We start from the raw sequence: 55,604 nt of genomic DNA, 5'->3' as shown, positions 1-55,604 counted from the left end.
GAGAGCGCCACGAGGGAGAGCAGCATGCCCCACAGCGGGGTCGTCGCGTTGCAGATCCCCGCGAGCGTCGACGGGATGGTCAGCTCGGCGTACGCGAAGAGGGAGAAGGGCAGCGCGTTGAGGAGGAAGGCCGCGACCGTCAGACGGCCCCAGACGCGGGCGCCGCGCGGCAGCCGGTCGCGCTTCACGACCAGGGCGACGGCGAGCACCGCCGTACCGAAGAGGAGCCGCCCGAAGGTCACCTGGAAGGGCGCGAAGCCCTCCGTGCCGACCTTGATGAAGACGAAGCTGAAACCCCAGATCAGGGCCAGTACGCCGAAGCGGACGCGCCAGTCGAGCAGGCGGGAGGAGGAAGGTGGGGCTGTGGGGCTCATGCACTCAGGGTGACCGCGCCGACTTCTTAGGACAAGCGAGAATTCCTCGACCCCTTCCCTTAGTATCGCTTACATGTTGAATCTGGAGCGCCTGCGCACCCTCGACGCCGTCGCCCGCCACGGTTCGGTCAGCGGCGCGGCCGACGGACTCCACGTCACCACCTCCGCCGTCTCCCAGCAGCTGTCCAAGCTGGAGCGCGAGGTGGGGCAGCAGCTGCTCGCCAAGAACGGCCGGGGGGTCCGGCTCACCGACGCCGGGCTGCTGCTCGCCGAGCACGCCGCCCGGATCCTCTCCCAGGTCCAGATGGCCCAGGCCGACATCGAGGCCCAGCGCGGCCAGGTCGTGGGCCAGGTGCGGGTCGCCGGCTTCCCGACGGCCGCCCGGGGCCTCTTCCCGGCCGCGCTCGCCGCCCTGCGCGAGGGGCACCCCGACCTCCGGGTCCGTACGACGGAACTGGAGCCGGAGAACGGCGTGCGCGCGGTGCTGCGCGGCGACGCGGACCTCGCGCTCGTCCTGGACTGGAGCAACAAGCGGGCGCCCGTGCCCGGCGGCCTGGAGCGCGCCCATCTGCTCGACGACTCCGCCGACGTGGCCCTGCCCGCCGGTCACCCGCTGGCCGGGCGGGAGGCGGTGGACCTGGTGGACTTCGCCGACGAGGAGTGGGTCTCCTGGCCCGAGGGTGAGTTCTGCCACGACTGGCTGATGTTCACGCTGCGCTCGCAGGGCATCGAGCCCCGGATCGGTCACCTGGCGGGGGAGCACCACACGCAGCTGGCGCTCGTCGCGGCGGGACTCGGCGTGTGCGTCACGCCCAGGCTCGGCCGGCCCGTGCCGGAAGGGGTCGTCTTCGTGCCCGTACGCCAGCAGGTGCGGCGCCACATCTACGCGACCTGGCGCGCCGACGCGGGCCGCCGGCCCTCCGTGCGGGCGGTCGTCGGCGCGCTGCGGGCGGCGGCCGAGCCGTTGGGGAGCTGACCCGGGTTCAGAGGCCGGCGAGCTTGCGGAAGTCCCAGGACGCGATCGCGTCCGGTGTCAGTCGCATCCAGGCGTGCCTGCCGTCGTGCGGCATCGCGTCCAGGCCGAAGTTCTTGGCGGCGAAGAGCTGCTCGGGCACGTCGAGTTCGGGGCACGGCTCGCCCGTACGGGGGGCCTCGCCGACGAAGGTGACGGTGCCCGAGAGCTCCACGCCGCGCAGTTCGCCGTAGTCCTCGCCGTCGTCCACCACGACGGCGATCCTCGGGTCGGCGCGCAGCTCCGCCCAGCGGCGGCTGCGGGTCAGCGAGTACAGCCAGAGCGAGGAGCCGTCCCAGGCGAACCAGAGCGCGCTCACGTGCGGGCGGCCGTCGGCGGAGACGGTCGCGACCCGGCAGGTGCGCTGTTCGGCGAGGAAGGAGTCGAGCTCCGCCGGGGTCATCATGATCCGGCGTCCACGGCGCTGTGCGACGGTCATCGTCCGCACCCTTCTGGATTTCTGATGAGACGTCAGAAAGCATGGGGGGTCATTCGCGCGCGTGCAAGGGGAGAGACCATGGACCAGAGGGCGAGAGAACGGCTCGGGGAGCGGATCCGGCCGGACGGCGGGGTCGTGCTGCTCACCGTCGAGTGCCAGCAGGGGGTCGTCGGGCCGGACAGCGCACTGCCCGAACTGGCCGCCGTCGCCCGCGCGTCGGGGGCCTTGCGGAACGTCGCCCGGCTGGTGGCCGCCGCGCACCAGGCGGACGTCCAGGTCATCCACGCCGTCGCCGAACGGCGCCCCGACGGGCGGGGCGCCAACAGCAACGCCCGGCTCTTCCGGGCCGCCGCCCGCCTTCCCGTACAGCAGCACAGCGGGAGCACCGCGGTACGGATCGCCGAACCGATCGAGGTCGCCGAGGAGGACCTCGTCGTACGGCGGCTGCACGGGCTCTCGCCGCTCGCGGGGACCGATGTCGACCCGCTGCTCCGCAACCTCGGCTGTCGGACCCTGATCGTCACCGGCGTCTCCGCCAACGTGGCCGTGCCCAACGCCGTCTTCGACGCCGTCAACCTCGGCTACACCGTGGTCGTGCCCGGGGACGCCATCGCGGGGGTGCCGGCCGACTACACCCCCGCGATGATCCGTCACACCCTCGCGCTCGTCGCCACGATCACCACGACCGACGAGATACTCGCCTCCTGGAAGTTCCCCCGGCGGTCCGGGAGCGCGGCCAGCGCGTCGGGCGGAGGGACCACCGGCAGCGCCGGAGGCGACGGGAACTCCGGGGGTGTCGTCAGCCGAGGCTGATCGCGTCGCCGACCACCTGGATCGGTGTCGGAGGCAGGGGGGAGCCGGCCGGGCCGGACTTCACGCTGCCGTCCGACACGTCGAAGTGGCTCTGGTGGCACGGGCAGACGATGACGCCTTCCTTGACGCTGCTCACGGCGCAGCCGGCGTGGGTGCACTTCGAGGAGAAGGCCTTGAACTCGCCGGCCTTCGGCTGGGTGATGACCACGCCCTTGTCGGCGAGGACCTTCCCGCCGCCCACCGGGATGTCCGCGGTCCGCGCGAGCGTCTCGCCCTCCGCCGCCGCGCCCTTGTCGTCCGTGCCACCGCCCCCGCAAGCGGCGAGTACCGCTACGAGCCCCGTGCCGCCCGCCGCCGCGACGACCGTCCGGCGTGCCACTCCGCTCATGTGCTGTCCCTCTTCCCTCATGCGTTCGGTGCACTTGTGCTCCTGCCCGAAGGTACGGCTGTGAGCTGTGTCCCGTTCACAGGATCGAGCGTTCGCCTCCTTACAGTTCTGGCTAGAGTGTCTGATCCTGGACATCTTGTGATCGAACTGTCCATCGGAGGGGAGGCGACGGGCATGCTGACGCGGTCGGTGAGTGCCCATCACGTACGAGCCGTGCTGCTGGCCGCCGAGCGGCGGGGGGTCGCCGCCGGGCCGCTGCTCGCCCGGGCCGGACTGTCCTCGGCGCTCGTCGAGGAGCCCCGAACCCCGGAGCGGGCCTCGGTCCGGGTTCCGGCGGAGCAGTTCGGACAGCTCGTCAGAATGCTCTGGGCCGCCCTCGACGACGAACTCATCGGCTTCGGCGGCGCGCCCAGCAAGGTCGGGACCTTCGCGATGATGGCCCATGTCGTGGTCCACGGCAGCCGTGACCTGCGCGAGGCGCTCCGGCGGGCCGGCACCTTCTACTCCCTCTTCCCGGGCGGCCCGCGCTTCCGCCTCGTGGAACCGGCGGCGGACGTCACCTGGACCGACGACGCCGACGAGGCCCTGATGGAGTTCGACGTCTCCGGGTACGACGACCCCCTCCACTTCGGCGCCGAGTCCACCGTCCTCGTCGCACACCGCTTCGCGGGCTGGCTGGTCCGGCGCCGGATCGGCCTGCGCCGCGTCGAGTTCGTCCACCCCGAGCCCCGGCACGCGCGCGAATACGCCCTCCTGTTCGGGGCGCCCTGCGTCTTCGGCGCCGCGCGGACGGCCGCCGTCTTCGACCGGGCGGACCTCGACGAACCGGTCCTGCGGGACGCCGCCGAGCTCAGGGTCTTCCTCCGTCGCGCCCCCTTCGACGTGCTCGTCCGCGCCGACTACGGCAGTACCGCGACCGGCCGCGTACGGCACCTGATCGGGAGGTCCCTGCCCGCCGGACCGGTGCCGACGCCCGAGGAACTCGCCGACCGGCTGTCCGTCAGCCCGCAGACCCTGCGCCGTCAACTGGCCGCCGAGGGAACCACGTACCAGCGGCTCCGCGACCAGGTCCGGCGCGACCACGCCCTCGCCGAGCTGACCGGCGGCCGGATCTCGATCGAAGGGCTCTCGCGCCGGCTCGGCTTCTCCGAACCCAGCGCGTTCCACCGGGCGTTCCGGCGCTGGACCGGTGAGACGCCCCGGGCCTACCAGGCCAGGGCACGCGCGCGCGACCACCGGGGCGCACCGTCTCCGACGCCGGGCGCTCCCGGTCAACAACCCTGAGCGGTACGGTCACAGCCGCCGTCCGCCGCCCGGCCTACCGTCCCGCCATGACCGAAATCGACCGGTCCGGCGCCCTACGGCCCCCGGACCCCCGCAGCGCTCGTCCCCGTACCCGGACCGGGTCCCGATGACCGTGCGCCGGGTGGCCGGTGCCGTCCTCGGGGCCGGGACGGTGCTCTGTCTCGTCGCCGCGGTGGCCGTGACGGCCCTCGGCGTACGGGTCGACGGCACGAGCATGGCGCCGACCCTTCACGAGGGGGACCGGATCCTCGCGGCGCCGGGCTCCGAGGGGGAGGCGCGCCGGTTCGACGTGGTGCTGCTCCGTGCCACCGGGAAGGACGCCCTCCTGGTCAAGCGGGTGATCGGCCTGCCCGGCGACCGGGTCGGCATCGTCTCCACGCCCGAGGAGCCCTTCCAGGTGCTGCTGCAGGAAGGAGGAGCGGGCCCGGTGCGGCGGGTGGTGGCACCCCAATGGGCGGAGCAGGCCCACCGTACGGGCGCGTGCTGCGGTCCGGACGGGACCCGGTCGGCGCGGTCCGAGCTGCGGACCGTACCCGAGGGGTCGTTCTTCTATCTGGGCGACAACCCCGACCTGTCCGACGACTCGCGGGCGTACGGCTGGGGCGAGATCGCGCGGATCGAGGGCCGGGTCGGCGCGCGGGCCTTCCCGGTCTCGACGTCCCCGGACATCGGCAACCGGCCGGTTCTGGAGGAGTACCGGGGGCCGGGTCCCTAGGGGGGCGTCTTGCCGGTCAGGGTCGACAGCCCCTGGCGGTGTCCTGCCGGTCGGACCGGGTGCTCGCGGGCGGTACCTTCTCGTCGCCCGTGCTCAGGGCGACCCGGACCACGGTGTCCGCGACGCGCCGGGCGGACTCCTCGGGCGAGGAACCGGCCTGGACGATGTGGCTCGCCGTGAGCCGGACCGCCGCGTCCACGGCGAGTTCGCGCGCGACCGGGTCGATCGTCGGCCAGGCCTCCGCGACATACGCGTCGGCCATCGCCGTCGCCGTGTCGAAGGCCGCTGCCGAACGGGTCGTCAGATAGGAGAGGAGGCCGTCCTCGCCGGTGCTCGTCAGCATGGCCTTGATCAGCGGGTTCCGGCCGGCCAGCGTGAGCGTGAAGCCGACGGCGGTCTCGACCGCCGCGCGCAGGTCGTCCCGGTGGGCGTCCAGGCCCTCCTGGATGCCGACGAGGCAGCGCTCCAGCTCGCGCTGGAAGAGGGCCTCGCCGACCGCCTCCTTGGAGGGGAACTCCGAGTACAGCGTCTGGCGGCTGACCCCGACCGCGCCGGCCAGGTGTGCCATCCGCAGCTTGTCGAAGCCGCGGTCCGCGACCGCCTCGTACGCGGCGTCCAGCAGGCGCTCGCGCAGCAGTGTCCGGACCGTTTCCCTGAACCGTGGCATCGGCCAAGCCTAGTCCAGCGGGAATTCTCTCCAGGAGTGTCCGAAGTATTGACACTTCACGAGAGAGTGTCCAATTCTCGAACATGCAGCCGTAAAGTGTCATACGTCTCCGACCCAGCCACATCCGGCCGAGGGACGCACGGCTGCGTTCACATCCCCACCCGCGCGGCTGGTGCGGGACGACGGTTGGAGATCACATGCAGCACGAGACCAGAGGCGTCACCCGCTGGCGCAGATCCGCGTTCCTCGCCGTGCCCGCCACGGCGGCCGTCGCCGCCATGGCCACGGCCATGGTGCAGGGCGCGCTCGCCGCGAACCTCTCGCTGACCAGCGTCCCCTTCACCCTCAGCTCGAAGACGGTGGCGGCGCCGCAGGGCATCGGCGCGGTCATGCACACCATCGACGCCGGCGGGGCCAAGGGAGCCGCCGAGGTCGGCATCGCCAAGGCCGGCCTCGACGGCATCTGCGTGCACGCCGTCCAGTCCGTCAACCTCCCGGTGATCGGCAGCCTCGGCACCTGGTCGCTCAACATCTCGTCGCCGGCGGCGGCCACCCCGCTCACCAGCGACCAGCTCGTCGCAGGCGGCGGACTCCAGGCCAACAAGCTGGTCCTGGACGCCCAGTCGCTCAAGGCCGCCACGGCCACCCTCAACGCGAGCGACGCCACGCCGAACGTCATCGGCGCCGCCGCCGACGGCGCCGGGATCAAGGGCACGGGCATCACCGACGGCACCCCGGGCCAGTTCGGCCTCGATGCCACCGGTGGCCGTACCGACATCAAGAACCTCAACGCCGACGCCAACGGCGCCACGATCTCGGGCGCGATCACCCTGCCGGACCTCGCCATCGGCATCGCCCACGGCGACAAGGGCTGCTGAGCCGGCCGGACCCGCACCGTACGGCCCCTCACCGCCGTACGGCCCGTCACCACCGGCCGGACCCGCACCCTTCGGCCGCGACCGCCGGCCGGGGTCCGTACTCCTCTTGGGCCACGGACCCCGGCCCCCACCCGCCCACGACCCTCACCTGCGAGGCCCTCATGACCATCGATCCACCGCCCGAGCCGACGCCCGGTCCCGAGGAGCTCGCCCCGGCGCCCTCCGCGGACCCGGTCGCGCGGACCCGCGGGGCCCGCGCGGCCTTCCGGCGCTGGCGTCGTACCCGGCCGTTCTGGGCGACGGTCTGGACCGCGCTCGGCGGATTCGTCATCTTCTTCCTGCCGATGGCACCGCTCGGGAAGATCCTCCAGGTCGGCGTCGGAGGGATCGCGGGCATGGCGGGCGGCGTCGTCCTCATGGCGATGGCCCTGCTCATGCTGCTGCTGCCCGGCCAGCGGCACACCGCCGGCGTCATCGCGGTGATCGCGGGGGTCGCCTCGTTCCCCCTGTCGAACCTCGGCGGACTCTTCGTCGGCATGGTCCTGTCCGTCCTCGGCGGGTCCATGGCCTTCGCCTGGCTCCCCGAGAAGCCCGCCAAGCGGAAGGGCGGTCTCTTCCGCCGGACGCGGCCGGCCGGCGTATCCGTGGGGAGCGGATCCGTATGACGCAGAACCCGTTCAGCACCCGCCGCGTCGGCCCGGCCCTCGCTCGGATGCGTACCACCGGAACCCGTGCCGCCGCCGACTGGAACGCCCGGATGCTCGCCGAGGCGGCCGACGGCACCCGGCGCGGCACCCGCTGGGGGCGCGGCGCGCTCGCCCTCGTCCCCTCCGCCCTCGCCGTCGGCGCCCTCGGCGCCGCGCTCGCGCAGGGCGCGCTCGCCGCCAACTTCAGTGTCGCGGGGCAGCCGTTCACCCTGACGTCCAACGGCGTCGAGGGCAGTGGTTTCGGCGCCATCGTCAACACCCCGGCCGTCGGGCGCCCCGACGGCAGCACCACCACCAACACCGCGATGGCGCGCGTCGGTTTCGCGAGCGCCGGGCTCGCCGGGCTCTGCGGGATCGTCCACCAGTCCATCGCGGGAGTCCCGTACTCGCTGCTCCTGACAGGTGGCCAGAAGGTCACGGCCACCCCGCCGACCGCCTTCACCACCGACATCGACGCCTCGAACCTCTACATCCAGGCGACCGAGCTCCAGGCCTACGGACCGACCACCCTCCAGAACGCGGTGCTCGGCCAGTCCGCCGACCAGGTCACCGTCGCCGGCAAGCCGCTCACGGGCGCCCTGCCGGGCGGATTCGGGCTGGGCTCGGCGGGTGGCGAGGGCGGCAGCTCCATCAAGCTGCACGGACTCAACGCGACCGCGTACGACGCCGAGATGGCGGGTGCGCTCGTGCTGCCCGACCTGAGGATCAGGGTCGTCGCGGGAACGGCGACCACATGCTGAGCCGGCCGGCGCACGCGTACGCGTGGTTCCGGGCCTTCCGCCGTACGCGGCCGTTCTGGGGCGGGGTGTGGCTGGTCGCCGGGGGCTGGACGGTCCTCAAGTTCTCCCTCAGCTCCCTGCAGCTGATCGTCAGCACGGGCTTCGGCGCGGTGGCCGGCTACCTCGTCGGCGGCGGGATGATCCTGTGCGGCCTCATCCCGCTGGCACTGCCCGGCCAGCGCTACACCTTCGGACTCATCGGCGCGGTCCTCGCGGTCGTCTCGCTCGTCGTCTCCAACCTCGGCGGCTTCCTGCTCGGCATGGCCCTCGGCGTCCTCGGCGGTTCCATGATGGTGGGCTGGGGCGCCAAACGGCCCCGCCGCCGGGCGGCGGTGGAGGTGGAGGGGTGAGGGGCCGCGCGGTGCCGTCGGCCGGGGCGCGGCGCAAGGCGGCTGCGGTCACGGCCGTGCTGCGCAAGGCCGTCGCTGGCACCTCCGTGCGGCGCGAGGCCGTCGCCGTGAGCGCGGTGCGGCGCAAGGCCGTCGCCGTGACCGCCGCCCTCGTCCTCGCCGTCGTCACCGCCCTCTGGTCCGGGCAGCCGAGCCGCGCCGCCGGAACGGCGGCCGCCGTCGAGCCGATGGGCGTGCCCTTCCTGCCCTCCCCGGACCCGCTCCACGTCACCATCGCCAGCATGGTCGCCGTATCCATGACCGTAGAGAAGAACGTCACCATCCGGCTCTCCGACGGCACGACGCGCGTCACCAACCAGTACACCTTCACCAAGCTCAAGATCCGCTCGCACATGAACGTGACGCAGCGGGCGGCGGGTCACACCGTCACCATCGACGTCCCCGGCGAGGGCTCCCTCGGCGGCTACGACAGCGCGGGCAAGCCCGAGACGACCACGATGTGGGGCAGCATCTCCAGCGTCTGCGTCCGCGTCCTCGTCAAGATCTGCGGCGTGCAGGGACTCCTCGACTTCTTCGGCTCGCTCATCCCGCTCACCGCGGGGGCCGAGGACTTCGTGGGGGACGTCTACGCGATCCGTACGGTCGACGACCACGCGGCTCTCGATTCCACCGACAACCCCGTCCACCTTCCCGGAACCATCACGGTGACCATGCCATGAGCCCCGAACCCGACGTGAGCCCCGAGCCAGACACGGGCCCCGAGCACCGCCCCGAGCACCATGAGAGCCCTGTGAGCCGCGGCCCGGAAGGGCGTACGCACTGGCGGCGGTCCCTCGCCGTCGCCGTGCCCGCGCTCCTGGCGGCCGGCGGCCTCGGCTCCGCCATGGCGAGCGGCGCGCTCGCCGTCGGCCTGCAGATCCAGGACCGGCCCGTGGACTTCACGACCAGCAGTCTGTACGGCACGCAGTACGGCGCCGCAGTCGTCGACCAGACCGTCGTACGGCCCGACGGCTCGACCGGATCCGTACGGGTCCTCCGCATGGGGTTCGCGGACGGGATGCTCAACGGCCTCTGCCTGAGCAGGCCGCAGCAGATCGCGGGAGCCCCGTACACGTTGCTCCTCACCCTCGGCGACGACAACCCCGGCTCCTGGGAGATCAGGACGAAGAACACCGTCCTCGACCTGCGGAACGCCACAGGGGTCCTCGACATGGACGGCATCGTCGACCTCAACACCGACGGCGCCGACGTGAAGACCGTCAAGGACGCGAGCGGGGCGTACGTCGTGAACCCGCTGAACAGCCCGCGGCACCGCTTCGGCATCCAGGCGCGGTACGCCAAGTTCGACCGGATCGTCGGCACCGCCCAGGACTTCCAGATCCCGGGCCTCCTCACCACACCGAAGCTCAAGCTCTCCGTACGACCGGGCACCGTCGCCTGCCCCGCCCCGGCGGCGCCCACCGGGACACCGGGCACCCCGTGATACCCGGGCCGCCTCCCCGTCCGTCGGGGTTCCGTATCTGACGGGCCGTGCGACCTGGCAGACTGCGGGCCTCACGGTCGTCTCCCCCTTGTCGTGAGCGGACCGCTCCACCGGGGAAGCGGCAAGCGACTCCTGGAGGCCCACCATGGCGCAGCAGCCCGGACAGCCGGCGGTCCGCACGAGCGGACGGCCCCGCCGGCCACCGCACCGGCCCGGGAGCGGGGCGAGCGCCCGATGACGCTGTGCCCCACCCGGCGCGCCGATCCCGGCGCGTTCGTCGTCCGGAGCGCGCCCGCCGTGCCGACCGCGGCCGTGCTGCTGCTCCACGGGGGCCGCGCCGACGGCCCCGAGCCGCCGCCCGCCCTCAACCTGCCCGCGCTGCGCATGCGGCCCTTCGCCGCCGCGGTGAGCCGGGCCGTCCGGGGCCGGGACGTGCTGATCGCCGAGGTGCGCTACCGCCACCGGGGCTGGAACGGGGAGAGCGCCGACGCCGCAAGGGACGCCGAGAGCGCGCTCGTACGCCTCCGGGAACAGGCCGGGCCCGTCCCCGTCGTGCTCGTCGGCCACTCGATGGGCGGCCGAGCGGCACTCGCCGCCGGGGGAGACCCCGCCGTCCGAGGTGTCGTCGCCCTGGCGCCCTGGTGCCCCACCGACGAGCCCGTCGACCACCTGGGCGGTCGGCGCCTCTACCTGCTCCATGACGAGAGCGACCGCGTCACCTCGGCCCGCGCGTCCTGGGACTTCGTCCGCCGGGCCCGCGCCGCGGGCGCGGACGCGGCGGGCATCCCGATGCCGACGGGCGGCCACGCGATGCTGCGCGGCGCCCATCTGTGGCACCGGCGGGCGGCCGAACTCACGGCGGCGCTGTTGTCGCACGGGTGAGGGGCGCGAGCGGCGCGACCGGGTGCGGGTGGGGGCGACGGTGCGGACGTGGGCGATGGTGCGGGTGCGGCGGTGAGCCGGAAACCTGGATCCGGGGCTTGAAGCTGCCGCAACGGAAGCTCCTACCGTTCTGAGCAGGGCCGGAGCGACCGGCCCGGTGACGCACTCGTGAGGGGAGGCGGCAATGGCCTGGCCCACCGCGGAGGTCGCCCGGATGTCGGGCGTGACGGCCCGGACCCTGCGGCACTACGACGAGATCGGACTGCTGCCGCCGCCGTGGACCGGCACCAACGGCCACCGTTACTACGAGGAGGCCCAGCTGCTGCGACTGCAGCAGATCCTCGTGCTGCGGGCGCTGGGTCTCGGACTGCCCGAGATCGGCGAGGTCCTGGCCGAGCAGGTCGACGAGGTGGAGGCCCTGCGGGACCACCACCGTCGCCTGCTCGCCGAGCGCGACCGGCTCGGTGCCCTGGCCGCCACCGTCTCCCGCACGATCGTCGAACTGGAGCAGTCCAGGAAGGACGGCAGACCCATGAGCGGAATCAACCGGCCGGAGAACCTCTTCGAGGGCGTGCGACCCTCCCAGTACGGGGACAACCTGCGGGAGTTCCCCGAGCTCGCCGACGCGGTCGCGCGCCACGGCTCGACGCTGAGCGACGACCGGATCGAGGCGGGGCACCGCGAGCGCACGGCCCAGATGATCCGCCTCGCGGAGCTGATGGTCGCAGGAACGCCTGTGCACGCCGAGGCGGTCCTGGCCGAGATCGAGGCCCAGTACGAGGGTCTGACCGAGCTCCGCGCGGTGTCCGCCGAGGAGTTCCGCGCGATCGGGCGCTCCTGCGTGACGAACGAGCAGTGGCGCACGGCGTACGAGGCGATCGCACCGGGCCTGGCCGTGTACCAGCGGGATGCGATCGAGGCCTACGCCACGAGCCGGCTGGACCCCTAGGGCGTGATCAGGCCCGCGCACGCCGCCCGCGTCGCCGCGTGAACCGCGCGGGCCAGGCGGGCGCCCCACAGGGAGCGTGGGCCGGCGAAGGGCTCGGCTTGGGTGCCGGTGCCGGTGCCGGTGCCGGTGCTGGGGACGGTGTCGGTGTCGGGGCGGGGGCCGGTGCCGGGGCGGGTGACGCTGCCGGGGCCGGGGCCGGGGCTCGGGCTGGGCCTGGGGCCGGTGGGGATCGGGGCCGCCACGCAGACCGCGTCCGTCGGTGTGCCCGAGGCGTTCGCGCCGAGTTCCACCAGGGCCTGCACCTTCGCCTCGGTGGCGGTCGCCACCGCGTTCACGAGGGCCGCGTCCGTGAGGGGGACCGGCAGCGACACGATGATGTTGATCGTGCCGGGGCGAGGGATCGTGACGCCGCCGACGCCCGGTGCCGCCGCCCAGCCCCGTACGCCTATCCCCGCGGTGACCACCGCCCGCACCCCGCCGTCCTCCGCATGACACCGGTCCGCGACCGAGGCGGCCGTCATCAGACCCACGCCCGCTCCGGTGAGCCCCGCCCCGGCGGCCAGGTCGCGGAGGTGGGCGACGGCATCGAGCCGGTCGTAGCCGGGCGGTACCTGGGCGTTGATCACCCACTCCCGCTCGCCGATGCCGCCGCCGAGCACCGCGCTCGACACCATGCGGACGCCCGGCCCCGGCGCCCACACGAGGAGGGGCCAGTCTCGGCCCTGTTCCGTGTGGGTGAGCAGAGCCGCGTCGGCGAGAGACGTGCTGGTCAGGAGGGTTCGCGTAGGCACCCCCGCACCCTAGGGGGTGCCTTGTAGATCAGGCGAGGCCGTCCCAGCCCCAGCGCGGTGTGGGGCCGGGTGCGCCGAGGTCCGTGCCGGGCGCGGAGGCCGAGACGTCCTTGGCGATGCGGGTGCCCCAGTCGAAGTACTCCACCACCCGGCGGCGCAGCAGGGCGTCGTCCGGCAGCTCCTTCTCCACGGCCGCCGTCATCAACTCCATCCAGCGCAGCCGCTGTTCCTCCGTGATGCCGAGCCCGAGATGGGCGCGGAGCAGGGCCTGGTGCCCGCCGAGCTCCGCCGTGAACTCGGCGGGGCCCGAGAACACCTCCGCCAGCCACACGGCGACGTGCTCCACATGGGCGGCGGTGAAGTCGGCGAAGACGGGGGCGAGGAGGGGGTCGGCCAGGACCCCCTCGTAGAACGTCTCGGAGAGCCGGCGCAGCGCGTCGGCGCCGCCCACGGCCTCGTACAGGGTGTTCGTGTGCTCGGCGGTCATGGAGGGCCTCCGGATCCGGGGTGTGTCCCCCCAGCTTTCACACAACACCACCCGGATCCAAGGATGTTCGCTATCGGCGGGGCGCCTCGGGTGCGCGGTGTCCCAGGGCTCCGGCGGCCGGCGGCGACGCGGCTGCCTCAGCTCCACGGAGATCGCCGCCCGCATCGGCTCGCGGGCGTGGTCCAGGGTCGGCGCGCCGCTCGGCCGGCGCGTGCTGAGTCCCTCCGTGAGGGCGGTCATGCGCTGCGCGGACGCCGTGGGCGTCGGCGCGGGAACGGCCGGGCAGGCCTCGGCCGGCAGCGCCGCGGCGTCGCGACGCAGCGCCGGAGCAGGCCCGCGGAGACCCTGACGGGAGATCATGTCGGCGCCCCTTCCTCGCCGGAGGGGTGCGTGTCCGCCCGGCCGCTCCCGGTGTAAATTGGCGAGATCGCCGCGGCCTGAACGCAAAAAGGCCGAACCTTTGATTGCTTGGTTCAGCCCTGGGATAACCTGGGAAAATGCTAACAGAGGTCACTGCAACCCGCTATGTCACGCCCTTGCGTGAGGGTGGCTCGCTCCCCGGGATCGTCGAGGCCGACGACCTCGGCACCTACGTCATGAAGTTCACCGGCGCCGGCCAGGGGCGCAAGACCCTGGTCGCCGAGGTGATCTGCGGGCAGCTCGCCCGCCGGCTCGGTCTGCGGGTGCCCGAGCTCGTCACCATCCAGCTCGACCCCGTCATCGGACTCTCCGAGCCCGACCAGGAGGTGCAGGAGCTGCTGAAGGCGAGCGGCGGGCTCAACCTGGGCATGGACTACCTCCCCGGCTCGCTGGGCTTCGACCCGCTGGCGTACGAGGTGGACCCCGTCGAGGCCGGCAAGGTCGTCTGGTTCGACGCGGTGATCAACAACGTCGACCGGTCCTGGCGGAACCCGAACATGCTCGTCTGGCACGGCGACCTGTGGCTCATCGACCACGGCGCCACCATGATCTGGCACCACAACTGGCCCGGCGCCCAGGCGTCCGCCGCCAAGCCGTACGACGCCTCCGACCATGTGCTCGCCCGCTACGCGCCCGACATCGCCGCCGCGGCCGCCGGACTGGCCCCGCTCGTCACCCGTGAGCTGCTCGACGAGGTCGCCGCCGACGTGCCCGACGAGTGGCTCGTCGACGAGCCCGGCTTCGACAGCACGGACGAGGTCCGCGCCGCCTACGTCGCGGCGCTGCTGCCGCGCGCCGCCACCATCCACGAGCGGATCACGCTCGGCCCGCGGACCGAGAGCCGCCCGCAGCAGCCGCCCGGCTGGCTCGCCGAGCGCCTCGCGCCCCGGACGCACTCCACCGAGAAGGACAGCACCCCATGACCGACCGTGATGTCTTCGAGTACGCGCTGCTGCGTGTGGTCCCGCGGGTCGAGCGCGGGGAGTGCTTCAACGCGGGCGTGGTCGTCTACTGCCGCGCCCGTTCCTACGTGGCCGCCCGTACGCACCTGGACGAGGCGAAGCTGTCGGTGCTCGACCCGGCGGCCGACGTGACCGGGGTTCGGGCCGCCCTGCGCGCGGTCGAGGGGGTCTGCCTGGGGGGTGACGCCGCCGGCCAGGCCGCGGGCGACGACGCCGGACGGCGCTTCCGCTGGTTGATCGCGCCGCGCTCCACGGTCGTCCAGCCGGGGCCGGTCCACACCGGCCTCACCGCCGACCCGGAGGCCGAGGTGGAGCGGCTGCTCGACCTCCTCGTGCGCTGACCGCCCCCGCTCTGCGACGGGGAGTGACCGGGTGCACCCGGTGGGCCGTTGACACCGGGTGCCAGGGCTTCTAGCGTCTCGTTCTGCGGACGATACTAAGCGGTCGCTCATGTGCGGGACGCAGGAGCGGGTGACCGGTTCGACCGCGACCAGGGACGATCCAAGGGCGAGGAGAACCAAGCATGTCCACCACCGAGCAGCGCGTAGCCGTCGTCACGGGTGCCGCACGGGGTATCGGAGCCGCCACGGCGCTCCGCCTCGCGGCCGAGGGCCGCGCCGTCGCCGTACTCGACCTCGACGAGGCGGCCTGCAAGGACACCGTCGAGAAGATCACCGCCGCGGGCGGCACCGCCCTCGCGGTCGGCTGCGACGTCTCCGACAGCGCCCAGGTGGAGGCCGCCGTCGCGCGCGTCGCCGCCGAGCTCGGCGCGCCGACCATCCTCGTCAACAACGCGGGCGTGCTCCGCGACAACCTGCTCTTCAAGATGTCGGAGTCCGACTGGGACCTCGTCATGAACGTGCACCTCAAGGGCGCCTTCCTGATGGCGAAGGCCTGCCAGAAGCACATGGTGGACGCGGGCTTCGGCCGGATCGTCTCGCTCTCCTCCTCCTCGGCCCTGGGCAACCGCGGCCAGGCCAACTACTCGGCCGTGAAGGCCGGTCTGCAGGGCCTCACCAAGACCCTGGCCAAGGAGCTCGGCAAGTTCGGCATCACCGCCAACGCCGTCGCCCCGGGCTTCATCGTCACCGAGATGACCGCGCAGACCGCCGAGCGCGTCGGCATGGGCTTCGAGGACTTCCAGGCCGCCGCCGCGTCCATGATCCCGGTGCAGCGGGTCGGCCGCCCCGAGGACGTCGCCAACGCGATCGCGTTCTTCACCGGCGACGACGCCGGCTTCGTCTCCGGCCAGGTCATGTACGTGGCCGGCGGCCCGCTCAACTGACGACCGGCATCGAGAGGAGCACGGCAGACATGACCGCACAGGCACGGCCGGAACCGTCCGGCAAGGTCGCTCTCGTCACCGGCGCCAGCCGGGGCATCGGCTACGGCATCGCCGAGGCGCTCGTCGCCCGCGGCGACCGGGTCGTCATCACCGGACGCGGCGAGGAGGCCCTCAAGGAGGCCGTGGAGCGCCTCGGTGCCGACCGGGCGATCGGCGTCCCCGGCAAGGCCCACGACGAGGCGCACCAGGCCGCCGCCGTGGAGGCGGCGATGGACGGCTTCGGCCGGGTGGACTTCCTGATCAACAACGCCGGTACGAACCCGGTCTTCGGTCCCATCGCCGACCTGGACCTCGGGGTGGCCCGCAAGGTCTTCGAGACCAACGTGGTCTCCGCGCTCGGCTTCGCCCAGCGGACCTGGCACGCCTGGCAGAAGGAGCACGGCGGGGCGATCGTGAACATCGCCTCGGTCGCCGGCGTCTCCGCCTCGCCCTTCATCGGCGCGTACGGAATCAGCAAGGCCGCGATGATCAATCTGACCATTCAGCTGGCCCATGAATTCGCCCCGCTCGTGCGGGTCAACGCGATTGCCCCGGCGGTCGTGAAGACGAAATTCGCGCAGGCGCTGTACGAGGGCCGGGAGGCGGAGGCCGCCGCCGCCTACCCGCTCGGCCGGCTCGGGGAGCCCGAGGACATCGGTGGCGCGGCCGCCTTCCTCACCTCGTCCCAGTCGGAGTGGATCACCGGACAGACCCTCGTGGTCGACGGCGGGATTTTCCTGAACGCCGGAGTCGGGTGACCGATAATCGGACACTTTCCGGATTTCGTGTCCGGATTGACCCCGGTTATACGTCGAATGCCTTAAGTGCCCCGTCAGGCTCGAACATTGACCTGACGGGGTGCTGCGGTATCGTCGGCCGACCCGTGGCTGAACGAGGAGCGTGCACGTGTTCAACCGGACCAGTCTGCAGGCCGCTGCAGCCCTTGTGTCCATATCCCTGGTAACCGGATGCAGTGTCTTCTCTGACAGTGATTCGGCCGGGGATCAGAGAATCGTCGTCGGTACGACGAGCTCTCCCACCACGCTTGACCCGGCTGCCGCCTGGGACAATTCCTGGGAGCTCTTCCGGAATGTCTTCCAGACCCTGGTGAGTTTCCCGACGGGCAGCACGACCCCGGATTCCGACGCCGCGGAGTGCAAGTTCTCGGACACGTCCAGCCGGGTCTTCGAGTGCAAGCTCCTGGAGGGCCTCACGTTCTCCAACGGGCACAAGCTGGACGCCAAGGCCGTGCAGTACTCGATCGAGCGCATCCGCACGATCAACCACAAGGGCGGCCCGAACGGCATGCTCGGCTCGCTCGACAAGATCGAGACCGTCGGCGACCGGACCGTCGTCTTCCGGCTCAACAGGTCGGACGCCACCTTCCCGATGGTCCTCGCCACACCGGCGATGTCCCTCGTGGACCCGGCCGAGTACCCGGCCGACCGGCTCCGCGCGGACGGCAAGCTCACCGGCTCCGGCCCGTACGTCCTCGACTCGTACACCGAGCGCGAGTCGGCGGAGCTGACCAAGAACCCCACCTACAAGGGCTTCGCCGACCGTAAGAACGGCGGCGTGACCATCCGGTACTTCGACGAGTCCGAGGCGATGGTCGCCGCGCTCAAGAAGAAGGAGATCGACGCCACCTACCGCGGCCTCACCGCCGAGGAGGTCGTCGAGCTCCAGGACGACAAGCCGGAGAACCAGGGCCTGCAGATCGTCGAGTCGACCGGCGCCGACATCCGCTACCTGGTCTTCAACACCCAGGACCCCACGATCGCCAAGCCCGCGGTCCGCAAGGCCATCGCCCAGGTCGTCGACCGCGACGAACTGGTCAGCAAGGTCTACCAGGGCACCGCCGAGCCCCTGTACTCCATGGTGCCCAAGGGAATCGCCGCCCACACCACCAAGTTCTTCGACCGCTTCGGCGACCCGGACGCCAAGAAGGCCAAGAAGATCCTCCGCGAGGCCGGCATCACCGAGCCCGTCGAGCTGAAGTTCTGGTACACGACGGACCGCTACGGCTCCTCGACGGCCGCCGAGTTCAAGGAGCTCAAGCGCCAGCTGGAGGAGACCGGCCTCTTCAAGGTCGCCATCGAGGGCAAGCCCTGGAAGGACTTCCAAGCGGGCTACCAGAAGGGCGAGTACCCGGTCTTCGGCCGCGGCTGGTTCCCCGACTTCCCGGACCCGGACAACTTCGTGGCGCCGTTCGTCGGCAAGGAGAACGTCCTCGGTACGCCGTACGTGAGCCCCAGGATCACCGGCGAACTGCTCCCGAAGTCCCGCCGCGAGAGCGACCGCGGGACCGTCACGGACGAGTTCGTGGAGGCCCAGGAGATCATGGTCCAGGACGTCCGGCTGCTGCCCCTGTGGCAGGGCAAGCTGTACATCGCGGCCCGTGACGACATCGGCGGCGGCGAGGGCGCGCTCGACCCGCAGACCGTCATGCAGCTCTGGGAGCTGAGCCGCCGGGCCAGCTGGTAGGACCCGGCCGGCGAGGAGCGGAGAGCCTGTGGGGGCCACTGTCAGTGGCCCCCGGTAGGTTCGTGGACGGAGTAAAGGAACGTCCACCGGAGGTTGTTGACCGTGACCGACACCAGCATGCTGCCCGAGTCCTGGCGGGGAGTCCTCGGCGAGGAGCTGCAGAAGCCGTACTTCGCGCAGCTCACCGAGTTCGTCGAGGAGGAGCGCGCCAAGGGACCGGTCTTCCCGCCGAAGGACGAGGTGTTCGCCGCCCTCGACGCCACCCCGTACGACAAGGTGAAGGTCCTGATCCTCGGCCAGGACCCCTATCACGGCGAGGGGCAGGGGCACGGCCTCTGCTTCTCGGTCCGGCCCGGGGTGAAGACCCCGCCCTCCCTGCGGAACATCTACAAGGAGATGCAGGCCGAGCTCGGCCACCCCGTCCCGGACAACGGCTATCTGATGCCGTGGGCCCAGCAGGGCGTCCTCCTGCTCAACGCCGTGCTGACCGTCCGCTCCGGCGAGGCGAACTCGCACAAGGGCAAGGGCTGGGAGAAGTTCACCGACGCGGTGATCACCGCCGTCGCCTCGCGCCCCGACCCCGCCGTCTTCGTCCTCTGGGGCAACTACGCCCAGAAGAAGCTGCCCCTCATCGACGAGGAGCGGCACGTGGTGGTCAAGGGCGCCCACCCCTCGCCGCTCTCGGCGAAGAAGTTCTTCGGATCGAAGCCCTTCACCCAGATCGACGCGGCCGTCGCGGCCCAGGGACACGAGCCGATCGACTGGCGCATCCCTGACCTCGGCTGAGCCTCGGCCCGATCCGGCCCCGGTGCGGCTAGCGTCGGCTCTCCCAGTGGGTGAGCGGGTGGAGGTCGCGGTGACCGAGCAGCAGCAGGTGTCGGACGACGGGGTCATGACCAGGATCGGGCAGGCGATGATGCTGCTCCACGGCGGCGACCGCGAGGAGGCTCGGAACCGCTTCGGGCTGCTCTGGCAGCAGATCGGCCCGGACGGGGACCCCCTGCACCGGTGCACCCTCGCGCACTACATGGCGGACGCCCAGGACGACCCCGACACCGAGCTGGCCTGGGACCTGCGGGCCCTGAGCGCGGCGGAGGGGCTCGCGGGAGAGCGGCTCGCCGAGCACGGCTCCGCGGTAGCCCTCCGGGCGCTGTACCCCTCGCTCCACCTCAACCTGGCCGCCGACTACGTCAAGCTCCAGCGTCCCGACGCCGCGCGGGTCCATCTGGACCGGGCCCGCGCCGCCTCGGACCACCTCGACGACGACGGCTACGGGAACGGCGTACGGGCCGCCATCGAGCGCCTGGAGCTGCGGCTCCGGGGAGTGTGAGGGCCGAGGGGCCTGCACAGGCCACTCGCCCGGGAGCCTCAGTGGCCGTACGTGCCGTGGCAGATGCGTGACGGGTCGCTGTCGGGCGCCCAGCCGCTGTAGCGCTCGCCCAGGTCGCAGACGTCCGCCCGGGAGACCGGTGCGTTCCTCGGCAGCCCGGCCGGTTCCGCCGGCGGTTCGGGCAGCGGCGGCCGGGTCTCCGGGCGCGGACGCTCACGCTGCCGCGGTACGGACTCGGGGCGCGGCGCCTCCGGGCGGGGCGGAGCCGCTTCCCGCAGGCGCGGCCCGGGCGAGGGCGTGGCGCGGGGCGCGGCGGACGGCGGGGGACCGGGGAGCGCCGCTTCGAGGGCTTCCAGGGCCGGTCCCTCGACGATCTGCGGGGCCACGTCCTGGCCGGGGCGTACGGTCTCCGCGACGGGCGCGTGGACGGGCGCCGGCGGCGGGGTGTCCACCGAGACGCAGCCCGCGAGGGCGGCCACGGCAGCCCCGACCAGGATCTTCGCTGTTGTTCGGGTTCCATGCACCCGCGCAACTCTGCTGGCCAGACGGTGATCTTCGCGCCCCTACCGGAGCGGAATGCCCCGCACGGGTGAGCGGCGCGGGACCGGCCTTGACCCCGTCGGCGCGCGGGCGGGAATGCGATCCCGGTCGCGCGGTGGCACGCCACGGGATCACGTGGTCAGGGGGACGGATCCCGGTCGGTCCGCGGCGCGTGGACGCTCAGTCGCCGGTCGCGCCGTCGATCCGCTCCCGGACGAGGTCCGCGTGGCCGTTGTGCCGGGCGTACTCCTCGATCATGTGCAGATAGATCCAGCGCAGGTTGAACTGCCTCCCGCTGTGGTGCTCGCCCTCGCCCAGGTCGTCGAGACCGCGCGTGGCGGCCACGGTGCGGGCGTGGGCGATCGCCGCCTGCCAGGTCGCGTGGGCCTCCTCGTAGGTGTCCTCGTCGGTGAGGTGGAAGTCCCGGTCGCGGTCCTCCTCGGTCGAGTAGATCCAGCCGGCCTTCTCGCCCGCCAGGACATTGCGGAACCAACCGTTCTCGACCTCCGCCATGTGGCGGACGAGGCCGAGCAGACTGAGCTCCGACGGCGGGGCGGACAGGGTGCGCAGCTGGGTCTCGTCGAGCCCCTCGCACTTCCTCGCGAGGGTCGCGCGATGGAAGTCGAGCCACTGCTCCAGCGCCTCGCGCTCGCCCGAGGTGGTGGACGGGTCGACACGGGGGACGGTTTCGGTGCGTTCGGAGGTCATGCGCGGCATCGTCCCCCACGATCACCGGCCGCGCCACTGCTTTCCCCGCGCCCCGGGCCGGTGCCGCCGCCGAGCATGCCGCGCAGCAACTCGTCGAAGCCGGTGCGCAGTTCCGCGCGGCTCGGCACCGCCGCGTGGAAGGAGCCGGCGGCGCAGGAGAACATCAGCCCCTCGCACCAGGCGATGAGGGAGAGCGCGTGACGCTCGGGCTCGGACGAGCCGGCCGCCGCGGTCATCGCCACCAGGGGGCCGTGGAAGACGGAACCGGCGGCGTCGAAGAAGGCGCGGAGCTCGGGGCGGCGGGTCGCCTCCAGGGCCAGCTCGTAGCGGGAGACGAGCAGGGCGCGGTGGTCGGTGAGATAGCGGTGCAGGGCGAGGGAGAGCGCGTCCACGAGGGTGTCGGTGCCGATGGGCGCCCCCACCGGGGCTCCGTACGGCGCCCCGTCCCGCGCCCCTTCCGTTTCCCCGGGTCCGGCGGCGCCCGGCAGCTCGTCCGGGGTCAGGACCTGGGACTCCAGCTGTACCTGACGTCGTACGGCCGTCTCCAGGAGCGCCTGGCGGGTGCGGGCGTGGTTCGACGTCGACCCCTGCGGCAGCCCCGCCCGCTCGTCCACCGCCCGATGGGTCAGCCCCCGCATGCCGCGCTCGACGAGGAGGTCGAGTGCGGCGTCGCCGATCCGGTCCGCACGGGAGGCGGGGGAGGCGGATGTGCCGGAAGAGTCGGGAGTGCTCGAAGCCCCGGAAGAGCCAGGGGAGCCGGCAGGGCCGGGGGAGGCAGCGGAGGGCGTCGCTGAGGTCATGAGGACAACCTACAACCGGCGCTTCCCGCATCACTACATCTGTAGTACGGTCATGTCACCGGACGTACTACAGATGTAGTTCCCTGATCCGAGGAGCAGCCGTGGAACAGCACCATGCAGTGGTCGTCGGAGCCGGCATCGGCGGACTCACCGCCGCCGTCGCCCTCCACCGCGGCGGTTGGCGGGTCACGGTCCTGGAGCGCGCCGCCGACCTCGCCCCCGTCGGCGCCGGCATCGGACTGGCCCCCAACGCCCAGCGCGCCCTGGACGTCATCGGCCTCGGCGACCGCGTCCGCGCCCTCGCCGCCTGGCAGGGCGACGGAGGCATGCGCGCCCCCGACGGCCGCTGGCTCGCCCGTACGAACGCAAAGGACGCCGCCGAGCGCTTCGGAGGGCCGCTCGTCCTCCTCCACCGGGCCACCCTCGTCGACATCCTCACCTCGGCCCTCCCCGACGGGGCCGTCCGCACCGGAGCCGCCGCCACGCTCGTCGACCCCGGCGACGACCACCGCCCCGCCCGCCTCGCCACCCCCGGCGGCGAGATCGAGGCCGCGCTCGTCGTCGCCGCCGACGGCATCCGCTCCGCGACGCGCCACGCCCTGTTCCCCGGGCACCCCGGCCCGCGGTACGCCGGCTGCACCACCTGGCGGGTCGTCGTCCCGGCCCCCGAGCGGCCGTTCGCCCCGCACGAGACCTGGGGCGCCGGACGCCTGTGGGGGACGCAGCCCCTCAAGGACGGCAGGGTCTACGCGTACGCGATGGCGGCCGCCCCCGCCGGCGGCCGGGCGCCCGACGACGAGAAGGCCGAACTCCTGCGCCTGTTCGGCGACTGGCACCACCCCGTCCCCGAGATCCTCGCCGCCGCGGACCCGGCGCAGGTCCTCCGCCACGACGTCCACCACCTGCCCGACCCGCTGCCGGCCTTCCACCGGGGGCGGGTCGCGCTCCTCGGCGACGCCGCGCACGCGATGATGCCGAGCCTCGGCCAGGGCGGGAACCAGGCGATCGAGGACGCCGTCGTCCTCGCCCACCACGTCGGCCCCGCCGCCGGAACCCACCACACCGCCCCCGCGCCCGACTTCGTCCCGACCCGCGCCCTCGCCGCGTACACCGCCGACCGCCTTCCCCGTACCACCGCCATCGTCCGCAAGGCCGCCCGCACCGGAGCGGTCACCCTGCTCGCGGCCCGCCCCGCCGTCGCGCTGCGCGCCACGCTCGTCAGCGCGGTCTCCCGGTTCGGCCCGGGCCTCGTCCTGCGCGGTTTCGACGGCATCGCCGACTGGCGGCCGCCGGTGGCCCCGCCCCGGTCCGCGTAAGCTGACCAGCGCGAACGGCCCACCCGCACAGGGCCTGTGGACACGACGAAGGAGAACCCGTGAAGGTTGGCTGCATCGGACTCGGCGACATCGCGCAGAAGGCCTACCTTCCGGTCCTCGCCACCCTCCCCGGGGTCGAACTCCACCTCCAGACCCGCACCCGCGCGACGCTCGACCGGGTCGCCGACACCCTCCACCTGCCCGCCGCGCAGCGCCACGGCGACCTCGACTCGCTGCTCGCCGCCGGACTCGACGCGGCCTTCGTCCACGCGCCGACCGCCGCCCACGCCGAGATCGCCGGCCGACTCCTGGACGCGGGCGTCCCCACGTACGTCGACAAGCCCCTCGCCTACGAGTACGCCGAGTCCGAGCGGATCGTGGAGCTGGCCGAGAAGCGCTCGGTCGGCCTCGCCGTCGGCTTCAACCGGCGCCTCGCCCCCTCGTACGCCCAGTGCGCCGAGCACCCGCGCGAGCTGATCCTCCTGCAGAAGAACCGCGTGGGCCTGCCCGAGGACCCCCGTACCCTCGTGCTCGACGACTTCATCCACGTCGTCGACACCCTGCGGTTCCTCCTCCCCGGCGAGATCGAGCACGTCGACGTGCGCGCCCGGATCCGAGAGGGGCTCATGCACCACGTCGTGCTCCAGCTCTCCGGCGACGGGTTCACCGCCATCGGCATGATGAACCGGATGAACGGCTCCACCGAGGAGATCCTCGAGGTCTCCGGGCAGGACACCAAGCGCCAGGTCGTCAATCTCTCCGACGTCGTCGACCACAAGGGCCAGCCGACCCTGCGGCGGCGCGGCGACTGGGTGCCGGTGCCCCGCCAGCGCGGTATCGAGCAGGCCGTACTGGCCTTCCTCGACGCCGTACGCGACGGGCGGGTGCTCAGTGCCCGGGACGCCCTGCGGACCCACGAGCTGTGCGAGCGCGTCGTGCGCGAGGCGCTGATCCAGGCCTCCTGAACGCGCCCGCGCCCTCGGCGGCACACACCGCGCCCACCACGGCGAGCGCCCCGTACAAGGGCCAGTCGCCCCAGCGGACGTAGCCCGTCGTCGAGTCCGAGAGCGGCAGCTCGCGGACGGCGACGGCGCTCGCGTCCGTGCCGAGCACGGGTCCGATCCTGCGCCCGTCGGGGCCGTACGCCGCGCTGACCCCGGTCAGCGTCGCGTGCGCGACGGGCCGGCCGGTCTCCGCGGCCCGCAGTGCCGCCAGGGACGCGTGCTGGGCGGGCGCCCAGCTCTCCTGGAAGGTGCTGGTCGACGACTGGACGACGAGGAGCCCGGCCCCGTCGCGCACGAGGTTCCGGCTCATGTCGGGGAAGGCGGACTCGAAGCAGATGAGCGGGCCGATCAGCGGTTCCCGAGCGCTGCCGCCGATGACGTCCCCGCTGCCCTCGCGCGTACCGTCCCCGCCGCCGTCGCCCGTGGCCGGCAGCCTCATCACGACCGGTGCGGTGCCCCGCCGGCGGTCCTCGTCGGCGGCCTTGCCGAACGACGTCACCCAGCCCAGGACCCCGCGCGCGGGGATGTACTCGCCGAACGGCACGAGCCGCATCTTGTCGTAGCGCTGACCCGTGAGCCCCGCCGGACCGACCAGGACGGCACTCTTGAAGATGCCCGGGCGGTCGGCCCGCCGCGCGTCCACATTGACCAGGAGCGGCGCGTCGACCTCCCGTGAGAGGGCGGTGAGCCGGGCGGCGATGTCGGGCCGGCCGGCCGGATCGGCGCCGACGCCGCTCTCGCCCCAGACCACCAGATCGAGACGCTGCCCGGCGAGCGAGCGGGTCAGCTCCTCGGCACGGTCGAACCGCCGCTCCGCGCCGTCCGCCCCGTCGAACACCCCCGGCTGTACGAGGGCCACCCGCACCGTCCCGCTCACGCGCGGCGCCCCCACCCCCCAGGCGGCCGTTCCGGCCACCAGCGCGCAGCCCGCGAGCCCCGCGACCCCGACGGTGCGCAGCCCCGGCGCGGCCACGAGCAGGGCCACGGCCGTGTTCACCGCCACCACGAGCGCCGTCACCAGCCACACCCCGCCGACCGAGGCGAGCCGCAGCGCGGCAGGCACCTGCCACTGGCTCGCCCCGAGCAGCCCCCAGGGACCTCCAAGACCCTCCCAGGAGCGCACCAGCTCGATCAGCAGCCAGCCGGAGGGCAGCGCGACCAGGGCGGTGGCGGCCCGCAGCGCCGACGGCGCGCCACCGATCAGGGACCGCACGAGCCAGGCCCACGGCAGCCACAGCAGGCCGAGCAGCGCGGAGAGCGGCAGCAGGAAGACGTGCAGGCTGGGCAGCAGCCAGTGATGGACGGCGAACACGAAGCCGATCCCGCCCAGCCAGCCGTCCAGGGCGGCCCGGCCGGCGCCCGGAGCCGTACGGATCAGGAGAAGCCAGGGGACGAGCGCCAGGTACGCCCACCACCAGAGCCCGGGGGCGGGGAAGGCGAGCGCGGGCAGCGCGCCGCAGCCGACGGCGAGCAGGGAGCGGGCGAAACCGCGCCGACGGGACCGGCCGTCTCGGTCGTGGCCCGGGGCGTGCTGCGGGGCGGGGTCCTGCTCCCGCTCCGGCTCCGGGGCGGGGTCCCGACCCGGCTCCCGCTCCCGGTCTCGTCGTCGTACGAACGGATTTCGCATGGCATGCCTCCGCCCTTGCCTTCAGTGTCGGGCGTGACCGGGTCCGGCGCGGCTCGGGCGGTCCGCCGTGGTGACCGGGGCGTGAGGATCCCAGGGGAGCGGCGGCAGCGGGAGCCGGTGGTGGCGGTCAGCCGTGCCTGCGCCACCGTTCGTCGACGACGACCGACGTCAGCCGCCAGCCGTCGGCGGTCCGCACCGCTCCGAACGCGTAGCGGCCCCCGCAGACGAAGTCCTCGCCGGAGGTGAAGCGCATCGGATTGACGTAGTCGGCGCGGATCTCCGCCGTGTCCCCGATCTCCGGGTACCCGGCCGGGCCGCGGAAGTCGACGCGGCGGTTCACGATGAGGTGCTGCCGTACGGGAAAGAGCGTCAACGTCTCGGCGAGCCAGTCGGCCACCTCGGTCGCCGGGCCCTCGACGCCGCCCGAGCCCCGGTAGTCGGCCCTGCCGTCCGGGGAGAACAGCGCCCGGTAGGCGGTCCAGTCGGCGTCGTCCACGGCCGCCGCGTACCCGGTGATCAGGTCGTCGACGGCGAGTCGGTCCATCACGGTCGCGAGGTCCACGCGCTGCGTCATCGGATCAGTCTCGGGCAGGCCGGTACAGGGGCCAAGGGGCGTGCGCGGGGGAGTTCCCGGACGCGGTCATACTGGCCGGATGCGCGTGAACATCGATCCCGAACTGAGCGACCGCACCTCCTTCTACCGGCTGCTCACCGCCACCGTCGTGCCGCGGCCGATCGCCTGGGTCTCCACGTCCTCGGCGGACGGGACGGACAACCTGGCCCCGCACTCCTTCTTCACCATCGCCTCGGTCACGCCGCCGGTCGTGCAGTTCACCTCGGTGGGGCGCAAGGACTCGCTGCGCAATGTGGAGGAGACGGGGGAGTTCGTCGTCAACCTCGCCCCCGAGGGGCTCTTCGAGCAGATCAACGCGACGGCGACGGACTTTCCGCGCGGGGTCAGCGAGTTCGACGCCTGCGGCGTCGAGCGCGAACCGAGCCTCCGCGTGAAGCCGCCGCGGGTGGCGGCGTCGCCGGTGGCGCTGGAGTGCGAGCTGCACAGCACGCTGCGGATCGGCGACTCGACGGTCGTCTTCGGCCGGGTGGTCCACGCGGCGATCGACGAGTCGGTCCTCCTCGACGGCCACCCCGAAATGGCCCTGATGCGCCCGCTGACCAGGCTCGGCAAGAACGAGTGGGGCACCCTGGGCGGCATCAGGGAGATCGCCCGCGTGCCTTACCAGGACTGACCGGAAATGCCGGGCCCTGAGAGCAGGGCCCGGCATTCGGTACGGCGGCGTCGCCGGAGGGGGACGGCTTCGTCGGGCCGCCCGGGAGGTCTGACCGGGAAGCCGCGGACTGACTGATGCCCACCAGAGCCGCTACACGCCGATCGCCGGCCGCGTCGAGCGCGCGACGGGGGTCGCGGACGGCCCCGGGAACGTGACCTCGCGTGGCCGGCCGGGACCTTCGCGGTCCCGCCGGTCGTGATCGTCGGCGTCCAGGGGGCGAGCGCGTTCCGGTCTCACGCCAGCACGGCCAACTCCGCGGCCTCGACGACCGTCAACGCCTTCGTGTCGGCCGGGTTCACGCTCATCGGCATCGGCGTCCGGCCGCCGGGGCACCGTCCACGTCCACGCGTCAGCCCCGTAGCGGGGCAGGCGCACACCTAGACTCGATACGCCGCGCCCCGTTGTCACCGTGGACGGTTACGGGTCCGCAGCGGCGCCCTACACGGTCAGCGCCGACCCGGTACCCACCGCGCTCCAGGCCGGGGACACGACCACCGTGGACAGCGCGTCGTCACCTCGGACGTCATCCTCGACCCGGCCCCGCCCGGCGGGGAACGAACCTGCTGGAGTCGTCCTGACGGCCTGTACGTCTAGTGCGCGGGCGTGAGGAGCTGCTTGCAGGTTGCCCCGTGGCGACAGAACGGGTGTCTCTGTCGCCACGGGGCCCTGTGCCTGTATGGCTACCGCGGTGCTGCCGGGGCGTGTGTGTTCGCCCGGCCGCTGGGGTGGGTGTTACGCGGGGCTGTACCTCTCGATCATGCGGACGGCGCCGAAGGTCCAGTTGCCCGCGGGGGTTTCCCAGCCGCCGACGTGGGAGTTCAGGGTGCCGTCCGTCTTGGCGGTCCAGGTCAGGGTTCTGACGCGACCATCCGCGTAGCCGTACATGCCGCCGATGTCGTCGCGGCCGTCACCGTTGAAGTCGCCGGTGACGATCTTGAGGCTGTCGCGCCAGAAGTTGCCGGCCGGGATGGTCCAGACCTCCTTGCGGCCGCCGAACGCGCCGCCGATGCCGCTCGGCGTGAAGCTGATCATGGCGTCGTGGCCGTCTCCGTAGTCGTACCACGTGACGATGTCGTCGCGGCCGTCGCCGTTGAAGTCGCCCGAGTGCAGCGAGGTGGCTTCGAAGCTGCCCCAGTCGGTGCTGGTCCAGCCGGCGAGCGGTTCGTTGAAGGCGCCGGTGGGCTTGGCGGTGAAGGTGAACAGGGTGGTGTCACCGTTGTCGTAGCCGTAGAAGACGCCGATGTCGTCGCGCCCGTCGGCGTTGTAGTCGCCGCTGGTGAACTTCATGTTCGGCACGTACCAGCCGTCGGCCCGGTAGAAGGAGGAGAAGGGGTAGTTGAAGCCTCCCCTCACGTCGGCGGTGAAGGTGAACAGCTTGTCGCTGCCGTCTCCGTAGGCGTACCAGGTGGCGATGTCGTCGCGGCCGTCGCCGTTGAAGTCACCGGACTGGACGTGGATGGCGTCGAAGTTCCAGTGTCCCGCGGGGACCTGCCAGGAGACGAACGGGGCGTTGAAGTTGCCGTCGCCCTTGCCGAGCCACGTGCGCAGGTTCATGTGGCCGTCTTCGTAGCCGTAGAACGCCGCGATGTCACCCACGCCGTCGCCGTTGAAGTCACCGGTGGTGTGCTTCATGTTCTCGGCCCAGTAGTTGCCGGCCGCGGCCGACCAGGCGTGCTGGGGGGCCTTGAAGGTGCCGTCCGCGTTGGTGGTGAAGGCGTGGATCTCGTCGTGGCCGTCGCCGTAGTCGTACCAGTCCGCCATGTCGCTGCGGCCGTCACGGTTGTAGTCGTGCCGTACCGCGGTGCCGCTGGACCAGAGCGACTGCGTCTTGTCGTTGTAGACGGTGAGGTCCCCGGAATCCCGGAGCATGGTGAAGCCCTCGCCGGCGTTGGCGGCTCCGGTGGTCCACAGACGCTTGTTGTCGGCGTTGTAGACGGAGAGGTTGCCGTTGTCCTCGACTCGGGCGACGGCGCCGGCGGTGCCACCGGTGCTGGACCATACCTTCTTTCCGGCCCTGGTGGTGATGAACAGGTTGCCGTCCGTGCCCAGGGTGAGCGTGCTCGACTGGGAGGTGACGGAGCTGCCGGGGTTGATGATGGTGCCGGGCACGAGGCGGACGCCGCCGGTGACGCCGTCGATGGTGAACGGGACGTCGAACCCGGTGAGGCTCGTGGGTGATCCCTTGCCGCGCCAGCCGATCATGGTGTTGTCGGCCCTGCGGGCCCACAGGTCGGTGATCTTGTCCCCGTCCATGACACCGTCGCCGGTGCCGTCGCCGTCGAGGTCGCCGGACGTGCCGATCTGCGGGTACAGGGACTTCTTGAGACCGCTGCCGATCTTGACCCGGTCGTTGCCCCAGGTGGCAAAGTTGATCTTGTTGGCGGCGGGGTCCTTGGCGCCGTGCGAACGGAAGAGATCGCCGGTCGCGTCGTCCCGGAGGAGGAGGTCGGGCAGCTTGTCCCCGTTGATGTCCCCGGCGGAGACGACGGTGTACTTGCTCCAGTCCATGCCGATGTCGCCGACGGGGACGGGGAGCCCGCGCGGAGCGCTCAGGATGTCGGTGCTGCGGGCGCCGCGGTAGAAGTACAGGGCGCTGCCCTGCTTGACGAGGACGTCGGGCGCGCCGTCGTCGTCGAAGCTGCCTCCGACGATCTGGTCGGCGTCGAACCAGTGGTTGTTGGATTCCCGGGAGACCCGCAGGGTGTGCGGTCCTTCCTGGGTGTCGACGAGTCCGGAACCGTAGTTCCTGTAGACCTGGAGCTGCTTGCGGTTGTTGTCGTTGGGGTTGGGCACGAGGGCGAGGAGGTCGTTGTATCCGTCCTGCTGCCAGTCGCCGACGGCCGAGACCTGCTGGCCAGGGAAGACCGCGTCGCCCGAGGTCGCGTTCACGGCCGAGAACTCTCGGTTGCCGTTGCCGGTGTAGGCGATGAGCGTGCCGCTGCTGTCCGGGCTCCAGATGTCCTTGAACCGGTCGCCGTTGAGGTCGTTGGCCTCATCGCGGGCCAGTTCACGGTTGGCGTAGTACAGGTAGGTCCCTGTGTCGGAGCGGTTGCCCGCCGCGTCCATGCCGTAGGCGTAAATCAGGCGCGGACCCGCCGCGGGGATCGTCACCTCGCCCGTGAAGATCCCGTTGGCCGGCGTGGCCGTACGGACGTCAGGATGGGTGTCGGTCCACCAGAAGATCTTCGTGACGCCGTCCGCAGGCGCCGGCTTGAAGGTGAAGACGGCCTTCTTGCGGGCGAGTCCCGTGGAGTCCGGCCAACCGTCGGTGCCGGGCGGGTAGACGGGCTTCCCGTTGACGAGCGGGGAGATGATCTCCGGCGGGGACTTCGGCCGCTGGCGGTCCAGCTTGAAGGCGCACGGGGCGTTCTTCCAGCCGGAAGAGGCGTTGTCGGAGTCGGTGGTCCTCACGCGCCACGTGTAGCTGACGCCGGAGCCTCCGGGCGTCATGGACACTGGGACGGCGAGGGTGGCGACGCGGCCGTTGAGGGCGGGGACGGTCTTCGTGAACACGCGGGTGCTGGTGCCGCTCTTGTTCTCGTAGAGCTCGAACTCGGCGGTGAGGTTGCCGCGGTCCTCGTCCGTGATCGTGGCGTACAGGCTGACGGTCACGTTGCCGAGGTTTCCGCCGCTCGCGCACGGAGTGACAGGGCTGGTGCCGAGCTTGCTCGGGAGGTCCGGGGCGGTGTTGTACTTCGTCTCCAGGACGACGGTCTTCGGGTCGAACTTCTTCCAGCCGAAGGTGTCGTCCTCATCCGCGTACAGACCGAAGGTCACGTCGTCGGCGCCCGCGGCGGCCTTGCTCCTGACCCAGTTGGTCGCGTCGAACTCGAGGTTGCCGGCGGGGCACGCCGAGGAGGAGCCGTCCGGGGGCACCCAGCCCTTGGCGTCGTTGACCGTGTCGAGGGGCGAGCTCGTCAGCTTGCCCGGCTGGTTGCCCCAATTGGTCTTGGAGTTGATCTCGCCGGTCGGGTAGAGGTACAGCGCCCGTGCCTGGCAGGACCAGGACCAGGTGTTCTTCACCCGGAAGGTCGCCGACTTCACCTGGGTCTTCTTCAGGTGGGAGATGTCCAGCTGGAAGAAGGAGCGGGAGATGCGGTCGGAGCCGCCGGTCTGTGCCTCGTAGCCCACCCGGACGGGGTCCTTGGCGTTCCAGTACGAGTTCTTCGGCCAGGCCTTGTAGACGCGGGTCCAGTTCCACTTCTGGCGGTCGCCGTAGCCCCAGCTGGGGTCGATGTAGACCGGGTAGGTGGTCTCGGCGCCGGTCAGCAGGTCCTGGTCCGGGGTGATGGTGAGCGTGTCCGACGTCAGCTCGGTGGGCATGACCGCGTCCTGCGCGCCCAGACCCGGGTCGAAGGTGTCCTCGCCCTCGGCTGCCGGGGTGGTCCCGCCGGCGTCGGCGGTCAGGGCCATCGCGCGGCGCAGCGTGGTCGCCGCGGCCGGCTGGCTCGCCGTCGTGGTGGAGTCCCACATCATCGGTGCGGAGCTGGAGAAGACGATCTGACCGGCCGGGTCCAGGGCCGTCAGGCTAGCGGTCTCGGCGTCCTTCGCGACCGTCAGACCGTCGGTGTCGATCCCGAACTGCAGTTGGGCGAGCCGGGGGTTCTGCGCGGCCTCCGGGGTCTTGACGACGAAGACCTGGGAGAAGCCCTCGACCTCTGCCTTCAGTTGGAGGTCGACGCCGGGCAGCACCTCGGCGTACGTGGCGACGTTGCCGTCGAGTGTCGGTGTCGGCAGCGCGGTCGGCCAGGTCAGCGACAGGCTGCGGCCGTCCTTGGAGCCCTGGAGCAGTGGTGTGGTGCCGCCGCCGGAGAACTTCACGGCGATGTTGGTGGCCTTGGTGACCACGGAGCCGTCAGCAGCGAACATCAGGTTCGGGTCGGCCGCGACCCATCCGCCGTCCCGCCACAGCCAGACGGGCGTTCCGTGCTCGGTGACCTGGAACCCGCCGTCGGGCTGAGCCCAGGTCTCGGAGCTCTCCGTTCGTCGGGAGAGGACCTCCTGAGGCTGGCCCGTCGCGGCGGCCTGCTGGAGGGCGTAGTCCTCCTCGCTCAGGGAGCCGTTGGCCACCGGATCGTCCGACGCGACAGACGTGGCGACGGAAGGCGCCCCGGTGGGCGTGACGCTCGCTGCGGGGGCGACCGCGAGCACGGAGGTCAGCATGGCTCCGGCCAGCGCCCCAGGTATCAGGCGGGCCCCCCTGGACCGCCCGAGAATCGATCTATTTGTCGTGGACACGTCTAGAATTCCTCCCCAAAAAAGTGTCCGAATTTCCAAGGCGCCGACGTCTGAAAAGTACCGTAGCGGCCTCGAATTGAGTTGACTCTACAGCCTTGACCGGACCCTCCTCGGCGTAATTTATGCCGTAAATTCGGGCAACCTGTCAACCTTCGGCCTGGTTGGGGTATCTCTGGTCAACCGCTCCTGACCTGGGACTCTGTGGGGCAGCTGTGTGGCAATGACCCTAAAGGCAGCCTCTCCCGGCAGATCCATTCAGTAGGCACCCACTTCAGTGATCCGTGCTGCCCGTGTCAGATGCAGCTGTTAAAGTTCGGCGTTTTTATTTGTTTTCGAGGGGTGGGAGTAAGTGAGTAATTTCCGTACGCGAGGGTGGGCCGTGGCATTGTCCGCGGTGATGGCGGTAGGACTGCTCCCCGCCACTTCCGTCGCGCTCACAGAACATGACCCAGGGATCAGCGCGTCGCTGCCCGGCCTCAAGCAGCCGAAGCCTGTCCCCGTGGAGCCGCTGCGCGCGGGGGGAACGAAGCGCCCGGACATCAGTGCCGTCAAGGCGCCCGTCCGCGCGTCCTGGCCCGCGCCCGGTGCGCAGACGGTCAGCGTCTCGGCGCCGACGCCGCTGAGCCGTGCCACCGGCGTGGCGCGTGAACTGCCGGTCTCGGTGACCGCCGTCACCGACACGGCGAAGGCGACGGCGAACGGCGCACGCGGGGCCGCGAGGACGCCCGCGCTGATTCGGGCGAGGGTCTCCGTCGAGTCCCGCGCCGCCGCCGAGAAGGCGGGCGTCGACGGGCTGTTGCTCACCGTCGGCAGGGCTGATGGCGTCGAGGCCGCCGGGCAGGCGCGCGTCAGCGTCGACTATTCGGCCTTCAAGAACGCCTACGGTGGCGACTGGGCCGCGCGACTGCGGCTGGTGCAGCTGCCGTCCTGTGCGCTCACGACTCCGGAGAAGGCTGGGTGTCGAGTGGCGAGGCCGCTCGAGACGGCCAACGACACCGGGAGCAACACCCTCACGGCCGTGACTGCGGTGCCTGCGGGTGCCCGCGCGGCCACCACCGCATCGGCCCCGGCGGCAGCGGCGTCCGGCATGACCGTCCTGGCGGCGACGGCCGGTGCATCGGGTTCCAGTGGTTCGTTCTCGGCGACCTCGCTGGAACCGTCCGGTGCGTGGAGCGCCGGCGGCTCGACAGGCGGCTTCTCCTGGAGCTACCCGGTGGGGGTCCCCGCCGTTCCCGGCGGTCTGCAGCCCAGGGTCACGCTGGGCTACAGCTCGCAGGCTGTGGATGGTCGTACCTCGGCGTCGAACAACCAGGCCGGCTGGATCGGTGACGGCTGGGGTTACGAGCCCGGCTACATCGAGCGTCGTTACAAGTCCTGCGAGGACGACAAGGATGGTGGTACCAACACCACCAGGGTCGGCGACCAGTGCTGGTACAGCAACAACGCCACGCTCTCGCTCGGCGGCAAGACCACCGAGCTCGTCCTCGATCCCGTCAAGGGCTGGCACCCCACGTCCGACGGCGGTGAGACGATCGAGAAGCTCAGCGGTGCCGACAACGGCGACGCGGGCACGGGCGCCGTCGCGGGCGCGGGCGAGTACTGGAAGGTGACGACGCTCGACGGCACCCAGTACTTCTTCGGCAGGCACAAGCTTCCCGGGTGGGCCACGGGCAACCCCGTGACCGACTCGACCCTGACCGTTCCCGTCTTCGGCAACCACACGAACGAGCCCTGCGCCACCTCCTCGTTCGCCTCTTCCTGGTGCCAGCAGGCGTGGCGCTGGAACCTGGACTACGTGGTGGACCCGAGCGGCAACGCGATGGCCTACTACTGGAAGCAGGAGGCCAACAACTACGGCCGTAACGTCAACGCTTCCACCGGCGCGTCGACGAAGACCCCGTACGACCGCGGCGCCTATCTCGACCGCATCGAGTACGGCCTGCGGGACTCCGCGCCGTATGCGGCCAAGGCCATGGGCAAGGTGATCTTCACCTCGAAGGCCCGCTGTGACACGAACTGCACCTTCGACGTCGCCCAGGCGCTGAACTGGCCCGACACCCCGCTCGACCTGTACTGCAAGGACACGGCGACGGAGTGCAAGCAGCAGTACTCGCCGAGCTTCTGGTCGAGCATGCGGCTGACCGACATCGCCACCCAGGTCCTGACCGCCGGCGCCTATGTGAACGTCGATGCCTGGCATCTGACGCAGACGTTCCCCCCGTCGGGTGACGGCATCTCCACCCCGATGTGGCTGCACGGCATCAAGCGCACCGCCACCGACGGCACCGCCACAGCCGACGTCCCGATGATCACCTTCGTGCCGGTGCAGAAGGCCAACCGTGTCGACAAGCTCCGCGACGGCCTCGCCCCGTTCATCCGCATGCGGATGTCGCAGATCACCACGGAGTCCGGCGGCACCATCGGCGTCGACTACTACGACCCCGACTGCACCGCGACCTCCCTGCCGCCCACCGACGGCACCAACTCCACGCGCTGCTACACCGTCAAGACGGCCATCGACGGCCCGGACCCCGAGCACGACTGGTTCAACACCTACCCCGTCCAGCGCGTCATCGAGGGCGACAACATCGCCGGCACCCCGGACGTCGTCACCGAGTACGCCTACGTCGGCGGCGCCGAATGGGCCAAGAGCGAGGACGAGTTCACCAAGGCGGAGTATCGCACCTACGCGCTGCCCCGCGGCTACCACCTCGTCCAGACTCGCACCGGCGCCGGATTCGACAAGAAGACGCTGACCGAGGCCCGCTACTTCCGCGGCATCGACGGCGCCCAGGTCAAGAACTCCGCCGGCATCGCCGTCACCGACCGCGAGCAGTTCGCCGGCATGCTCCGCGAGACGGCCACGTACAACGGTGACGGCGGACCGCTCGTCAGCGCCACCTCATACGTCCCGTGGCGCTCGGCCGCGACGGCGACCCGCGCCCGCACCGGACTGCCCGCCCTTGAGGCGTACTTCACGGACACGCAGACCGAGGAGACTCGGGTCAAGATCACCGGAGGTGAACGCACCACGCGGTCGGTCAAGGGCTTCGACTCCTACGGCCTGGTCGCCACCGTCTCCGATCTCGGCGACATCGACAGGACCGGTGACGAGAAGTGCACCACCACGACCTACGCCCGCACCGGCACCTCCACGGTCCGGGACAAAGTCTCCCGCAGTGAGACCGTCGCCGTCGCCTGTGGCGAGACCGTGTCGCGTCCCGCGGACGTGATCGACGACGTCCGCGCGTACTACGACGGTCTGGCTCTGCACGCCGCGCCGACCAAGGGCCTCGTGACCAAGTCCGAGCAGATCAACGGCACGGGCACCGGCTACGACATCGTCACCTCCACGCCGAGCGTCTGCGGCACGGGGGGTACTCAGCTCTGCTTCGACGTCTACGGCCGCCGGCTAGCCGAGGCCGACGCCTATGGCAAGATCAGCCGCACCGCCTACACCCCCGCCACCGGCGAGGTGGCGACCAGCAGCGTCGTCACCAACTCCCTCGGGCACGCGATCACCACGGTCTTCTCGCCGGGGCGCTCGCTGCCCACCAAGATCACCGACGCGAACGGCAAGGTCACCACGACCGCCTACGACCCGCTGGGCCGGGTGACCAAGGCGTGGCTGCCCGGTCGGGCCCAGGCCACCTACCCGACGGCGCCGAACATTCAGTACGACTACCTGCTGCGGAACAACGGGCCGGTCGTCGTCACGACGAAGACCCTCACGCACGACCTCCAGTACCGGACGAGCTACGCGTTCCAGGACGGCCTGCTCAGGGCGCTGGAGACGCAGGAGGAGTCCCCGGACCGGGCCGGCCGCCTGATCACCGAGGTGTTCTACAACACCCGCGGCGAGGCGATCGTCAACTCCGGCACCTACTTCGCGACCGGCGCTCCCGAGCCGGTTCTCGTCACAGGGCAGCAGACGCAGTACCCGTCGTCGACCGAAACCGAGTTCGACGGTCTCGGACGGCCCACCGCCGTCATCTCCAAGCGCTACACGGACGAGACCAAGCGCACCACGACCACATACACCGGTGACACGACCACGGTCGTCCCGCCCACCGGCGGCACCGCCACCACCACCGTCGTCGACGCCCTCGACCGCACGATCGAGCTCAAGCAGTACACCGACGCGGCCCGCACCAAGGCCCAGTCCACCCACTACACCTTCGACAACAAGGGCCGCCTGGCGAAGATCGCCGACGCGTCGGGCGCGGAGTGGACGTACGGCTATGACACCCGCGGCCGTCAGACCCTGGCCGTCGACCCCGACAAGGGCAAGGCCGTCACGGCCTACGACAAGGCGAACCGGCCGACCGACGTCACCGACGCCCGCACGATCACCCTCCACACCGACTACGACGACCTCGGACGCCGCACGGCGTTGAAGAAGGGCGCCAAGCTCCTCGCGGCCTGGAGCTACGACCCGACCGGAGCCAAGGGCCAGCTCTCGAAGTCCACCCGCTATGACGAAGCGGGCAACGCCTTCGTCACCGAGAGCAGCGAGTACACCCACTCCTACCAGCCGGGCAAGACCACCGTCACGGTCCCGGCGTCGGAGACCGGTCTCGCCGGCACGTACGAGTGGTACACCTCGTACAACGCCAACACCGGTCAGGTGCAGGACGTCGAGCACCCGCAGATGGCCGACCTGCCGTACGAGCTGGTCAGCAACGGCTACACCGCGGTCACCGGCCTCCTCGACACGGTCGGCACGGTCACCGACACCAGCAGCGCCGCGCTCGTCTCGGACATGACCTACGACCACTACGGGCGTCCGATCCGCGCGGAGTACGGCGAGTTCGGCCGCCATGTGTGGACGACCAACCAGTACGACGAACACACCGGACAGCTGACCAGTACGTTCACCGACCGCGACACCGCGCCGCAGCGGGTGGAGGACACCTCCTACACCTACGACCCGACCGGCAACATCACCCGCATCGCCACCGGCTACGACCAGGGCACGGCTCGCACCACGGACACCCAGTGCGTCCAGCTGGACACCCTGCGCCGCATCACCGAGGCCTGGACCAACACCGGCACGGCCTGCGCCACCGACCCGTCCGACAGTATCGTCGGCGGACCGGACGCCTACTGGACCAGCTACACCTACGACGCGGTCGGCAACCGTGACACCGAGGTCCAGCACAAGACCGCCTCGGGACCGGCCGCGGACATCACCCGCGACTACACGGCCCCGAAGGCCGGCACCCACAACCTGCCGTCGGTGACGCAGACCGGCGCCGACCCGCGCACGGAGACGTACACCTACGACGCGGCAGGCAACACAGAGACCCGCAAGATCGGCAACGCCGACCTCCAGACCCTCGTCTGGGACGACGAGGGCCACCTCAAGTCCGTCGCGACGGCCGCCGGCGCCACGGGCTACCTCTACGACACCACCGGACAGCGGCTTCTCCGCCGTGACTCCACCGGCACGACCCTCTACCTGCCCGGCGGCAACGAGCTCCACAAGGACAAGGCCGGCAAGGTCACCGGAACCCGGTACTACGGCGGCGTGGCCATGTACAAGGGAGGCAAATTCACCTTCCTGCTCGCCGACCACCACGGCACCGGCAGCACCCAGATCAGCAACAACGCCGGCCAGGCGATCACCCGCCGCAAGACCACCATCTTCGGCGGCCCGCGCGGCACCCAGCCCACGAACTGGATCGGGGACAAGGGTTTCGTCGGGGGCACGAACGAAGCGGACACCGGACTCGTTCACATAGGGGCCCGCGAATACGACCCGGTCACCGGGCGATTCGTCAGCGTGGACCCCATCCTGGAGGCCGACAAGCCCCAGACGATGAACGGCTACGGGTACGCCGCCAACAACCCCTTCTCCTTCTCCGACCCCACGGGCGAAGCGCTGGAGGAATGCGTCAACGGGATGTACGTGTGCAAGAACAAGGGCACGGACATCGTCAAGAAGGGGAAGAACTACGACAAGGTTGTGGATCAGAACCGACGTAACAGCACGGTCTTCAAGCAGAACTACGACAACTACGTGCGAAGCGTCGAACTCGGCCGACGCGCCAGGGCGGCGTACAGGAGCGGCGTGGGTGGCAATGCATCGGTTCACCTGAACCCGACGGCTCCACAGCTCGTCGCAATGTTCTTCATGGGCTCGGCGCCGGACGCGTACAGCTTCGACGAGTCGGACCAGTTCACTTCCGGTGTCAAGGACCACATCTGGATGGACGTGGTAAGAAGGTTCCTCACGTCACGGAAGGGCTTGAAGAGCGGCCAGGTGATCAAGGGACTCGACTACAAGACGAGTGCCGGAGCCGAGATGAACGGACTGGAGCTCAAGGAGATGATGATGGGTGAACTCGCCGACTTCGTCACCTACCTCTCCGGGGCCAAGGACCCCGCGACCCAAGAGGGCGCGACTCGAGCGATCCTCGGGTCGTTCAACCTGAAGGCGACCGTGTCGGACTACCAGCCGCTCACCCGTACCGGAAGGGTCGACTACGAGCTGACCCAGAAGATGACCGAGGAATCGTTCACTCGTGGCGTTTCCGAGGATGGCTACAAGTCCGGGGCCAAGGAGCCCGGGGCGGTGAAACTGGCAGAAGGCATGCGGTCCGTCTTCCCCAACGGTATGCGGGACGTGCACTTCACCGTGCGGTGGTCCGAGCGCCTGCCCATGCAGCCCTTGGGTGAGTGACATGACCGAGGAATTCGACGACGCCACCGAGGCCGAAGACCTCCGCTCGGAGATCGCCCGAAGCCGGAAGGCCGAACGCGTCGGCTGGGTGGCCATCGCGGCCGTGGTGACTCTGGCCGCTGTCGTGGTCCTCGCCATCATCGCGGGGGTGCTGCTCTTCTCGATCGCGGCGGTCAGTGTGAACTGAACCGCACCGCGAGCAAAACGCACCGTCCGCCACACCGCCCGGAGCGCGCAACAGAGTGCGCTCCGGGCGGTGTGTGTTGTGTGCCGAGAATCGCCTTGGCGTACGGGCATGACGTGCGGTCAGGTGCCGACATCCCCCGTGATCAGTGAGGGCGACCCGCGTGGCCCGTCGACAGCTGGGGATTTGCACCCAGAACATGCCGGGGCCCGGGCATGCCGCCGGGGGACGACCGATCCCGAACGCGCGCCGTGACGGGGCCCGGGTCAGTCCGGCCGGACATGAGAAGGGCCCACGCGGTGGAGGCTGTGTGGGCCCTTACAGGTCGTCTCCACTTTGCAGATGCACACCCTGTTACGGGGGCGTCTCCCGTCTCCCGAGCGGGAGATGAGTGGGAGAAAAGTGGGAGACGATCATGGCGCGCCGATGCGGTTCGACGCTAGAAAGCGCTAGGTGGCGCTACATGTGTGCACCTGGTCAGCCGCCCGACTCGCCCGCGTGCGGGCTCAGGGCGTCCGTGCCGACCAGGATGAAGAGCAGGATGCCGAGCAGGATCCGGTAGATCACGAAGGGCATGAAGGACTTCGTGGTGATGAACTTCATGAACCAGGCGATGACCGCGTAACCGACCGCGAAGGCGATGATCGTGGCGAAGATCGTCGGGCCCCAGGAGACGTGTCCCTCGCCCGCGTCCTTCAGTTCGTACGCGCCCGAGGCGAGCACCGCCGGGATCGCGAGGAGGAAGGAGTAGCGCGCCGCCGCCTCGCGGGTGTAGCCCATCAGGAGGCCGCCGGAGATCGTCGCGCCCGAGCGCGAGACGCCCGGGATCAGGGCCATCGCCTGGCAGAGGCCGAAGATCAGGCCGTCCTTCACGCTGAGTTCCTTGAGCGTCTTGCGCTCGCGGATCGCCCGGTGGCGGCCGCCGATCTCGTCGCGGGCGGCGAGCCGGTCCGCGACGCCGAGGACGACGCCCATGACGATCAGGGTGGTGGCGATCAGCCGCAGGTCGCGGAAGGGGCCCTCGATCTGGTCCTTGAGCGTGATGCCGAGGACGCCGATCGGGATGGAGCCGACGATCACCAGCCAGCCCATCTGGGCGTCGTGGTCGGAGCGCATCGCCTTGTCGGTGAGGGAGCGGAACCAGGCCGAGACGATCCGGGCGATGTCCTTGCGGAAGTAGATCAGTACCGCGGTCTCGGTGCCGATCTGGGTGATGGCGGTGAAGGCCGCACCCGGGTCTTCCCAGCCCGCGAACGCCGCAGTGAGACGGAGGTGCGCGCTGGAGGAGATGGGAAGGAACTCCGTCAGCCCCTGGACGAGTCCGAGGATGAACGATTCGAACCAACTCATGGGGCTAGGGCCGTCCCGTTATGTACGTGTGCGATCAGAAGGTCGTGCGCAGCGTACCGTCCCCAGATGACGGGCCCGCCCTCAGGCCTCCTGAGGGACCGTGGGACCCGTGGTGGTCCAGCCCGGTGCCCGGACGTGGGCGGTGAGGCTGCCGCGATCGGCCTCGTCCCCGCAGTGGGCGCAGACGATCCGGGGGCTGAGGACCTCGCCGCACCGGTGTTCGAGGACGACCGGGCGGTCGTCGGCGTTGAGATGGCGGTCGCCCCAGGCCATCAGGGTCACCAGGACCGGCTGGAGCTCCTCGCCGGCCGCCGTGGCCCGGTACTCGAAGCGCTGGGGACGCTCGCTGTACTGCACCTTCTCCAGGATGCCGGCCTCGACGAGCCGCTTGAGGCGGGTGGTGAGGATGTCGCGGGGCGCGCCGGTGTTCCGGGCGATCCGGTCGAAGCGCCGTACGCCGAGGGAGACCTCGCGGAGCACGAGCAGGGAGTACTTCTCGCCGACGAGCGCCAGGGTGTCGGCGATCGAGCAGGGGCGGGGTGCGGCCTTCATGGGACAAGCGTAGGGCAGTGCGGATGTGGTTGGTTTGAAAATCCAACTCATCACCTCGAAAGGGTTTGAGAAGCGAACCCGCTGGGCTATGTTACCGATGAGTGTTGGTCCACTTTTCCAACTCAGGAGCCTGTCATGCGCGACGCCGTCATCGTCGAAGCCGTCCGGACGCCGATAGGGAAGGGCAAGACGGGCGGAGCCCTGTCCCATGTCCACCCGGTCGCCCTGCTGTCGCACACCCTGCGCGCCCTGATCGAGCGCAGCGGCATCGACCCCGCCCTCGTCGACGACGTGATCGGCGGCACCGTCGACCAGGTCGGCGAGCAGGCCATGAACACCACCCGCTACGCCTGGCTGGGTGCCGGATTCCCCGAGTCCGTGCCCGCCACCACCGTCGACCGGCAGTGCGGCTCCTCCCAGCAGGCCGTGCACTTCGCCGCCCAGGGCGTGCTCTCGGGGGCGTACGACATCGCCGTCGCCTGCGGTGTCGAGTCCATGAGCCGGGTCCCGATGTGGTCCAACGTGCCGCCCGGCGCCGACCCCTTCGGCCCCGGAGTCGCCGAGCGCTACCCCGAGGGCCTCGTCCCGCAGGGCATCAGCGCCGAACTCATCGCCGCGAAGTGGTCGATCGACCGCGAGGCCATGGACGCGTTCGCCACCTCGTCGCACACCAAGGCGGCGCGCGCCTGGGCGGCCGGACTCTTCGACGCCGAGGTCGCCCCGTACGAGGACGTGCGCCGCGACGAGTCGGTGCGCCCGGCGACCACCCCCGAGATCCTCGCCGGGCTCCGGCCCTCCTTCGAGGACCCCGGCTTCGCCGAGCGCTTCCCGCAGATCGACTGGTCCGTCACCGCCGGCAACAGCAGCCCGATCAACGACGGCGCCTCGGCCGTGCTCGTCATGGCAGCCGACACCGCCAGGAGCCTGGGGCTGCGGCCCCTCGCCCGGCTGCACAGCTTCGCCGTGACCGGTTCCGACCCGCTGCTCATGCTCACCGGCGTCATCCCCGCCACGGAGAAGGTGCTGCGGCGCTCGGGCCTCTCCCTCGCCGACATCGACCTCTTCGAGATCAACGAGGCCTTCGCCAGTGTCGTCCTCGCCTGGCAGCAGGAGACCGGCGCCGACCCGGCCAAGGTCAACGTCCACGGCGGCGCGATCGCCCTCGGCCACCCCCTGGGCGCCAGCGGCACCCGCCTGACCACCACGCTCGTCCACGCACTGCGGGCCCGGGGCGCCCGTTACGGGCTCCAGGCGATGTGCGAGGCGGGCGGCCTGGCCAACGCGATGATCGTCGAGGCACTCTGACCCGGCCGCCGATCTGACCTCGGCCGCCCCTCTGACCCCGGCCGTCGATCTGACCTCGGCCGCCCCTCTGGGCCCCCGCCGCGCCTCCTCCCCCCGCCGTCCGGACGCCCGTCTAGCGGGGGCCGCCCACCGTCTCGGGCGTCTGCTCCGGCTCCCGCGCCACGGCCGGAGCCGGGGCCCGCAAGTGGTGCCGCTTGCGCCAGGCGACCACGGCGGCCGCCACGGCGGACAGGGCGATGAAGCCCGCCGAGATGAGGAAGGCCGGGGAGCCCGGCTCCCCCGCCTGCGCCCCCGCGACGACGTACGCCGCCGTGTTGGGCACCGAGCCGAGCGCGGTCGCCACCAGGAACGGCACGTACCCCATCCTGGAGACGGCGGCGCAGTAGTTGGCCGCCGCGAACGGCACCCCCGGGAACAGCCGGATCGCCAGCATCGACCGGAACCCGTGCCGGCTGAGCTGCCCGTCCGCCGCCGTCAGCCAGCGGCCCCGCAGCATCGGCCGCAGCGCCTCCTGCCCCAGGAAGCGGCCGAGGGTGAAGGAGATCCCGGCGCCCAGCACCGTCCCCGCGATCGCCGCCGTCAGACCGTAGGCCGAGCCGAAGAGCGCGCCCGCCGCCAGATTGAGCACCGGACGCGGGACGAACGCCGCCGTGCACACGCCGTACGCCAGACCGAAGAGCATCACCGCGCCCGTGCCGTCCGTCTGCCCGGGCCAGCCGGAGGAGAGCAGCCGCTGCGGCTCGTACAGCACGACGAGGGCCGCAGCGGTGAGCAGCAGCAGGGCGAGCATCGAGAGCCGTGCGCGGGGCGCGAGCAGGGCCCGGGAGCAGCGGAGGGCGAGGGAGCCCGGCGGCCGGGGCACGGGAGCGAGCATTCGGGGAGAGTAGCGGACGCGTTCGTATGATCGCCGTAATGTGCGTCATGTCCCGCCCGGCCACCGGCCCATGACCTCGGGCCGGCAGCTGACGACCCACGACACGGAGGGCCCCATGACCGAGACCGCGCCGACGGTCGGCGGCCCCGCCGGCATCCCCGACAGCGCCCTCGCCGACACCCTTCTCGACCGGCTCACCAGCGTCTACCCGGCCGCGGGGAACCCCTTCCGGGCGCAGGAGATGGTCGCGTACATGAAGGGCGTCGCCCCCTTCCTCGGGCTGCGCACCCCCGAGCGCCGGGATCTCTCCCGTACCGTCCTCGCCGGCACCCCGCGCCCGGACGAGCAGGACTGCGCCGCCGTCGCCCTGCGCTGTTTCGCGCTCCCCGAGCGCGAGTACCACTACTTCGCCGTCGACTATCTGCGCCGCCATGTGAAGCGCTGCTCGTCCGGATTCCTGCCCGTCGCCCGCCGGCTCGTCACCACCGACTCCTGGTGGGACACGGTCGACCACCTCGCCGCCCATGTCGTCGGCGGTCTGGTCGCGGCCGATCCCGCCCTCGGCGCCCGCATGGACGAGTGGATCGAGGACGAGGACCTGTGGGTGGCCCGGACGGCGATCCTGCACCAGCTGCGGTTCAAGGACGCCACCGACGCGGACCGGCTCTTCGCCCACTGTCTGCGCCGCGCCTCCGACACCGACTTCTTCCTCCGCAAGGCCATCGGGTGGAGCCTGCGGGAGTACGGCAAGACGGCCCCGGCCGAGGTCCGCGCCTTCGTCGCGGCGCACGGCACCCGTCTCTCGCCCCTCTCCGTACGCGAGGCCCTCAAGCACCTCTGACGGTCCCCCCGGCAACCCCCGGCACAATGAGAGCGTGAACGAGCAGATTCCCGTCATCCGTGAGGTCGACCAGGGCACCGCGCGCCTCATGCCCGATGTGGACCGGGAGCGGGCCTGGCTCCTCACGGTCGACGGCGCACCCCAGTCGTACGTCGACCTCGACGACCCGGCGTACCTGGAGTTCGAGTACGCGCGCCGGCTCGCCCATGTCGTCGACGGCGCCGCCGACGACGGCGAACCCCTGGACGTCCTGCACCTCGGCGGCGGGGCGCTCTCCCTGCCGCGCTACGTGGCCGTCAGCCGGCCCGGCTCGCGCCAGGACGTGGTCGAGGCCGACCGGGGGCTGCTCGCGCTCGTCGCCGAACACCTGCCGCTGCCCGAGGGATCCGGGATCACTCACCGTGCACGGTGCGGACGCCCGGCGCTGGCTGGAGGAGGCCCCCGACGCCTCGGCCGACCTCGTCGTCGGCGATGTCTTCGGCGGCTCCCGCGTGCCCGCCCACCTCACGTCCGTGGAGTACGCGCGCGAGGTCCGGCGCGTCCTGCGGCCCGACGGGCTCTACGCCGCCAACCTGGCCGACGGGGCGCCCTTCGCCTTCCTCCGCTCGCAGCTCGCCACCTTCGCGGCCGTCTTCCCGGAGCTCGCGCTGGTCGCCGAACCGGCCGTGCTGCGCGGCCGCCGCTTCGGGAACGCGGTCCTGGTGGCCTCCGGCCGGGAGATCGACACCGCCCACCTCGCCCGCCGGGCCGCGGCGGATGCCTTCCCCGCGCGCGTGGAGCACGGGGACACGCTCGACCGGTTCACCGGCGCCGCGGCACCGGTCCTCGACGCCGGGGCCGTCCCGTCACCCGTTCCGCCCGAGGGCGCCTTCGGTATCGGCTGAGGCGGCGGCCGGGTCGGGGATCGGCCCCGCCGCCGTCGGAGCGGGGGCGGAGCCGGAGCCCACGGCCGGCGTCGCCGTGCCGACCGGCTCCTTCGTGTGCGGACGCCGGGTCAGATTCCGTACGTCCGGCACCAGCAGGACGAGCGCGGTGACCAGCACCATCAGCCCCGCGGCGCCCCACAGCGCCGTGCTCCGGCCGAACGAGCTCTCCGCCGGGCCCGCGAGCGCCGTCGTCAGCGGCAGCAGGGCCGTCGAGCCGAACCAGTCGTAGGCCGACACCCGGGACAGCTTCTCCTCGGGGATCTCCTGGTGCATCGTCGTCATCCACGAGACGCCGAAGACCTCGATGGCCACACCGCTGACGAACATCGCCGCCGTGAGCCCCACCGCGTCGAGCGGCACGGCGAGCGCCGCCGACGGCAGCGCGATCGGGAAGACGCAGAGCGTGCCGACGAACAGCAGCCGGCGGGGCTTCCAGCGGGCCATCAGGACGGCGCCCGCGAGCGTCCCCACGCCGTACGCGGCGAGCGCGATGCCCCAGGGGCGCGCGCCGCCCAGCTCGGCCTTGGCCACCAGCGGCCCGTACACCGACTCGACCGCGCCGATGAGCCCGACAACGACGGAGAACTGGGCGACGATCGACCACAGCCAGGGCCGGCCGATGAACTCGTGCCAGCCCTCCCGCAGATCGGCGAAGAGACCGCCGCCGGGGGCGCGTTCGGGGATGCCGCTCACGTCCAGGAACGCGCGCAGCCCGCCCGCGACCGCGAAGGCGACGGCGTCGACCAGGAGGACCCAGCCGGGCCCGACGAACGCGACGAGCGCGCCGCCGAGCGCCGCGCCGCCGATGGACGCGCCGTGCATGGCCATCCGGTAGACGGCGAAGGCACGGCTCGCCTGCTCCCCGGTGACGCTGGACATCAGCATGCCCTCGGCCGCCGGGTTGAAGAAGGCCTGGCCGGTGCCGCAGAGCGCGGTGAGCACCATCATCTGCCAGATCTGGGCCGTCCCCGCGAGCACGAGGGCGGCGAAGACGGCCTGCGAGACGCAGTTGAGGACGTTGGCGGCGACCATCACCCGGTGCCGGGGCACCCGGTCGGCGACCGCGCCGCCGATCAGCAGGAAGAGGACGAGCGGCAGGAACCGTGCCATCGCCACGAGTCCCACGTCGCCGGCGTCGCCCCCGGTCTCGAACACCGCCCAGGTCGTGGCGATCAGCGCGCCGTGCGTGCCGAGGTTGGTCACGATGGTGGCGGCGGTCAGGAGGACGTAGTTGCGCCCGGCCCATTCGGGGCGGCGCGAGCCGAGGGGGGCGCGGTGGGGGGCGGCGGGACTGTTCACCCCGGGACTATCCCTGGCGGGCCGCCCGTATGCCAACCCGATATCCGGACGGGGCGCCCTGAGGGCCGGACGGCGGTCCGAAGACGGCGGCGCGGCGCCCGGACGGGGCTGCGGAGACGGCGGCGCGGCGCCCGGACGGGGCCGCGGAGACGGCGGTGCGGGCACGGACGGCCGTCCGGAGACGGCGGCGCGGGGCCCGGACGGCGGTGCGGACGGGTCGGCCCCGGCGCGTGGACGGACCACGTGCCGGGGCCGGACCTTCGAAGGCCGTCAGGTCAGGACGCCGGCGCGAGCCGGACCGTCGACAGGATCTGCTGGATGGTGGCGTCCGGCAGCTCGTCCTTGACGCCGTCGGCCCCGTAGAGCACCCAGGTCGAGAAGTCGCCCTTGGCGTTCTTGAAGGTGAAGGCGATCGACTTGCCGTCCGTCTCGCACTTGTTGCGCTTCTTGACGCCCGGCGCGGTCGCCGTCGCCATGTGGCCGGTGAGACCGGACTTCGTCTTGTACGGCACCGGCTTGGTGATCTTGATGGTGCTCTGCGGCATGTGCTGGGCGTATCCGCCCCACACCCACGTGCCGGCTTCGCTGCGCGCGGCGTCCGCGGTGTTCTTGGCGCCCTGGCCGCCCTTGGTGCCTGCGGTGCTCAGGCCCCAGGTCTCCATGGTGCCGTTCTTGTCCGTGTCGTAGGTGCACCACTCGCTCTTGAAGCGCGCCGGCGACGACATGGTGACGAGCGGGCTGCCGTCGTTCTTCTTCTCGTCGTCGAAGTAGGTGATCATGCCCACCTTCAGCACCTCCCACTCCGGCGGTACGTCGAAGAGGGTGCCGTACTTCGGGTTGTAGACGACCTTCCAGCCGGGGATCGTCGGCTGCTGGGCCGCGCCGTCACGCGGGTTGTCGATCCCTGACGGGCTGTCGCTCGGCTCCGTGGAGGGGACCGTCGACGGGTCGGCGGACGGGTCCACGGGCGCGGAGGCCGTCGGGTTCGGCTTCTGGTCGTCGGCGGTCGTCTTCTTGTCGTCGTCCTTGCCGAGGACGAGGAAACCGGTGACACCGGCCGCGACGACCACGGCGGTCGCGGCGACGATCGCCACGAGCGTCGTCTTCTTCTTCCCGCCGTCGGGCCCGCCGGGCTGCGCCGGCCCCGGCACCGCGTACTGCTGCGGAACGGTCGGCTGCTGGTACGGGTTCGGCTGGCCGTAACCCGGCTGCTGTCCGTACCCCTGCTGCGGGTAGCCGGGCGGCGCGGGCGGCTGCTGCGGATGGCCGGGCTGTGTCGGCGGCTGCGGATACCCGGGCTGGGCAGGCGGCTGCTGATACGGGTTCGGCTGCTGGTACCCCGACTGCTGGTAGGGGTTCTGATTCTGGTCCTGCGGGTTCTGCTCGCCCCCGGGCGGCTGCTGTCCTGGCCACATGGCCAGTAACCATAGAGGTGCGGAGGCGCCCCGACCACGCCCGCCCCCGCACAGCGCGCGCGTGGGGGATGGCCAAGGCTGCTACTCGTGGGTAACATCACGCCCATGAGCGCAGACCAGATGACCGTCGGCGAGATGCTCGCCGCCACGGTGCCCATGGCCGGAACCCTGAATCTGGAGTTCCTGGAGACCACCGCCGAGCGCGCCGTCGTGCGCCTGCCGGACCAGCCCGCCTACCACAACCACGTCGGCGGCCCGCACGCCGGAGCGATGTTCACGCTCGCCGAGTCCGCCAGTGGCGCCATCGTGCTCGCCGCGTTCGGCGACCAGCTGAGCCGCGCCGTACCGCTCGCCGTCAAGGCCGAGATCGGCTACAAGAAGCTCGCGATGGGCGTCGTCACGGCCACCGCCACCCTCGGCCGCCCGGCCGCCGAGGTCGTCGCCGACCTCGACGCCGGGCAGCGGCCGGAGTTCCCGGTGAAGATCGAGATCACCCGCGAGGACGGTGCCGTGACCGGCGAGATGACCGTCGTCTGGACCCTGCGCCCGAACGCCTGACCAGGGACGCCGTGACCGCCCCCGTACCCCCTCCGGGGTGCGGGGGCGGCCGCGTTCCCGGCGGCCGACGGCACGGGCCGTCCGGCCCGACCGGGTAGGCTGCCCCGGCGTGCCCGCCGCGGTGCACGCCGGCGCCAGGGACCCCCGACCAGGGGCCGGGCGCGGCAGGGCAGTCGAAACGGGAGGAAGCCGCGTTGCACGTCCAGGAGTGGCTGGAGACGATCCCCGCGATCGCGGTCTACGTCCTCGTCGGCGTGGTGATCGGGCTGGAGAGCCTGGGCATCCCGCTGCCCGGCGAGATCGTGCTCGTGAGTTCGGCGCTGCTCGCCTCGCAGCACGGCGACATCAACCCGTACGTCCTCGGCGCCTGCGCCACCGCCGGCGCGATCATCGGTGACTCGATCGGCTACGCGATCGGCCGCAAGGGCGGACGGCCGCTGCTCGCCTGGCTGGGGAAGAAGTTCCCCAAGCACTTCAGCGAGGCCAACATCGGGCTGGCCGAGCGCTCCTTCCAGAAGTGGGGCATGTGGGCGGTCTTCTTCGGCCGCTTCATCGCCCTGCTCCGCATCTTCGCTGGGCCGCTCGCGGGCGTCCTGCACATGCCGTACTGGAAGTTCCTGATCGCCAACGTCTTCGGCGGCATCCTGTGGGCCGGCGGCACGACGGCCGTCATCTACTCGGTCGGCATCGTCGCGGAGGCCTGGCTCAAGCGCTTCTCGTGGCTGGGACTCGTCCTCGCCGTGCTGATCGGCGTCGCCTCGATGCTGATCATCAAGAACCGTGCCAAGAAGGCGGCGGCGGAGCAGGCCGAGACCCCGGAGCCGGCACCGGTCGCGGTCGCCGACTGAGGCCGGACCCACCAGGACGTACGTGAGGGAGGGCGGTACCCGTCGACGGGTACCGCCCTCCCTCACGTACCGGACGTCGCACGGCTCGCGCCCTCACCTGGCGGACGTCGTACGGCTCACGCTCCGAAGGCCTCCGCGTGGCCCTTGGCGAGGTGCAGATACATCTCGGCGTTCAGCCGGATGCCCGCCTGCTCCTCCTCGGTCAGCGGACGGCGGACCTTCGCGGGCACGCCCGCGACCAGCGAGCCCGGCGGGATCTCCATCCCCTGCGGGACGAGCGCCTGCGCGGCGATCAGTGAGCCGGCGCCGATCCGCGCACCGTTGAGGACGGTCGCGCCCATGCCGACGAGCACGTCGTCCTCGATGACGCAGCCGTGCACGGTCGCGTTGTGGCCGACGGTCACGCGGTCACCGATCGAGACGGGGAAGCCGGGGTCGACATGGACCGTGCAGTTGTCCTGGATGTTGGAGTCCTCGCCGATCGCGATGGGGCCGCAGTCCGCGCGCAGCACCGCGTGGTACCAGATGCTGGCACGGGCGCCGAGCGTCACCTCGCCGAGCACCACGGAGGTCGGGGCGGTGAAGGCGGTCGGGTCGATCCGCGGCTCCTTGCCGCCCACACCCTTGATCAACGCCTCTGTCATGGTTCGCTCCTGATCGTCAGCCGTCATGTCACGCCCGGGGGTGCCCCCGCCGGCAGCCTATGCCGTGCCCATGACGGACATCACAGCGCACGGCGGTGATCAGGTACGACGCCGCCGACTACGGTGTCCGGGTGCCCAGGAACAGAAACACGTTCTCGTCCCTCGCCGCCTGGCGGCGCCGGATGCTCAACCGCGCCGTGCAGGGCGGCTGGCGCTGGGTGCAGGAGACCGGGTCGGTCACGGCCGAGCACCCCGGGAAGCTGCGTTTCCGCCGGATCGGCGCGGGCACCCGGCTCGCCTTCCCGCAGGGCACGGTCTTCGGCGAGCGGTGGATCGAGATCGGCGAGTGCTGCATCGTCGCCGAACAGGTCACGCTGACGGCCGGGATGCTGCCGGGCCTGGACCTCGGGACGGAGACGGTGCTGACGCTCGGCGACGGCGTCGTCCTCGGCCGGGGCAGCCACGTGATCGCCGACGCGAAGGTGACCATCGGCTCGGACACGTACTGCGGTCCGTACGTCTACATCACCTCGACCAACCACAGTTACGACGATCCGGACGAGCCCGTCGGCCGTCAGTGGCCGCGCTCGGAGCCCGTCACGATCGGCCCCGGCTGCTGGCTCGGCACGGGCTCCGTGATCCTGCCCGGCGCCCGCCTCGGCCGGAACGTGGTCGTCGCCGCGGGCGCCGTGGTACGCGGCGAGGTGCCCGACCACTCGGTGGTCGCGGGCGCCCCGGCCAAGGTCGTCCGCAGCTGGGACAAGGAGCAGGGCTGGCAGCCCCCGCTGCGGACCCCGGCCCCGGTCCCGATCCCCGACCACGTGACCTCCGAACAGCTCGCGGCGCTCGCGGCCTGGGAGGTCGAGCAGGCGCGCCAGGACGGCCCGCCCGGCGTGTCGGCCCGGTCCGTCTAGCCCGTCGCGAGCAGCACCGTGCCCACCAGGGCGAGGCCCGCGCCCGCCGCCTGGATCGCGCGGAGACGTTCCTTGAGGACGCCGTAGGCCGCGAGGGCCGTGACCACCGGGTAGAGGCTGGCGAGGACGGCGGCGACCGTGACCGGGCCCTGCTGGGCGGCGATCGCGTACGTACCGTTCGCGGCGACGTCGGCGAGACCGACGAACGCCAGGGCCGGGAGGGCCGCGCGGATCACCTGCGGGCCGCCCTCGGGCAGGGCCCTGCCGCCGCGCCTCACCGAGGCGTAGAGGGCTCCGCCGCCCACCAGGACGTTGGTGACGCGCTGGACGAAGAGGGCCAGGAAGAGTCCGGTGACCGTCGTGGAGGCCTCGGCGATCAGCGCCATCACCGAGCCGAAGCCGAAGGCCGCGACCAGGGTGAGCAGGACCGCCTGGCGCTGCACGGGTGCCCCGCGGAGCTCCGGTCCGCCGGCGAGGACCACGCCGAGGACCGCCACGCCGATCCCGGCGAACTGGACGAGCCCCGGCCGGTCGCCGACGAGCAGGCCGACCGAGACGGGGACGACGACCCCGAGCGAACCGAGCGGCGAGACGACGCCCATCGGGCCGAGCGCGAGCGCCTTGTAGAAGGCGAGCATGGCGGCGGGGCCGACGACGCCCGCCCCGACCGCGTACCAGAGCTGCGGTCCCGCCTCGGTCCACGCGCCGGTCGTGAGGACGACGGTGCCGAGGACGACGACCGCGAGGAGCTGGGAGACCACGACGACCGTGAGGGCGGGGATCCGGCGCGTCAGGAGCCCGCCGCCGAAGTCGGCGAGGCCCCACAGAAGGCTGGTGGCCAGGGCGAACAGGGCGGTCATGAGTCCTCGCAGTCTCGGACGGCAGTACAGTGCAGTGAACCATCGGGTGCACCCCACCGTAGTTCAGTCTATTGAACTCTGTCATCCAAAATATTGGACGGAATGTGTCGGACCTCGATCAGCTCACGCAGTCGCTCGCCCGGAACCTGAAGCGCTGGCGCAAGGAGCGGGGACTCACCCTGGACGCCCTCGCCGCACGGTCGGGCGTCAGCCGCGGCATGATCATCCAGATCGAACAGGCCCGGACCAACCCCAGCGTCGGCACCACCGTGAAGCTCGCCGACGCGCTCGGCGTCTCCATCACGACGCTGCTCGACTACGAGCAGGGCCCCCAGGTCCGGATCGTCCCGCCGGACCAGGCCGTCCGCATGTGGTCCACCTCCACCGGCAGCCACACCACCCTGCTCGTCGGCACCGAGGCCCGCGGCCCGCTGGAGCTGTGGTCCTGGACCCTCATGCCGGGCGACGGAAGCGCCTCCGACCCGCACCCCGACGGGACGGTCGAACTCCTCAACGTGACCGCGGGAGTCCTCACCCTGGTGGTCGACGGCGAGGAGCACCGCCTGCCGGCCGGCACCTCCGCCGTCTTCGAGGCCAACACCGGGCACGAGTACCGCAACGACGGCGACGAGCCCGCCGAGATGACGATGGCCGTCTCCATCCCGCCCGTACGCTGAGCCGCCCGAGGCGTGCGTACGGCCGGCCGCCCGACCGCCGAGACGGGCGGCCGGGCCCCGGGCGGTCGTTGTTAGCGTGAGGCGTATGCGCGCACCCATCGGAACTTTCGACGACGCCCGGCCCGCCCCCGACTGCCTGGACCTGCTGACCGGCCCCGTCGTCGCCGCCGTCCGGGCCTGGACCGGGCCCGTACCGGCCGATCAGCTGCTGTACGTGGACACCGACCCGGCCATCGCCGACACCGCGGTCTTCGTCGAGCACTACGGGCCCGCGCTGCTCGACGAGTCCGCGAACTGCGTCGTCGTCGCGGGGAAGCGCGGCGAGACGACCACCCTGGCCGCGTGCGTCGTGAAGTCGGCGACGCGGGTCGACGTCAACGGGGTCGTACGCAAGCATCTCGGCGCCCGCAAGGCCTCGTTCGCGCCCATGGACACCGCGACGGGCGAGACCGGCATGGAGTACGGCGGCATCACCCCCATCGGCCTCCCGGCCGACTGGCCCCTCCTCGTGGACGCCGCCGTGGTGGACACCGAGTGGGTGCTGGTCGGCAGCGGCCGCAGACGCGGCAAGCTCATCCTGCCCGGGAAGGCCTTCGCCCAGCTCCCGGGCGCCGTCGTCCTGGAGGGCCTCGGCGCCCCCGTCGGCTGAGGCCCCCGAAGGGCCCCGAGGACCTCAGCCCAGGCGCGGGATCTCGATCGCGGGCGACTGGCACGGCCCTGGCTCCCCCCACGTGCTGCGCCGCCGCCTACCTCTCGGCGGCGCTCCCGCCCCCTGCGACGTAGAGCAGCCGGGCGGCCGCGACTCTCCTCCGTGAGTGCCGGCTCGCTCCGTCGCGGGGGGGCGAACTTTCGAGCGCTGTCCACCGGACGGTGCTTCTCTCATTTCTCCGGAATTCGCTGGGACGCGAGGAAGTCAGGACGGGATCAGCCATGGCCGACGTGCCCACTCCGCAGTCGGACGATCGCCCGTGCACGTGGTGCGGGCGCCTGCTACCACGAGACGCGCGCTACTTCGGCCGTGACGCGCTGGGCTTCCAAGGCCTGCGTGCCCGGTGCCGGGAGTGCTGCGCCGCCATCGAGCGCGAGAGGTACGCACGCACGTCAGCCGACGTCCTGGAACGCAAGCGTCAGGCGCGCATCGAGCGCGCGGAGATGCGCTCCGCGACTCACCCCGGTGGAACGCCGCTTAGGCGCCCACACAGACCCCTTCCTGAGCCCCTGCCGACCGGTGGGGGCTCAGTCGTTTCATCCGACGAGAGGTAACCGAACGTGGCAGTAACCAACCCGGAGTTGGCGGCAGCGCTGGCGGCCGTCCCGGAGATCGAGCGCACCGCCGACCTTCACGAGTCCGCCAAGCGCCGGCTCTCGCGCCACGGTGCGGGGGAGGAGCCGACGCGGGCACGAGACCGAGTCATCGACGAGGCGGTTCAGTCGTTCGTGGCTACCGGCCGATGGCCATCCGACATTGGTGCGCAGGCGGCGACCGCTTACGCGGACGGTATGTCGTGGGAGGCGGAGCGACTCGCGCTGAAGCACGCCCCCGAGTTCACCGAGGACTGTGCGATCGACGCGTTCCACACGATGCCGACGGCGCACGCCGTGAGCATCGGGCAGGGGTGACGATGGTTGCCCCCGGACGACGACGCGCCCCCACCCGCGTCCACAGTCGCGACTACCGGGGGCAGGCACGGTCATCGGCGTCAGGCCCGATCGTGCTTCCCCTGGCAGGCTGCGACCTACCCGTCCCGGACATGCCGACAGGGCGGGTCTGGACGGAGGGGCAACCCGACTGGGTCGCCCCTCGCGAAGACGTTAGGTGCGCTTGAGGTACTGGAGCACGATGAGACCCGCACCAGCAACCGCGAGGCACGCGGTTCCGGCCCTGGTGAGGCCATCAAGAGCAGTGCCACCAAGTTCGGTGACGACGATAAAAGACAGAAGGCCCGCCACCACACCGACGAGCATCACGATGATGATGTCGCGAACCGGGTGCGCGCAGATAGTGGTGGTGCCGCTGGACGTCACGCTGTTTCCTCCCGAGTGTCACTGACGCGTATTGCATGGAGACACACCTCACCTGTCGGTGCGTTCTCCAGCTAGGAGCCGACAAGACAGCTCCTGGGCCCACGCCGTGACGGCGAGGCCAAATACGATCAGTTCGTCCTTTTCGGATTCGGGAAGGGTCAGGCGCGTGCGTAGGTTTCCAGCCGATACACGCGTCTAGGAATGTACAGCATCGTCAACTACACCACAAGCAAACGGCGTTCGCAGGTGTAGTCGAGACACCGTCGCGCTGAGCTGGGTTGGAGCCGGCCGCTTGGCTGGCCAGGGGGGTGTACTCGGACCGCCGGACCCCAAGACCGTACAGGTGCTGATCCTCCCTTTCTGTACGGGTCTGGGAGATGCCGCCATGGCGTCCGCAGGAGCCCCGTAGAGCCCGCTGAGGCGCCCGTCAGGGGCCCTTGCGCGGGTCGGACACGGTGGATCGCGCTCGCTCGACGATCAAGGATCCTGCGTCGACGGCCCTGGAAAGTGTGACATCGCCGCAGGTCGGAACCCATATAGCTGACTTTGTGTGGCTGGAGCGGACGCTTGCCGGCGCGCCGGTCACGGAGGACACGTTCCTTGCGTGGGTCGGTATGGGGAAGCTGAGAGATGCGCTTGACGCGCGTCAGGAGCCTGCCGAAATCGGCCCGTTGGTGGGGTTCTGATGGCAGACCTGGACATCGTCGGCAGCGCCGGCGCAGATGTCATTCCGGTTGCGCCGCGGCTGGAGGGCAGGCAGCACAGCGAGCCGCGTCCCGTCAGGGCGACGATCAGCCCACGAGCGACGAAATGGCTCAGGTGCGCATCTTCACCACTCCCGTGCCGAAGGTGGAGTCATGACGAACCCGACCACTCAGGAACCGCCTGTCGTGCTGTCCGCGGACTACGGAGTGCGCCCGCGCCCCGAGCCGCTGACGGCTGGCCTCATCTGCGGGGACCGTCCGGGGATGGGGAGGCGGAGCCAGACCCGTGTGGGCGGTCCTCGCGAGACCCCTGCACGGAGAGCGGGCGGGACGCATGTCGATAGAGGTCGGCCGTGTGTCCCGCCCGTGCGACGTCGGGCCGACGTCACCCCTGACTGCCCCGGTCGTCCTCTTCCCCCGTGAAGGACGGTCGGGGCTTCTTGCGTTGCTAACCCAGGGAATTGATCTCGATCGCAGGGCAGCGGTCCATCACCATGTCCAGGCCCGCCGCGCGCGTACGGGCGAAGGCGGACTCGTCGATGACGCCCAGCTGGAACCAGACCGCCTTCGCACCGGCCGCCACCGCCTCGTCGGCGATCCGGCCCGCCTGCTCGCTGTTGACGAAGACATCGACGACGTCGACCGGGAACGGGATGTCGGCGAGGGACGCGTACCCCTGCTCGCCGTGCACGGTCTCCGCCTTCGGGTGGACCGGGACGACCCGCTTCCCGAAGCGCTGCAGGACGGCCGCCACGCCGTAGGCGGCCCGCCGCGTGTTCGTGGACAGGCCGACCACCGCCCACGTGTCGCCGGTGGACGTGAGGATCCTCCGCACGGTCTCCTCCGCGGAGTAGCCGGCCGGGTCGGCGGACGTGGTCTCGA

The 55,604-nt window shown here is 71.5% G+C and carries 53 protein-coding genes and 1 pseudogene (2 of these 54 cut by a window edge); 33 read left to right on the top strand and 21 right to left on the bottom strand.

Annotated features, from left to right (window positions below; all coding sequences use genetic code 11):
• Positions 1–374, bottom strand: the start of a protein-coding gene (locus ACIP8Z_RS05025; protein WP_402078779.1) for a DMT family transporter. 655 nt of this gene lie to the left of the window's left edge; the window shows 374 of its 1,029 coding nt (coding positions 1–374); it begins with the start codon at positions 372–374; its stop codon lies off the left edge, out of view.
• Positions 375–447: 73 nt separating this feature from the next.
• Here ACIP8Z_RS05025 and ACIP8Z_RS05020 point away from each other — a divergent pair, with 73 nt between their 5' ends.
• Positions 448–1,350 carry a LysR family transcriptional regulator gene (locus ACIP8Z_RS05020; RefSeq protein WP_402078777.1) on the top strand — a complete coding sequence of 301 codons (903 nt, stop codon included), beginning with the start codon at positions 448–450 and terminating at the stop codon, positions 1,348–1,350.
• A 7-nt stretch (positions 1,351–1,357) separates the two neighbouring features.
• Here ACIP8Z_RS05020 and ACIP8Z_RS05015 read toward each other — a convergent pair whose 3' ends face one another.
• On the bottom strand, positions 1,358–1,825 hold the full coding sequence (locus tag ACIP8Z_RS05015; RefSeq protein WP_402078775.1) for a pyridoxamine 5'-phosphate oxidase family protein: 468 nt from the start codon (positions 1,823–1,825) through the stop codon (positions 1,358–1,360).
• A gap of 78 nt (positions 1,826–1,903) precedes the next feature.
• On the opposite strand from ACIP8Z_RS05015, the gene ACIP8Z_RS05010 reads away from it, so the two are divergent.
• Positions 1,904–2,638: a cysteine hydrolase gene (locus ACIP8Z_RS05010; protein ID WP_402078772.1), complete on the top strand. Its 735-nt coding sequence runs from the start codon at positions 1,904–1,906 to the stop codon at positions 2,636–2,638.
• On the opposite strand, the gene ACIP8Z_RS05005 is transcribed toward ACIP8Z_RS05010, so the two are convergent.
• Positions 2,625–3,026 carry a Rieske 2Fe-2S domain-containing protein gene (locus tag ACIP8Z_RS05005; protein ID WP_402078771.1) on the bottom strand — a complete coding sequence of 134 codons (402 nt, stop codon included), beginning with the start codon at positions 3,024–3,026 and terminating at the stop codon, positions 2,625–2,627. The two genes, ACIP8Z_RS05010 and ACIP8Z_RS05005, sit on opposite strands and share 14 nt — an antisense overlap.
• A gap of 189 nt (positions 3,027–3,215) precedes the next feature.
• Here ACIP8Z_RS05005 and ACIP8Z_RS05000 point away from each other — a divergent pair, with 189 nt between their 5' ends.
• Complete coding sequence (locus ACIP8Z_RS05000) at positions 3,216–4,310, top strand: AraC family transcriptional regulator (RefSeq protein ID WP_402078769.1); 1,095 nt, start codon at positions 3,216–3,218, stop codon at positions 4,308–4,310.
• A 127-nt stretch (positions 4,311–4,437) separates the two neighbouring features.
• On the top strand, positions 4,438–5,046 hold the full coding sequence (lepB, locus tag ACIP8Z_RS04995; protein ID WP_402078766.1) for a signal peptidase I: 609 nt from the start codon (positions 4,438–4,440) through the stop codon (positions 5,044–5,046).
• A gap of 16 nt (positions 5,047–5,062) precedes the next feature.
• On the opposite strand, the gene ACIP8Z_RS04990 is transcribed toward lepB, so the two are convergent.
• Positions 5,063–5,713, bottom strand: a complete 651-nt coding sequence (locus tag ACIP8Z_RS04990; RefSeq protein ID WP_402078763.1) for a TetR family transcriptional regulator — start codon at positions 5,711–5,713, stop codon at positions 5,063–5,065.
• Between the two features lie 197 nt (positions 5,714–5,910).
• Here ACIP8Z_RS04990 and ACIP8Z_RS04985 point away from each other — a divergent pair, with 197 nt between their 5' ends.
• The 8 genes from ACIP8Z_RS04985 to ACIP8Z_RS04950 all read left to right on the top strand — a co-directional run bounded on the left by ACIP8Z_RS04985 (position 5,911) and on the right by ACIP8Z_RS04950 (position 11,741).
• On the top strand, positions 5,911–6,591 hold the full coding sequence (locus tag ACIP8Z_RS04985; RefSeq protein WP_402078760.1) for a cholesterol esterase: 681 nt from the start codon (positions 5,911–5,913) through the stop codon (positions 6,589–6,591).
• Between the two features lie 161 nt (positions 6,592–6,752).
• Positions 6,753–7,256, top strand: coding sequence for a DUF6114 domain-containing protein (locus ACIP8Z_RS04980; protein WP_402078759.1), 504 nt, complete (start codon positions 6,753–6,755; stop codon positions 7,254–7,256).
• Positions 7,253–8,038 (top strand): DUF6230 family protein, encoded by a 786-nt coding sequence (locus ACIP8Z_RS04975; protein WP_402078757.1) that lies wholly within the window; start codon positions 7,253–7,255, stop codon positions 8,036–8,038. Before ACIP8Z_RS04980 ends, ACIP8Z_RS04975 begins: the two co-directional genes overlap by 4 nt.
• Positions 8,032–8,427 (top strand): DUF6114 domain-containing protein, encoded by a 396-nt coding sequence (locus ACIP8Z_RS04970; RefSeq protein ID WP_319311487.1) that lies wholly within the window; start codon positions 8,032–8,034, stop codon positions 8,425–8,427. Before ACIP8Z_RS04975 ends, ACIP8Z_RS04970 begins: the two co-directional genes overlap by 7 nt.
• Complete coding sequence (locus ACIP8Z_RS04965; protein WP_402078754.1) at positions 8,424–9,146, top strand: hypothetical protein; 723 nt, start codon at positions 8,424–8,426, stop codon at positions 9,144–9,146. Before ACIP8Z_RS04970 ends, ACIP8Z_RS04965 begins: the two co-directional genes overlap by 4 nt.
• Positions 9,143–9,910, top strand: a complete 768-nt coding sequence (locus tag ACIP8Z_RS04960; protein ID WP_402078751.1) for a DUF6230 family protein — start codon at positions 9,143–9,145, stop codon at positions 9,908–9,910. Before ACIP8Z_RS04965 ends, ACIP8Z_RS04960 begins: the two co-directional genes overlap by 4 nt.
• Positions 9,911–10,003: 93 nt before the next feature.
• The gene (locus ACIP8Z_RS04955) at positions 10,004–10,792 is read left to right on the top strand and encodes an alpha/beta fold hydrolase (RefSeq protein WP_402078748.1); all 789 of its coding nucleotides are present in this window, start codon (positions 10,004–10,006) and stop codon (positions 10,790–10,792) included.
• 184 nt (positions 10,793–10,976) lie between these two features.
• The gene (locus ACIP8Z_RS04950) at positions 10,977–11,741 is read left to right on the top strand and encodes a MerR family transcriptional regulator (protein ID WP_402078745.1); all 765 of its coding nucleotides are present in this window, start codon (positions 10,977–10,979) and stop codon (positions 11,739–11,741) included.
• Here the strand turns inward: ACIP8Z_RS04950 and ACIP8Z_RS04945 are convergent.
• Positions 11,738–12,532 carry an adenosylcobinamide amidohydrolase gene (locus ACIP8Z_RS04945; RefSeq protein WP_402078743.1) on the bottom strand — a complete coding sequence of 265 codons (795 nt, stop codon included), beginning with the start codon at positions 12,530–12,532 and terminating at the stop codon, positions 11,738–11,740. The two genes, ACIP8Z_RS04950 and ACIP8Z_RS04945, sit on opposite strands and share 4 nt — an antisense overlap.
• Before the next feature lie 28 nt (positions 12,533–12,560).
• A complete protein-coding gene (locus tag ACIP8Z_RS04940) occupies positions 12,561–13,019 on the bottom strand; it encodes a group II truncated hemoglobin (RefSeq protein WP_402078740.1) in 459 nt (152 codons plus the stop codon).
• A 497-nt stretch (positions 13,020–13,516) separates the two neighbouring features.
• On the opposite strand from ACIP8Z_RS04940, the gene ACIP8Z_RS04935 reads away from it, so the two are divergent.
• The 7 genes from ACIP8Z_RS04935 to ACIP8Z_RS04905 all read left to right on the top strand — a co-directional run bounded on the left by ACIP8Z_RS04935 (position 13,517) and on the right by ACIP8Z_RS04905 (position 19,539).
• On the top strand, positions 13,517–14,362 hold the full coding sequence (locus ACIP8Z_RS04935; RefSeq protein ID WP_402078738.1) for a HipA family kinase: 846 nt from the start codon (positions 13,517–13,519) through the stop codon (positions 14,360–14,362).
• Positions 14,359–14,742 (top strand): DUF3037 domain-containing protein, encoded by a 384-nt coding sequence (locus tag ACIP8Z_RS04930; protein WP_073902014.1) that lies wholly within the window; start codon positions 14,359–14,361, stop codon positions 14,740–14,742. The genes ACIP8Z_RS04935 and ACIP8Z_RS04930 overlap by 4 nt, the downstream gene beginning before the upstream one ends.
• A gap of 182 nt (positions 14,743–14,924) precedes the next feature.
• Positions 14,925–15,686: a 3-oxoacyl-ACP reductase FabG gene (gene fabG, locus ACIP8Z_RS04925; protein ID WP_319311502.1), complete on the top strand. Its 762-nt coding sequence runs from the start codon at positions 14,925–14,927 to the stop codon at positions 15,684–15,686.
• Between the two features lie 29 nt (positions 15,687–15,715).
• The gene (locus ACIP8Z_RS04920; RefSeq protein WP_319311504.1) at positions 15,716–16,483 is read left to right on the top strand and encodes an SDR family oxidoreductase; all 768 of its coding nucleotides are present in this window, start codon (positions 15,716–15,718) and stop codon (positions 16,481–16,483) included.
• A gap of 148 nt (positions 16,484–16,631) precedes the next feature.
• Complete coding sequence (locus ACIP8Z_RS04915) at positions 16,632–18,209, top strand: ABC transporter substrate-binding protein (RefSeq protein ID WP_402078734.1); 1,578 nt, start codon at positions 16,632–16,634, stop codon at positions 18,207–18,209.
• A 102-nt stretch (positions 18,210–18,311) separates the two neighbouring features.
• Complete coding sequence (gene ung, locus ACIP8Z_RS04910) at positions 18,312–18,995, top strand: uracil-DNA glycosylase (protein ID WP_266975552.1); 684 nt, start codon at positions 18,312–18,314, stop codon at positions 18,993–18,995.
• A gap of 70 nt (positions 18,996–19,065) precedes the next feature.
• Positions 19,066–19,539: a hypothetical protein gene (locus tag ACIP8Z_RS04905; protein WP_266975550.1), complete on the top strand. Its 474-nt coding sequence runs from the start codon at positions 19,066–19,068 to the stop codon at positions 19,537–19,539.
• Positions 19,540–19,577: 38 nt separating this feature from the next.
• Here the strand turns inward: ACIP8Z_RS04905 and ACIP8Z_RS04900 are convergent, their stop codons facing one another.
• The 3 genes from ACIP8Z_RS04900 to ACIP8Z_RS04890 all read right to left on the bottom strand — a co-directional run bounded on the left by ACIP8Z_RS04900 (position 19,578) and on the right by ACIP8Z_RS04890 (position 21,587).
• Positions 19,578–20,063, bottom strand: a complete 486-nt coding sequence (locus ACIP8Z_RS04900; protein WP_402078731.1) for a hypothetical protein — start codon at positions 20,061–20,063, stop codon at positions 19,578–19,580.
• A 196-nt stretch (positions 20,064–20,259) separates the two neighbouring features.
• Positions 20,260–20,796: a DinB family protein gene (locus ACIP8Z_RS04895; RefSeq protein ID WP_402078728.1), complete on the bottom strand. Its 537-nt coding sequence runs from the start codon at positions 20,794–20,796 to the stop codon at positions 20,260–20,262.
• Positions 20,784–21,587, bottom strand: coding sequence for a TetR/AcrR family transcriptional regulator (locus ACIP8Z_RS04890; protein ID WP_402078726.1), 804 nt, complete (start codon positions 21,585–21,587; stop codon positions 20,784–20,786). The genes ACIP8Z_RS04895 and ACIP8Z_RS04890 overlap by 13 nt, the downstream gene beginning before the upstream one ends.
• A gap of 101 nt (positions 21,588–21,688) precedes the next feature.
• Here ACIP8Z_RS04890 and ACIP8Z_RS04885 point away from each other — a divergent pair, with 101 nt between their 5' ends.
• Positions 21,689–22,903 carry an FAD-dependent monooxygenase gene (locus tag ACIP8Z_RS04885; protein WP_402078723.1) on the top strand — a complete coding sequence of 405 codons (1,215 nt, stop codon included), beginning with the start codon at positions 21,689–21,691 and terminating at the stop codon, positions 22,901–22,903.
• A gap of 59 nt (positions 22,904–22,962) precedes the next feature.
• Entirely contained in the window at positions 22,963–23,868 is a 906-nt protein-coding gene (locus tag ACIP8Z_RS04880) for a Gfo/Idh/MocA family protein (protein ID WP_402078720.1), read from the top strand.
• On the opposite strand, the gene lnt is transcribed toward ACIP8Z_RS04880, so the two are convergent.
• Together lnt and ACIP8Z_RS04870 are read right to left on the bottom strand one after the other, a co-directional pair.
• Complete coding sequence (lnt, locus tag ACIP8Z_RS04875; protein ID WP_402078717.1) at positions 23,792–25,534, bottom strand: apolipoprotein N-acyltransferase; 1,743 nt, start codon at positions 25,532–25,534, stop codon at positions 23,792–23,794. The genes ACIP8Z_RS04880 and lnt overlap by 77 nt on opposite strands.
• A gap of 127 nt (positions 25,535–25,661) precedes the next feature.
• Positions 25,662–26,108: a nuclear transport factor 2 family protein gene (locus ACIP8Z_RS04870; RefSeq protein ID WP_402078714.1), complete on the bottom strand. Its 447-nt coding sequence runs from the start codon at positions 26,106–26,108 to the stop codon at positions 25,662–25,664.
• 79 nt (positions 26,109–26,187) lie between these two features.
• On the opposite strand from ACIP8Z_RS04870, the gene ACIP8Z_RS04865 reads away from it, so the two are divergent.
• Entirely contained in the window at positions 26,188–26,781 is a 594-nt protein-coding gene (locus tag ACIP8Z_RS04865; protein WP_402078711.1) for a flavin reductase family protein, read from the top strand.
• Between the two features lie 774 nt (positions 26,782–27,555).
• Here ACIP8Z_RS04865 and ACIP8Z_RS04860 read toward each other — a convergent pair.
• Entirely contained in the window at positions 27,556–31,986 is a 4,431-nt protein-coding gene (locus ACIP8Z_RS04860; RefSeq protein WP_402078708.1) for an FG-GAP-like repeat-containing protein, read from the bottom strand.
• A gap of 574 nt (positions 31,987–32,560) precedes the next feature.
• Here ACIP8Z_RS04860 and ACIP8Z_RS04855 point away from each other — a divergent pair.
• Both ACIP8Z_RS04855 and ACIP8Z_RS04850 read left to right on the top strand, forming a co-directional pair.
• Positions 32,561–38,746, top strand: coding sequence for an RHS repeat domain-containing protein (locus ACIP8Z_RS04855; protein WP_402078706.1), 6,186 nt, complete (start codon positions 32,561–32,563; stop codon positions 38,744–38,746).
• 1 nt (position 38,747) lies between these two features.
• Complete coding sequence (locus ACIP8Z_RS04850; protein WP_402078705.1) at positions 38,748–38,933, top strand: hypothetical protein; 186 nt, start codon at positions 38,748–38,750, stop codon at positions 38,931–38,933.
• A 474-nt stretch (positions 38,934–39,407) separates the two neighbouring features.
• Here the strand turns inward: ACIP8Z_RS04850 and ACIP8Z_RS04845 are convergent, their stop codons facing one another.
• Together ACIP8Z_RS04845 and ACIP8Z_RS04840 are read right to left on the bottom strand one after the other, a co-directional pair.
• Entirely contained in the window at positions 39,408–40,280 is an 873-nt protein-coding gene (locus ACIP8Z_RS04845) for an undecaprenyl-diphosphate phosphatase (protein WP_402078702.1), read from the bottom strand.
• An 81-nt stretch (positions 40,281–40,361) separates the two neighbouring features.
• A complete protein-coding gene (locus ACIP8Z_RS04840) occupies positions 40,362–40,832 on the bottom strand; it encodes a winged helix-turn-helix transcriptional regulator (protein WP_402078699.1) in 471 nt (156 codons plus the stop codon).
• A gap of 135 nt (positions 40,833–40,967) precedes the next feature.
• Between ACIP8Z_RS04840 and ACIP8Z_RS04835 the strand changes: the two genes are divergently transcribed.
• On the top strand, positions 40,968–42,137 hold the full coding sequence (locus tag ACIP8Z_RS04835) for a thiolase family protein (RefSeq protein WP_402078697.1): 1,170 nt from the start codon (positions 40,968–40,970) through the stop codon (positions 42,135–42,137).
• 112 nt (positions 42,138–42,249) lie between these two features.
• On the opposite strand, the gene ACIP8Z_RS04830 is transcribed toward ACIP8Z_RS04835, so the two are convergent.
• Positions 42,250–43,011 (bottom strand): TVP38/TMEM64 family protein, encoded by a 762-nt coding sequence (locus ACIP8Z_RS04830; protein WP_402078694.1) that lies wholly within the window; start codon positions 43,009–43,011, stop codon positions 42,250–42,252.
• Between the two features lie 115 nt (positions 43,012–43,126).
• On the opposite strand from ACIP8Z_RS04830, the gene ACIP8Z_RS04825 reads away from it, so the two are divergent.
• Positions 43,127–43,852, top strand: coding sequence for a DNA alkylation repair protein (locus tag ACIP8Z_RS04825; RefSeq protein WP_402078692.1), 726 nt, complete (start codon positions 43,127–43,129; stop codon positions 43,850–43,852).
• Positions 43,853–43,886: 34 nt separating this feature from the next.
• Positions 43,887–44,736: pseudogene (locus tag ACIP8Z_RS04820) on the top strand (spermidine synthase).
• Here the strand turns inward: ACIP8Z_RS04820 and ACIP8Z_RS04815 are convergent.
• Together ACIP8Z_RS04815 and ACIP8Z_RS04810 are read right to left on the bottom strand one after the other, a co-directional pair.
• Positions 44,698–46,077, bottom strand: a complete 1,380-nt coding sequence (locus ACIP8Z_RS04815) for an MFS transporter (protein ID WP_402078689.1) — start codon at positions 46,075–46,077, stop codon at positions 44,698–44,700. The pseudogene ACIP8Z_RS04820 and the gene ACIP8Z_RS04815 sit on opposite strands and share 39 nt — an antisense overlap.
• A gap of 275 nt (positions 46,078–46,352) precedes the next feature.
• The gene (locus tag ACIP8Z_RS04810; RefSeq protein ID WP_402078687.1) at positions 46,353–47,492 is read right to left on the bottom strand and encodes a hypothetical protein; all 1,140 of its coding nucleotides are present in this window, start codon (positions 47,490–47,492) and stop codon (positions 46,353–46,355) included.
• Between the two features lie 120 nt (positions 47,493–47,612).
• Here ACIP8Z_RS04810 and ACIP8Z_RS04805 point away from each other — a divergent pair, with 120 nt between their 5' ends.
• Positions 47,613–48,050, top strand: a complete 438-nt coding sequence (locus ACIP8Z_RS04805) for a DUF4442 domain-containing protein (RefSeq protein WP_319313064.1) — start codon at positions 47,613–47,615, stop codon at positions 48,048–48,050.
• Between the two features lie 194 nt (positions 48,051–48,244).
• On the top strand, positions 48,245–48,898 hold the full coding sequence (locus ACIP8Z_RS04800; protein ID WP_402078684.1) for a DedA family protein: 654 nt from the start codon (positions 48,245–48,247) through the stop codon (positions 48,896–48,898).
• Positions 48,899–49,014: 116 nt separating this feature from the next.
• Here ACIP8Z_RS04800 and ACIP8Z_RS04795 read toward each other — a convergent pair whose 3' ends face one another.
• On the bottom strand, positions 49,015–49,542 hold the full coding sequence (locus ACIP8Z_RS04795) for a gamma carbonic anhydrase family protein (RefSeq protein WP_319311542.1): 528 nt from the start codon (positions 49,540–49,542) through the stop codon (positions 49,015–49,017).
• Between the two features lie 131 nt (positions 49,543–49,673).
• Between ACIP8Z_RS04795 and ACIP8Z_RS04790 the strand changes: the two genes are divergently transcribed.
• Positions 49,674–50,456 (top strand): acyltransferase, encoded by a 783-nt coding sequence (locus ACIP8Z_RS04790; protein WP_402078680.1) that lies wholly within the window; start codon positions 49,674–49,676, stop codon positions 50,454–50,456.
• Here ACIP8Z_RS04790 and ACIP8Z_RS04785 read toward each other — a convergent pair.
• Positions 50,453–51,316 (bottom strand): DMT family transporter, encoded by an 864-nt coding sequence (locus ACIP8Z_RS04785; protein WP_319311546.1) that lies wholly within the window; start codon positions 51,314–51,316, stop codon positions 50,453–50,455. The two genes, ACIP8Z_RS04790 and ACIP8Z_RS04785, sit on opposite strands and share 4 nt — an antisense overlap.
• 104 nt (positions 51,317–51,420) lie before the next feature.
• On the opposite strand from ACIP8Z_RS04785, the gene ACIP8Z_RS04780 reads away from it, so the two are divergent.
• The 3 genes from ACIP8Z_RS04780 (at position 51,421) to ACIP8Z_RS04770 (ending at position 53,613) form a co-directional block, all read left to right on the top strand.
• On the top strand, positions 51,421–51,993 hold the full coding sequence (locus ACIP8Z_RS04780) for an XRE family transcriptional regulator (protein ID WP_319311548.1): 573 nt from the start codon (positions 51,421–51,423) through the stop codon (positions 51,991–51,993).
• A gap of 85 nt (positions 51,994–52,078) precedes the next feature.
• The gene (locus ACIP8Z_RS04775) at positions 52,079–52,642 is read left to right on the top strand and encodes a YbaK/EbsC family protein (RefSeq protein ID WP_402078677.1); all 564 of its coding nucleotides are present in this window, start codon (positions 52,079–52,081) and stop codon (positions 52,640–52,642) included.
• 620 nt (positions 52,643–53,262) lie between these two features.
• Positions 53,263–53,613, top strand: coding sequence for a hypothetical protein (locus ACIP8Z_RS04770; RefSeq protein WP_402078674.1), 351 nt, complete (start codon positions 53,263–53,265; stop codon positions 53,611–53,613).
• A 192-nt stretch (positions 53,614–53,805) separates the two neighbouring features.
• Here ACIP8Z_RS04770 and ACIP8Z_RS04765 read toward each other — a convergent pair whose 3' ends face one another.
• Entirely contained in the window at positions 53,806–54,018 is a 213-nt protein-coding gene (locus ACIP8Z_RS04765) for a hypothetical protein (RefSeq protein ID WP_402078671.1), read from the bottom strand.
• A 1,152-nt stretch (positions 54,019–55,170) separates the two neighbouring features.
• Positions 55,171–55,604: the 3' portion of a CoA-binding protein gene (locus tag ACIP8Z_RS04760; protein ID WP_402078668.1), read on the bottom strand. 7 nt of this gene lie beyond the right edge of the window; the window shows 434 of its 441 coding nt (coding positions 8–441); its start codon lies beyond the right edge, outside the window; it ends in the stop codon at positions 55,171–55,173.

Source organism: Streptomyces sp. NPDC088553, assembly GCF_044752965.1.
Lineage (GTDB): Bacteria > Actinomycetota > Actinomycetes > Streptomycetales > Streptomycetaceae > Streptomyces.
The sequence above is the reverse complement of the archived record's forward strand: the minus strand, read 5'-3'. Positions and strand labels throughout refer to the sequence as shown.

Excerpts from the sequence above, each read along its gene's own strand:
- lepB (WP_402078766.1), top strand. The coding sequence starts at position 4,438 with ATGACCGTGCGCCGGGTGGCCGGTGCCGTCCTCGGGGCCGGGACGGTG.
- ACIP8Z_RS04975 (WP_402078757.1), top strand. The coding sequence starts at position 7,253 with ATGACGCAGAACCCGTTCAGCACCCGCCGCGTCGGCCCGGCCCTCGCT.
- ACIP8Z_RS04825 (WP_402078692.1), top strand. The coding sequence starts at position 43,127 with ATGACCGAGACCGCGCCGACGGTCGGCGGCCCCGCCGGCATCCCCGAC.
- ACIP8Z_RS04870 (WP_402078714.1), bottom strand. The coding sequence starts at position 26,108 with ATGACGCAGCGCGTGGACCTCGCGACCGTGATGGACCGACTCGCCGTC.
- ACIP8Z_RS04970 (WP_319311487.1), top strand. The coding sequence starts at position 8,032 with ATGCTGAGCCGGCCGGCGCACGCGTACGCGTGGTTCCGGGCCTTCCGC.
- fabG (WP_319311502.1), top strand. The coding sequence starts at position 14,925 with ATGTCCACCACCGAGCAGCGCGTAGCCGTCGTCACGGGTGCCGCACGG.
- ACIP8Z_RS04950 (WP_402078745.1), top strand. The coding sequence starts at position 10,977 with ATGGCCTGGCCCACCGCGGAGGTCGCCCGGATGTCGGGCGTGACGGCC.
- ACIP8Z_RS04805 (WP_319313064.1), top strand. The coding sequence starts at position 47,613 with ATGACCGTCGGCGAGATGCTCGCCGCCACGGTGCCCATGGCCGGAACC.
- ACIP8Z_RS04830 (WP_402078694.1), bottom strand. The coding sequence starts at position 43,011 with ATGCTCGCTCCCGTGCCCCGGCCGCCGGGCTCCCTCGCCCTCCGCTGC.
- ACIP8Z_RS04795 (WP_319311542.1), bottom strand. The coding sequence starts at position 49,542 with ATGACAGAGGCGTTGATCAAGGGTGTGGGCGGCAAGGAGCCGCGGATC.
- ACIP8Z_RS04980 (WP_402078759.1), top strand. The coding sequence starts at position 6,753 with ATGACCATCGATCCACCGCCCGAGCCGACGCCCGGTCCCGAGGAGCTC.
- lnt (WP_402078717.1), bottom strand. The coding sequence starts at position 25,534 with ATGCGAAATCCGTTCGTACGACGACGAGACCGGGAGCGGGAGCCGGGT.
- ACIP8Z_RS04930 (WP_073902014.1), top strand. The coding sequence starts at position 14,359 with ATGACCGACCGTGATGTCTTCGAGTACGCGCTGCTGCGTGTGGTCCCG.
- ACIP8Z_RS04850 (WP_402078705.1), top strand. The coding sequence starts at position 38,748 with ATGACCGAGGAATTCGACGACGCCACCGAGGCCGAAGACCTCCGCTCG.
- ACIP8Z_RS04890 (WP_402078726.1), bottom strand. The coding sequence starts at position 21,587 with ATGACCTCAGCGACGCCCTCCGCTGCCTCCCCCGGCCCTGCCGGCTCC.
- ACIP8Z_RS04840 (WP_402078699.1), bottom strand. The coding sequence starts at position 40,832 with ATGAAGGCCGCACCCCGCCCCTGCTCGATCGCCGACACCCTGGCGCTC.
- ACIP8Z_RS04940 (WP_402078740.1), bottom strand. The coding sequence starts at position 13,019 with ATGACCGCCGAGCACACGAACACCCTGTACGAGGCCGTGGGCGGCGCC.
- ACIP8Z_RS04835 (WP_402078697.1), top strand. The coding sequence starts at position 40,968 with ATGCGCGACGCCGTCATCGTCGAAGCCGTCCGGACGCCGATAGGGAAG.
- ACIP8Z_RS04990 (WP_402078763.1), bottom strand. The coding sequence starts at position 5,713 with ATGCCACGGTTCAGGGAAACGGTCCGGACACTGCTGCGCGAGCGCCTG.
- ACIP8Z_RS05015 (WP_402078775.1), bottom strand. The coding sequence starts at position 1,825 with ATGACCGTCGCACAGCGCCGTGGACGCCGGATCATGATGACCCCGGCG.
- ACIP8Z_RS04860 (WP_402078708.1), bottom strand. The coding sequence starts at position 31,986 with ATGCTGACCTCCGTGCTCGCGGTCGCCCCCGCAGCGAGCGTCACGCCC.
- ACIP8Z_RS04935 (WP_402078738.1), top strand. The coding sequence starts at position 13,517 with ATGCTAACAGAGGTCACTGCAACCCGCTATGTCACGCCCTTGCGTGAG.
- ACIP8Z_RS05020 (WP_402078777.1), top strand. The coding sequence starts at position 448 with ATGTTGAATCTGGAGCGCCTGCGCACCCTCGACGCCGTCGCCCGCCAC.
- ACIP8Z_RS04785 (WP_319311546.1), bottom strand. The coding sequence starts at position 51,316 with ATGACCGCCCTGTTCGCCCTGGCCACCAGCCTTCTGTGGGGCCTCGCC.
- ACIP8Z_RS05010 (WP_402078772.1), top strand. The coding sequence starts at position 1,904 with ATGGACCAGAGGGCGAGAGAACGGCTCGGGGAGCGGATCCGGCCGGAC.
- ACIP8Z_RS05005 (WP_402078771.1), bottom strand. The coding sequence starts at position 3,026 with ATGAGCGGAGTGGCACGCCGGACGGTCGTCGCGGCGGCGGGCGGCACG.
- ACIP8Z_RS04845 (WP_402078702.1), bottom strand. The coding sequence starts at position 40,280 with ATGAGTTGGTTCGAATCGTTCATCCTCGGACTCGTCCAGGGGCTGACG.
- ACIP8Z_RS04810 (WP_402078687.1), bottom strand. The coding sequence starts at position 47,492 with ATGTGGCCAGGACAGCAGCCGCCCGGGGGCGAGCAGAACCCGCAGGAC.
- ACIP8Z_RS04865 (WP_402078711.1), top strand. The coding sequence starts at position 26,188 with ATGCGCGTGAACATCGATCCCGAACTGAGCGACCGCACCTCCTTCTAC.
- ACIP8Z_RS04960 (WP_402078751.1), top strand. The coding sequence starts at position 9,143 with ATGAGCCCCGAACCCGACGTGAGCCCCGAGCCAGACACGGGCCCCGAG.
- ACIP8Z_RS04985 (WP_402078760.1), top strand. The coding sequence starts at position 5,911 with ATGCAGCACGAGACCAGAGGCGTCACCCGCTGGCGCAGATCCGCGTTC.
- ACIP8Z_RS04920 (WP_319311504.1), top strand. The coding sequence starts at position 15,716 with ATGACCGCACAGGCACGGCCGGAACCGTCCGGCAAGGTCGCTCTCGTC.
- ACIP8Z_RS04775 (WP_402078677.1), top strand. The coding sequence starts at position 52,079 with ATGCGCGCACCCATCGGAACTTTCGACGACGCCCGGCCCGCCCCCGAC.
- ACIP8Z_RS04895 (WP_402078728.1), bottom strand. The coding sequence starts at position 20,796 with ATGCCGCGCATGACCTCCGAACGCACCGAAACCGTCCCCCGTGTCGAC.